Annotated in this window: 56 protein-coding genes (2 of these 56 only partly in view); 20 read left to right on the forward strand and 36 right to left on the reverse strand. The window is 74.5% G+C overall.

The annotated features are described in order from the left end of the window. The 3 genes from ACF0H8_RS20195 to ACF0H8_RS20205 form a co-directional block, all read right to left on the reverse strand. Nucleotides 1–941, reverse strand: partial view of a substrate-binding domain-containing protein gene (locus ACF0H8_RS20195; protein WP_395290629.1) — the 5' portion only. The gene continues 112 nt to the left of window position 1, outside the view; 941 of the gene's 1053 nt are visible here — the first part of the coding sequence; it begins with the start codon at nucleotides 939–941; its stop codon lies beyond the left edge, outside the window. Between the two features lie 135 nt (nucleotides 942–1076). Continuing rightward, entirely contained in the window at nucleotides 1077–2033 is a 957-nt protein-coding gene (locus ACF0H8_RS20200; protein WP_395290941.1) for an ABC transporter permease, read from the reverse strand. 185 nt (nucleotides 2034–2218) lie between these two features. Beyond that, the gene (locus ACF0H8_RS20205; protein ID WP_395290630.1) at nucleotides 2219–3766 is read right to left on the reverse strand and encodes a sugar ABC transporter ATP-binding protein; all 1548 of its coding nucleotides are present in this window, start codon (nucleotides 3764–3766) and stop codon (nucleotides 2219–2221) included. Between the two features lie 104 nt (nucleotides 3767–3870). Here ACF0H8_RS20205 and ACF0H8_RS20210 point away from each other — a divergent pair, with 104 nt between their 5' ends. The 10 genes from ACF0H8_RS20210 to ACF0H8_RS20255 all read left to right on the forward strand — a co-directional run bounded on the left by ACF0H8_RS20210 (nucleotide 3871) and on the right by ACF0H8_RS20255 (nucleotide 15403). Next, entirely contained in the window at nucleotides 3871–5064 is a 1194-nt protein-coding gene (locus ACF0H8_RS20210; RefSeq protein ID WP_395290631.1) for an ROK family protein, read from the forward strand. Between the two features lie 62 nt (nucleotides 5065–5126). Further along, nucleotides 5127–5696, forward strand: a complete 570-nt coding sequence (locus ACF0H8_RS20215) for an NYN domain-containing protein (protein ID WP_395290632.1) — start codon at nucleotides 5127–5129, stop codon at nucleotides 5694–5696. A gap of 16 nt (nucleotides 5697–5712) precedes the next feature. Next, nucleotides 5713–7326, forward strand: coding sequence for an amidohydrolase (locus tag ACF0H8_RS20220; RefSeq protein WP_395290633.1), 1614 nt, complete (start codon nucleotides 5713–5715; stop codon nucleotides 7324–7326). Nucleotides 7327–7463: 137 nt separating this feature from the next. After that, nucleotides 7464–8228: a hypothetical protein gene (locus ACF0H8_RS20225; protein WP_395290634.1), complete on the forward strand. Its 765-nt coding sequence runs from the start codon at nucleotides 7464–7466 to the stop codon at nucleotides 8226–8228. A gap of 27 nt (nucleotides 8229–8255) precedes the next feature. Next, a complete protein-coding gene (locus ACF0H8_RS20230; RefSeq protein WP_395290635.1) occupies nucleotides 8256–9107 on the forward strand; it encodes a PhzF family phenazine biosynthesis protein in 852 nt (283 codons plus the stop codon). 69 nt (nucleotides 9108–9176) lie between these two features. Continuing rightward, the gene (locus ACF0H8_RS20235) at nucleotides 9177–9917 is read left to right on the forward strand and encodes a response regulator transcription factor (RefSeq protein ID WP_395290636.1); all 741 of its coding nucleotides are present in this window, start codon (nucleotides 9177–9179) and stop codon (nucleotides 9915–9917) included. Continuing rightward, the gene (locus ACF0H8_RS20240) at nucleotides 9917–11452 is read left to right on the forward strand and encodes a sensor histidine kinase (protein WP_395290637.1); all 1536 of its coding nucleotides are present in this window, start codon (nucleotides 9917–9919) and stop codon (nucleotides 11450–11452) included. The genes ACF0H8_RS20235 and ACF0H8_RS20240 overlap by 1 nt, the downstream gene beginning before the upstream one ends. A 35-nt stretch (nucleotides 11453–11487) precedes the next feature. Beyond that, nucleotides 11488–11778 (forward strand): hypothetical protein, encoded by a 291-nt coding sequence (locus ACF0H8_RS20245; RefSeq protein WP_395290638.1) that lies wholly within the window; start codon nucleotides 11488–11490, stop codon nucleotides 11776–11778. A 93-nt stretch (nucleotides 11779–11871) separates the two neighbouring features. Next, entirely contained in the window at nucleotides 11872–13989 is a 2118-nt protein-coding gene (locus tag ACF0H8_RS20250) for a glycosyltransferase (RefSeq protein WP_395290639.1), read from the forward strand. Between the two features lie 4 nt (nucleotides 13990–13993). Then, entirely contained in the window at nucleotides 13994–15403 is a 1410-nt protein-coding gene (locus ACF0H8_RS20255) for an acyltransferase family protein (RefSeq protein WP_395290640.1), read from the forward strand. On the opposite strand, the gene ACF0H8_RS20260 is transcribed toward ACF0H8_RS20255, so the two are convergent. From ACF0H8_RS20260 to ACF0H8_RS20275, 4 genes are read right to left on the reverse strand one after another with little or no spacing between them, the layout of a single operon-like run. Continuing rightward, on the reverse strand, nucleotides 15363–17051 hold the full coding sequence (locus tag ACF0H8_RS20260; protein ID WP_395290641.1) for an FAD-binding oxidoreductase: 1689 nt from the start codon (nucleotides 17049–17051) through the stop codon (nucleotides 15363–15365). The genes ACF0H8_RS20255 and ACF0H8_RS20260 overlap by 41 nt on opposite strands. Continuing rightward, entirely contained in the window at nucleotides 17048–17782 is a 735-nt protein-coding gene (locus tag ACF0H8_RS20265; protein WP_395290642.1) for a lysophospholipid acyltransferase family protein, read from the reverse strand. Before ACF0H8_RS20265 ends, ACF0H8_RS20260 begins: the two co-directional genes overlap by 4 nt. After that, nucleotides 17779–18636, reverse strand: coding sequence for an SDR family NAD(P)-dependent oxidoreductase (locus ACF0H8_RS20270; RefSeq protein ID WP_395290643.1), 858 nt, complete (start codon nucleotides 18634–18636; stop codon nucleotides 17779–17781). The genes ACF0H8_RS20265 and ACF0H8_RS20270 overlap by 4 nt, the downstream gene beginning before the upstream one ends. Beyond that, on the reverse strand, nucleotides 18633–20900 hold the full coding sequence (locus tag ACF0H8_RS20275) for an HAD-IB family hydrolase (RefSeq protein WP_395290644.1): 2268 nt from the start codon (nucleotides 20898–20900) through the stop codon (nucleotides 18633–18635). Before ACF0H8_RS20275 ends, ACF0H8_RS20270 begins: the two co-directional genes overlap by 4 nt. Nucleotides 20901–21109: 209 nt before the next feature. On the opposite strand from ACF0H8_RS20275, the gene ACF0H8_RS20280 reads away from it, so the two are divergent. From ACF0H8_RS20280 to ACF0H8_RS20300, 5 genes are all read left to right on the forward strand, one after another. Further along, nucleotides 21110–22525, forward strand: coding sequence for a hypothetical protein (locus ACF0H8_RS20280; protein WP_395290645.1), 1416 nt, complete (start codon nucleotides 21110–21112; stop codon nucleotides 22523–22525). 182 nt (nucleotides 22526–22707) lie between these two features. After that, complete coding sequence (locus ACF0H8_RS20285) at nucleotides 22708–22998, forward strand: WXG100 family type VII secretion target (protein ID WP_395290646.1); 291 nt, start codon at nucleotides 22708–22710, stop codon at nucleotides 22996–22998. Nucleotides 22999–23017: 19 nt separating this feature from the next. After that, nucleotides 23018–23926 (forward strand): DUF4031 domain-containing protein, encoded by a 909-nt coding sequence (locus ACF0H8_RS20290; RefSeq protein ID WP_395290647.1) that lies wholly within the window; start codon nucleotides 23018–23020, stop codon nucleotides 23924–23926. An 83-nt stretch (nucleotides 23927–24009) separates the two neighbouring features. Beyond that, the gene (locus ACF0H8_RS20295; RefSeq protein WP_395290648.1) at nucleotides 24010–24279 is read left to right on the forward strand and encodes a dsRBD fold-containing protein; all 270 of its coding nucleotides are present in this window, start codon (nucleotides 24010–24012) and stop codon (nucleotides 24277–24279) included. Nucleotides 24280–24491: 212 nt separating this feature from the next. Further along, nucleotides 24492–24773 carry a dsRBD fold-containing protein gene (locus ACF0H8_RS20300; protein ID WP_395290649.1) on the forward strand — a complete coding sequence of 94 codons (282 nt, stop codon included), beginning with the start codon at nucleotides 24492–24494 and terminating at the stop codon, nucleotides 24771–24773. A 39-nt stretch (nucleotides 24774–24812) separates the two neighbouring features. On the opposite strand, the gene ACF0H8_RS20305 is transcribed toward ACF0H8_RS20300, so the two are convergent. The 4 genes from ACF0H8_RS20305 to ACF0H8_RS20320 are packed head-to-tail and all read right to left on the reverse strand — an operon-like array spanning nucleotide 24813 to nucleotide 28895. After that, nucleotides 24813–25589 (reverse strand): maleylpyruvate isomerase family mycothiol-dependent enzyme, encoded by a 777-nt coding sequence (locus ACF0H8_RS20305; protein WP_395290650.1) that lies wholly within the window; start codon nucleotides 25587–25589, stop codon nucleotides 24813–24815. Further along, a complete protein-coding gene (locus ACF0H8_RS20310; protein WP_395290651.1) occupies nucleotides 25586–26449 on the reverse strand; it encodes a fumarylacetoacetate hydrolase family protein in 864 nt (287 codons plus the stop codon). The genes ACF0H8_RS20305 and ACF0H8_RS20310 overlap by 4 nt, the downstream gene beginning before the upstream one ends. Beyond that, nucleotides 26446–27561: a cupin domain-containing protein gene (locus ACF0H8_RS20315; RefSeq protein WP_395290652.1), complete on the reverse strand. Its 1116-nt coding sequence runs from the start codon at nucleotides 27559–27561 to the stop codon at nucleotides 26446–26448. The genes ACF0H8_RS20310 and ACF0H8_RS20315 overlap by 4 nt, the downstream gene beginning before the upstream one ends. A 14-nt stretch (nucleotides 27562–27575) precedes the next feature. Then, nucleotides 27576–28895 carry an FAD-dependent oxidoreductase gene (locus ACF0H8_RS20320; RefSeq protein WP_395290653.1) on the reverse strand — a complete coding sequence of 440 codons (1320 nt, stop codon included), beginning with the start codon at nucleotides 28893–28895 and terminating at the stop codon, nucleotides 27576–27578. 114 nt (nucleotides 28896–29009) lie between these two features. Here ACF0H8_RS20320 and ACF0H8_RS20325 point away from each other — a divergent pair, with 114 nt between their 5' ends. Together ACF0H8_RS20325 and ACF0H8_RS20330 are read left to right on the forward strand one after the other, a co-directional pair. After that, nucleotides 29010–29789: an IclR family transcriptional regulator gene (locus ACF0H8_RS20325; protein ID WP_395290654.1), complete on the forward strand. Its 780-nt coding sequence runs from the start codon at nucleotides 29010–29012 to the stop codon at nucleotides 29787–29789. Between the two features lie 224 nt (nucleotides 29790–30013). Beyond that, the gene (locus ACF0H8_RS20330; protein WP_395290655.1) at nucleotides 30014–30229 is read left to right on the forward strand and encodes a DUF1918 domain-containing protein; all 216 of its coding nucleotides are present in this window, start codon (nucleotides 30014–30016) and stop codon (nucleotides 30227–30229) included. 103 nt (nucleotides 30230–30332) lie between these two features. On the opposite strand, the gene ACF0H8_RS20335 is transcribed toward ACF0H8_RS20330, so the two are convergent. Further along, the gene (locus tag ACF0H8_RS20335) at nucleotides 30333–30539 is read right to left on the reverse strand and encodes a hypothetical protein (RefSeq protein WP_395290656.1); all 207 of its coding nucleotides are present in this window, start codon (nucleotides 30537–30539) and stop codon (nucleotides 30333–30335) included. Nucleotides 30540–30655: 116 nt separating this feature from the next. Here ACF0H8_RS20335 and ACF0H8_RS20340 point away from each other — a divergent pair, with 116 nt between their 5' ends. Then, nucleotides 30656–31552: a universal stress protein gene (locus tag ACF0H8_RS20340; protein ID WP_395290657.1), complete on the forward strand. Its 897-nt coding sequence runs from the start codon at nucleotides 30656–30658 to the stop codon at nucleotides 31550–31552. A gap of 102 nt (nucleotides 31553–31654) precedes the next feature. Here the strand turns inward: ACF0H8_RS20340 and groL are convergent, their stop codons facing one another. The 3 genes from groL to ACF0H8_RS20355 all read right to left on the reverse strand — a co-directional run bounded on the left by groL (nucleotide 31655) and on the right by ACF0H8_RS20355 (nucleotide 34751). Beyond that, a complete protein-coding gene (groL, locus tag ACF0H8_RS20345; RefSeq protein ID WP_395290658.1) occupies nucleotides 31655–33283 on the reverse strand; it encodes a chaperonin GroEL in 1629 nt (542 codons plus the stop codon). Between the two features lie 198 nt (nucleotides 33284–33481). Then, nucleotides 33482–34183 carry a hypothetical protein gene (locus ACF0H8_RS20350; RefSeq protein ID WP_395290659.1) on the reverse strand — a complete coding sequence of 234 codons (702 nt, stop codon included), beginning with the start codon at nucleotides 34181–34183 and terminating at the stop codon, nucleotides 33482–33484. After that, nucleotides 34176–34751 (reverse strand): RNA polymerase sigma factor, encoded by a 576-nt coding sequence (locus ACF0H8_RS20355; RefSeq protein ID WP_395290660.1) that lies wholly within the window; start codon nucleotides 34749–34751, stop codon nucleotides 34176–34178. The genes ACF0H8_RS20350 and ACF0H8_RS20355 overlap by 8 nt, the downstream gene beginning before the upstream one ends. A gap of 123 nt (nucleotides 34752–34874) precedes the next feature. Here ACF0H8_RS20355 and ACF0H8_RS20360 point away from each other — a divergent pair, with 123 nt between their 5' ends. After that, nucleotides 34875–35435, forward strand: a complete 561-nt coding sequence (locus ACF0H8_RS20360; RefSeq protein ID WP_395290661.1) for a hypothetical protein — start codon at nucleotides 34875–34877, stop codon at nucleotides 35433–35435. A 71-nt stretch (nucleotides 35436–35506) separates the two neighbouring features. Continuing rightward, nucleotides 35507–36967, forward strand: a complete 1461-nt coding sequence (locus ACF0H8_RS20365; protein ID WP_395290662.1) for a glycoside hydrolase family 15 — start codon at nucleotides 35507–35509, stop codon at nucleotides 36965–36967. A gap of 351 nt (nucleotides 36968–37318) precedes the next feature. On the opposite strand, the gene ACF0H8_RS20370 is transcribed toward ACF0H8_RS20365, so the two are convergent. The 21 genes from ACF0H8_RS20370 to fliG form a co-directional block, all read right to left on the reverse strand. After that, nucleotides 37319–37582, reverse strand: a complete 264-nt coding sequence (locus tag ACF0H8_RS20370; protein ID WP_395290663.1) for a carbon storage regulator — start codon at nucleotides 37580–37582, stop codon at nucleotides 37319–37321. A gap of 50 nt (nucleotides 37583–37632) precedes the next feature. Further along, a complete protein-coding gene (locus ACF0H8_RS20375) occupies nucleotides 37633–38442 on the reverse strand; it encodes a hypothetical protein (protein ID WP_395290664.1) in 810 nt (269 codons plus the stop codon). Then, on the reverse strand, nucleotides 38432–40480 hold the full coding sequence (locus tag ACF0H8_RS20380; RefSeq protein WP_395290665.1) for a flagellar biosynthesis protein FlhA: 2049 nt from the start codon (nucleotides 40478–40480) through the stop codon (nucleotides 38432–38434). The genes ACF0H8_RS20375 and ACF0H8_RS20380 overlap by 11 nt, the downstream gene beginning before the upstream one ends. Further along, the gene (locus ACF0H8_RS20385) at nucleotides 40477–41583 is read right to left on the reverse strand and encodes a flagellar biosynthesis protein FlhB (protein WP_395290666.1); all 1107 of its coding nucleotides are present in this window, start codon (nucleotides 41581–41583) and stop codon (nucleotides 40477–40479) included. The genes ACF0H8_RS20380 and ACF0H8_RS20385 overlap by 4 nt, the downstream gene beginning before the upstream one ends. After that, a complete protein-coding gene (gene fliR, locus ACF0H8_RS20390; protein ID WP_395290667.1) occupies nucleotides 41583–42341 on the reverse strand; it encodes a flagellar biosynthetic protein FliR in 759 nt (252 codons plus the stop codon). The genes ACF0H8_RS20385 and fliR overlap by 1 nt, the downstream gene beginning before the upstream one ends. 2 nt (nucleotides 42342–42343) lie before the next feature. Beyond that, complete coding sequence (gene fliQ, locus ACF0H8_RS20395; protein ID WP_395290668.1) at nucleotides 42344–42619, reverse strand: flagellar biosynthesis protein FliQ; 276 nt, start codon at nucleotides 42617–42619, stop codon at nucleotides 42344–42346. Then, nucleotides 42619–43449, reverse strand: a complete 831-nt coding sequence (gene fliP / locus ACF0H8_RS20400; protein WP_395290669.1) for a flagellar type III secretion system pore protein FliP — start codon at nucleotides 43447–43449, stop codon at nucleotides 42619–42621. Before fliP ends, fliQ begins: the two co-directional genes overlap by 1 nt. Beyond that, nucleotides 43446–43886: a FliO/MopB family protein gene (locus ACF0H8_RS20405; protein WP_395290670.1), complete on the reverse strand. Its 441-nt coding sequence runs from the start codon at nucleotides 43884–43886 to the stop codon at nucleotides 43446–43448. Before ACF0H8_RS20405 ends, fliP begins: the two co-directional genes overlap by 4 nt. After that, nucleotides 43887–44585 carry a flagellar motor switch protein FliN gene (gene fliN / locus ACF0H8_RS20410; RefSeq protein WP_395290671.1) on the reverse strand — a complete coding sequence of 233 codons (699 nt, stop codon included), beginning with the start codon at nucleotides 44583–44585 and terminating at the stop codon, nucleotides 43887–43889. It lies immediately after the preceding gene. After that, nucleotides 44582–45487 carry a flagellar motor switch protein FliM gene (locus tag ACF0H8_RS20415; protein WP_395290672.1) on the reverse strand — a complete coding sequence of 302 codons (906 nt, stop codon included), beginning with the start codon at nucleotides 45485–45487 and terminating at the stop codon, nucleotides 44582–44584. The genes fliN and ACF0H8_RS20415 overlap by 4 nt, the downstream gene beginning before the upstream one ends. A 64-nt stretch (nucleotides 45488–45551) precedes the next feature. Beyond that, nucleotides 45552–46355 carry a flagellar motor protein MotB gene (locus ACF0H8_RS20420; protein WP_395290673.1) on the reverse strand — a complete coding sequence of 268 codons (804 nt, stop codon included), beginning with the start codon at nucleotides 46353–46355 and terminating at the stop codon, nucleotides 45552–45554. Nucleotides 46356–46387: 32 nt separating this feature from the next. After that, the gene (locus ACF0H8_RS20425) at nucleotides 46388–47152 is read right to left on the reverse strand and encodes a motility protein A (RefSeq protein WP_395290674.1); all 765 of its coding nucleotides are present in this window, start codon (nucleotides 47150–47152) and stop codon (nucleotides 46388–46390) included. Continuing rightward, the gene (locus ACF0H8_RS20430) at nucleotides 47134–47445 is read right to left on the reverse strand and encodes a flagellar FlbD family protein (RefSeq protein ID WP_395290675.1); all 312 of its coding nucleotides are present in this window, start codon (nucleotides 47443–47445) and stop codon (nucleotides 47134–47136) included. The genes ACF0H8_RS20425 and ACF0H8_RS20430 overlap by 19 nt, the downstream gene beginning before the upstream one ends. A gap of 517 nt (nucleotides 47446–47962) precedes the next feature. Next, the gene (locus ACF0H8_RS20435) at nucleotides 47963–49138 is read right to left on the reverse strand and encodes a flagellar hook protein FlgE (RefSeq protein WP_395290676.1); all 1176 of its coding nucleotides are present in this window, start codon (nucleotides 49136–49138) and stop codon (nucleotides 47963–47965) included. 24 nt (nucleotides 49139–49162) lie between these two features. Further along, entirely contained in the window at nucleotides 49163–50032 is an 870-nt protein-coding gene (locus tag ACF0H8_RS20440; RefSeq protein WP_395290677.1) for a flagellar hook assembly protein FlgD, read from the reverse strand. Nucleotides 50033–50041: 9 nt separating this feature from the next. Next, on the reverse strand, nucleotides 50042–51439 hold the full coding sequence (locus tag ACF0H8_RS20445) for a flagellar hook-length control protein FliK (RefSeq protein ID WP_395290678.1): 1398 nt from the start codon (nucleotides 51437–51439) through the stop codon (nucleotides 50042–50044). Next, nucleotides 51436–52182 (reverse strand): C40 family peptidase, encoded by a 747-nt coding sequence (locus ACF0H8_RS20450; RefSeq protein ID WP_395290679.1) that lies wholly within the window; start codon nucleotides 52180–52182, stop codon nucleotides 51436–51438. Before ACF0H8_RS20450 ends, ACF0H8_RS20445 begins: the two co-directional genes overlap by 4 nt. Then, complete coding sequence (locus ACF0H8_RS20455; protein WP_395290680.1) at nucleotides 52179–52610, reverse strand: flagellar FliJ family protein; 432 nt, start codon at nucleotides 52608–52610, stop codon at nucleotides 52179–52181. The genes ACF0H8_RS20450 and ACF0H8_RS20455 overlap by 4 nt, the downstream gene beginning before the upstream one ends. Beyond that, entirely contained in the window at nucleotides 52610–53944 is a 1335-nt protein-coding gene (locus ACF0H8_RS20460; RefSeq protein WP_395290681.1) for a FliI/YscN family ATPase, read from the reverse strand. The genes ACF0H8_RS20455 and ACF0H8_RS20460 overlap by 1 nt, the downstream gene beginning before the upstream one ends. Continuing rightward, entirely contained in the window at nucleotides 53941–54576 is a 636-nt protein-coding gene (locus ACF0H8_RS20465) for a FliH/SctL family protein (protein ID WP_395290682.1), read from the reverse strand. The genes ACF0H8_RS20460 and ACF0H8_RS20465 overlap by 4 nt, the downstream gene beginning before the upstream one ends. Then, a protein-coding gene (fliG, locus tag ACF0H8_RS20470) for a flagellar motor switch protein FliG (RefSeq protein WP_395290683.1) crosses the window boundary here: on the reverse strand, nucleotides 54566–54854 show its end. The gene runs 737 nt beyond the window's last position; 289 of the gene's 1026 nt are visible here — the last part of the coding sequence; its start codon lies off the right edge, out of view — the gene reads right to left on this strand; the stop codon is at nucleotides 54566–54568. Before fliG ends, ACF0H8_RS20465 begins: the two co-directional genes overlap by 11 nt.

Raw genomic sequence — 54854 nt, forward strand, 5'->3', positions numbered from 1 at the left:
TTGCCCTGCACCAGCAGCCGGGCCAGCTTGATGCCGTCGGCGGCCTGGGTGGCCGGGTAGACGACCGTCGCCTCGACGACGGAGTCGCCGGACTGGATCTCCCGCATCACGTTGGCCGAGCCGGCGCCGCCGACCACGAAGAACTCGTCGCGGCCCGCGTTCTCGATGGCGGCCATGACCCCGACGCCCTGGTCGTCGTCGTGGTTCCAGATGGCGTCGATCTGCGGCGCCGCCTGCAGCAGGTTGGCCGCCGCCGCCTCGCCGCCCTGGACGGTGAAGTCGGCGGCCACCCGGTTGGAGACCTCCAGCCCGCAGTCGGCGAGCGCGTCGGCGAAGCCCCGGCTGCGGTCCTGGGTCAGCGGCAGGTTGTCGATGCCGGCGATCTCGGCGACGACGGCGTCGGGGTTGTCGCCCAGGCGCTCGCAGATGTACGTGCCGGCGCTGACGCCCATGCCGTAGTTGTCGCCGAGGATGGTGGTGCGCGCCGCGAACGGGCTGGAGAACTCCCGGTCCACGTTGACGACCGTGATGCCGGCCTCCATGGCCTCGGTGGCCACCTCCGTCAGGGCGGCGCCGTCGAACGGCAGCAGCACGATGGCGTCGACGCCGTCGTTGATGAACTGCTCGACCTGGCTGATCTGGAGGTTGACGTCGTTGGTGCCCTCGGCGACGCGCAGCTCGACGTCCTCGTACTGCTCCGCCTCGGCCTGGGCCGCCGAGGTGATGGCGCCCATCCAGCCGTGGTCGGCGGCCGGCGCCGAGAAGCCGATGGTGACGGTGTCGCCCGGCTCGTCGTTCTCGCCGGCGGGCGCGGCGTTGCCGTTGCCGCCGCCCTGGTCCTGCGGGGCGGCGGGCTCGTTCGAGGTGCAGCCCGCGAGCAGGGCCACCGAGGCGGCCAGGCCGAGGGTCGTGGCGAGACGACGGCGGATCTTGGCAGACATGACGCTCCTCCTTGAGCAGGGGTGGTGCGGGGGTGGGACGGGGCGGTGGTTGGGGCGGTGGTGCAGGAGTTGGCGGGACGCCAGGCCGCGCCGCCGCCGGGGCGGCGAGCGGACCGCCGGCGCGGCGCGACCGGGCTAGGTGGCGCGGGAGCGGGCGGCGAAGCGCTGCTGCAGCAGCACGGCGGCGACGATGATCGCGCCCTTGGCCACGGACTGGGCCGAGATGGACAGGTTGTTCTGCGTGAACACGTTGGTGAGCGTGGAGAAGATCAGCACGCCGAAGACGGTGCCGACGATGGTGCCCCGCCCGCCCATCAGCAGGGTGCCGCCGACGACGACCGCTGCGATGGCGTCCAGCTCGTACAGCTGGCCGTGGGTGGAGGACCCGGCGGTCGTGCGGGCGAGCATCATCACCGCGCCGATGCCGGCGCTGAGCCCGGCCAGGGCGTACAGGTACATGGTGTGGCGCTGGACCTTGATGCCCGCCAGCCGGGCGGCCTCCGGGTTGCCGCCGACGGCGATGGTGCGCCGCCCGAAGGTGGTGCGGTTGAGCAGCACCCAGCCGGCCACGGCGACCACCGCGAAGATCCACACCAGCACCGGGATGCTCAGCAGGTCGGCCCGGAAGAAGTCCAGGAACGGCTGGACGGTGACGATCTGCGTCTGCCGGTTGGCGATGATCTCGGCGAGCCCGCGGGCGGCGACCATCATCGCGAGGGTCGCGATGAAGGCGACCACCTTGCCGTAGGCGACCAGCACGCCGTTGACCAGCCCCGCGCCGGTGCCCACGAGCAGCGCCGTGAGGACCATGACGAGCCAGTGGATGTTCATCGCGTAGGTCTGGGTGGCCAGCGTGGTGGCCCACACCGTCGCCAGCCCCATGACCGACCCGATGGACAGGTCGATGCCGCCGCCGGTGATCACGAAGGTCATGCCCACGCTGAGGACGCCGATGACGGCGGCCAGGCGCAGGATCGTCATGATGTTGTCCAGGCTGACGAAGCGCTCGCCGGCCGTGACGACGCCGACCACGCACAGCAGGACGAGAGCGAGGACCAGGCCGATGTCGCGGCCGAGGCCCAGGCGGCGCAGCCGGGCCGCGGTGGACGTGCCACCCCGCTCGCCGGCGGCGGTGGTGCCGGTGATCGGCGCCGTCACCGCGCCGGCGCCGCCCTTGCCGGGCGTCGGCCCGAGCGGGGCCTCGGCCCCGGCGTGGGGCAGGGAGTCGCGGTTCGTCGGGGGGAGGTCCCCCGCGCCGCGCCCCGGTGGTTGCTCGCTCACGAGCGGGCTCCTTCCATGACGAGGTCGAGCACGCCGTGCTCGTCGATGAGGTGGGACAGGCCGTGGTGGACCACGCGCCCGTCGGCGATGACCAGGACCTGGTCGGAGAGGTTGAGGACCTCCTCGAGCTCGCTGGAGACGACCACGACGGCGGCCCCGCGCCGGGCGAGCTCGCGGATGAGGGCGTAGATCTCCGCCCGGGCGCCGACGTCGACGCCGCGGGTGGGCTCGTCGAGCAGCAGCACGGAGCAGCCGTGCACCAGCCACCGCGCGAGCATGGCCTTCTGCTGGTTGCCGCCCGAGAGGGTGCGGATCCGCCGCCCGGCGTCGGCGGGCGCCACCTGCAGCGCGCGGATCTGCTCGTCCGCGGCCGCCCGCTCGGCCCGCTCGTCGAGGAAGCCCGTCCGCGCGAACCGGGTGAAGGAGGACAGCGTGATGTTGCGGTAGACCGGCTCGTCCAGCAGCAGCCCCTGGCTCTTGCGCTCCTCGGGCGCCAGCCCGATGCCCTGGCCGACGGCGGCGGGCACCGAGCCGGGGCGTATCTCCTCGCCGTTCACGCGCACGGTCCCGGCGGCGGCGCGGCGGGCGCCGTAGATCGTCTCCAGGATCTCCGACCGCCCGGCGCCGACGAGGCCGGCCAGGCCGACCACCTCGCCGGCGCGCACCGAGAAGGAGACGTCGGAGAAGACGCCGGCGAGGCTGAGGTTCTCCACCTCCAGGACCGTGGGGGCGCCGTCGAGGGCGCGCTGCTCACGCCCGAGGGACTCCAGCGTGCGGCCGGTCATCAGGCGGATGAGGTCCGAGGTGGGGGTGCCGGCCACCTCAAGGTTGGCGGCGACCGTGCGCCCGTCCTTCAGGACGGTCATCCGGTGGCCGATCTCGCGGATCTCCTCCAGCCGGTGCGAGATGTAGATGACGGCGACCCCCTCGGCCGAGAGGGCGCGCACCACCCGGAAGAGGTTGCGCACCTCCTCGGGGTCCAGGACCGCGGAGGGCTCGTCCATGACGATGACCTTCGCGTCGTGCGAGAGCGCGCGGGCGACGGAGACGATCTGCTTGCCGGCGGCGGCCAGGCGCCCGACCTCCCGGCCGGGCGGGATCTCCCCGTGCCCCAGCCGCTGCAGGATCTCGCGGGTGCGGGCGTGCGCCGCCGAGCGCTGGAGGAAGCCGCCGGAGGCGAGCTCGTGGCCAAGGAAGACGTTCTCCGCCACGCTCAGCCCGTCGACGACGTCGAGCTCCTGGTAGATCGTGGCCACGCCGAGCTGCAGCGCGGCCACCGGCGTCGGGATGGTCACCGGGTCCCCGCGCCAGCGGATCTCGCCGGCGTCGGGCTGGTGCGCGCCCGAGAGGATCTTGATCAGCGTCGACTTCCCGGCGCCGTTCTGGCCGAGGAGGCAGTGCACCTCGCCCGCACGGATGTCCAGGTCGACACCGTCCAGGGCGCGCGCGCCTGGGAAGGTCTTGACGATGCCACGCATCTGCAGGAGCGGGTCCGCGGCGGCGGCATCGCCCGGACCGGTCTTCTCGAAACCCACGTCGGCCATGTGGCGAACCTAACAGTCTTTCGTCGCGCGTCAAGCAAAAGTTGCACACATATCGACGCACTATGGGATAGTGGCTACGGAAGGCGAGGTGCTTGACTGTGCCCATGAGCGATCCCGGAGCGACGACCACCCTCGCCCCACCGCGGCTGAGCGGCGCGGGCGACCTTTTCCAGCTGCTGCGCGACGGCCGCTCGTGGACCCGCTCGGAGATCGCCGCCCGTACCGGGCAGGCCCGCTCCACCATCGCCGCCCGGGTCGACCAGCTCGTCGGCATCGGCCTGGTCGAGCCGGCGGGCGAGGCCTCCTCGACCGGCGGCCGCCCGCCCGCGACGTTCCGGTTCAACCCCGCCGTCCGCGTCGTCCTCGCCGTCGACCTCGGCGCCGTGCACGCCCGCCTGGCCGTGACCGACCTCGCCGGCACCGTCCTCGCCGAGGCCGGCGAGCCGCTGGCGATCGCCGACGGCCCGGACAGGGTCCTGGACTGGGTGGGCACCGCCGGCCGGGGCCTGGTGGAGAGCACCGGCCGCCCGGCGAGCGACCTCGTCGCCGTCGGCGTGGGCCTGCCCGGGCCGGTCGAGCACTCCACCGGACGCCCGGTGAACCCGCCGATCATGCCGGGCTGGCACGGCTACGACGTCGCCGCCCGGCTCCGGGGGGCCTTCGACGCCCCGGTGCTGGTGGACAACGACGTCAACCTCATGGCGCTCGGCGAGCACACCGTCGTGATGCCGGGCGTCCAGGACCTGCTCTTCGTCAAGGTGGCCACGGGCATCGGCTCAGGCATCATCAGCGACGGCCAGCTGCGCCGCGGCGCCCAGGGCGCCGCCGGGGACCTCGGGCACATCAAGGTGCGCCAGGGCCCTCAGCTGCCGTGCCGCTGCGGCAACACCGGCTGCCTGGAGGCCGTCGCGAGCGGCACCGCCATCGCGGCCGCCTTGCGGGAGAAGGGCCTGGACGCCACCACCAGCAGCGACGTCGTCGAGCTGGTGCACGCCGGGGACGTCACCGCCGGCCGGGCGGTGCGCCAGGCCGGCCGGGTCATCGGCGGCGTGCTCGCCGGCTGCGTGAACCTGCTCAACCCGTCGGTCATCGTCGTCGGCGGGAGCCTCGCCGCGGCCGGGGAGCAGCTCATCGCGGGCATCCGCGAGGTGGTCTACCAGGACTCCCTGCCGCTGGCCACGCAGCACCTGCGGGTCGTCGTCTCCCGCACCGCCGGCCGCGCCGCCGTGCTGGGGGCCAGCGGCATGGCCACCGCCCACGTGCTCAGCCCGGCCGCCATCGACGCCGTCGTGGCCTGACCTGCCGCGACGTCCCCGGCGGATCACCCCGGACGGGCGTTGCCGACAACTACGCTGTGCCCATGTCTGCAGCAGCGAGCACCACGTACCTCCTCGTCGACGGCGAGAACATCGACGCCACGCTCGGCATGAGCGTGCTGGGCCGCCGCCCGGAGCCCGCGGAGCGCCCGCGGTGGGACCGCATCCTGCACTTCACCGAGGAGGTGTGGCACGAGGACGCGCGCGGGCTGTTCTTCCTCAACGCGACCAGCGGGCAGATGCCGATGAGCTTCGTCCAGGCGCTGCTGGCGATGGCCTTCCACCCCATCCCGCTGGCCGGCACCGGCGCGGAGAAGGTCGTCGACGTCGGCATCCAGCGCACGCTCGACGCCATCCTCGCGCAGGGCGCCGGCGACGTGCTCCTCGCCTCCCACGACGGGGACTTCATCCCGCAGATGGAGCGCCTGCTCGCGGACGGCCGCCGCGTCGGCGTGCTCTGCTTCCGCGAGTTCCTCAACTCCGAGCTGGCTGCGCTGTCCGAGCGGGGCCTGAAGATCTACGACCTGGAGGACGACCTCGGGGCGTTCAACGCCGTCCTCCCCCGGGTGCGGATCATCCCGCTCGCCTCCTTCGACCCGACCCGGTACCTGTGACCGGATCCCGCCCGGTATGACCGCCGGCGCGCCCCGACCGCGGCCCTCGGCCACCGCGGACGACGGCGGCCGGCTCACCGGGTCGGTGCTGCTCCGCGGCTTGCGGCCGGTGCCCGTGCACCCGCCGACGCCCGCCGTCCCCCCGGCCCGTCCGGGCGCGCCCGCCCCGGCCGGGCCGGCGGCCGGCCCGGTGGACCTGCGCGTCGTCGACGGCGCCGTGACGGCGGTGGGGCCGCGGCTGGAGCGCGCCCCCGGCGAGGAGCTCCTGGAGGCAGAGGGCCGCTGGGTCATCCCCGGCCTGTGGGACCACCACGTGCACCTGGGCCAGTGGGCGGGCACCTCCGGGCGGCTGGACGTCTCCGCCGCCCGCAGCGCCGCCGAGGTGGTGGCCCTGGTGCGCGAGCGGCTCGCCACGCACCCGGACCGCCGCGCGCTGGTGGGCTTCGGCTTCCGCGACGCCCTCTGGCCCGACGTCCCGAGCCTCGCCGCGCTCGACGCCGTCGCCGGCGCTCTCCCGGTGGTGCTGGTCTCCGGCGACGTGCACTGCGGCTGGCTCAGCAGCGCCGCCCGCGCCTCGCTGGGGCTCCCGCCCGCCGGCGACGACGACGGCCTGGTGCGCGAGACCCCGTGGTTCGACGCCCTCGGCCGCGTCCCCGCCCTCACCGGCGCGGTGCCCGACCGTGGCTACGCCGAGGCGCTCGAGCGGGCGGCCGCCATGGGCATCGTCGGCCTCACCGAGCTGGAGTTCGGCGCCAACGAGCTCGCGTGGCCCGAGCGCATCGCCCGCGGCCTGGACCTGGTCCGGGTGCGCACCGGCGTCTACCCCGACCGCCTGGAGGAGGTGCTCGCCGCGGGGCTGCGCACCGGGGCGCCGCTGCCCGGGGCGCGCGGGCTGGCCACGATGGGCCCGCTGAAGATCATCTCGGACGGCGCGCTCAACACCCGCACGGCCCACTGCCGCGCCCCCTACCCCGAGCCCGGCGACCCGGGCCACCCGCACGGGCAGCAGTCCGTGCCGGCCGCCGACCTCGAGCGGCTGCTGCGCCGCGCCGCGGCGGGCGGGCTCGCCGTCGCCGTCCACGCCATCGGCGACGCCGCCGTGGCACTGGCCCTCGACGCCCTCGAGGCGACCGGCGCGCGCGGCAGCATCGAGCACGCCCAGCTCGTCGACCCGGCGGATGTTCCCCGGATGGCCGCCCTGGGCGTGGTGGCGAGCGTGCAGCCCGCGCACCTGCTCGACGACCGCGACGTCGCCGAGACGGCGTGGCCCGGCCGCACCGCCCACGCCTTCCCGCTGCGGGAGCTGCTCGACGCCGGCGTCACGCTCGCCCTCGGCTCCGACGCCCCGGTGGCCGCGCTGGACCCGTGGCTCGCCATGGCCGCCGCGGTGCACCGCAGCGCCGACGAGCGCGCGCCCTGGCACCCCGAGCAGCAGCTCACCGCCGCGCAGGCGCTGGCGGCGAGCACCGACGGGCGGGGCACGCCGGCGCCCGGCAGCCCGGCGGACCTGGTCCTGCTGGACGCCGACCCGCTGGCCCCCGGGACCAGCGCCGAGGTGGCCGAGCGCCTGCGGACCATTCCCGTGGCGGCCACCCTCGTCGCCGGCCGGCTCACGCACCGCGCCCTCTGACGCCGCCGGCCGGCCCCTCGACGCCACCTGTCGGCAAGTCAGCCGCCCGTGATTCGGAAGAAGGCAGGCGGGATCTCGATCTGATTGCAGCGCCCTGTTACCGGTGTGACTGCTGTGGCGTCTCGCTATCGTCCGTCGTGTCGCAGCCGGACGTGGGGGGCGCCATGCACGACGAGTACGACATCTCCCGGCTCGAGGACGCCCTCGCCGGGCGACGACCGGCCGCGCAGCGTACGGCGGTGCCGCGTCACGTCGCCGCCCGGCACGGCAGGTCCGGCCGGCGGCCGGCGGCCGCCGCGTTCGCGTGGTTGCCCGTCGAGGCGCCGGCCCCGCGGGGAGCGGAGGCGCCGCCGGCGCCGTGGCGGCCGCTGGGGACGCCCGCCGCCCCGCCGCGGCCGCACCCGGAGCCGGCACCGGCGACGGCCGAGATCGCCCCGCCGCCCGAGCGGCCCGGGCAGCCGCCGCGGTCGCGCCGCCGGCGGGCGTGGCTCACCACCGTGGCGCTGGCCACGGTCGGCGGGGTCGGCCTGGGCACCTGGCTCCTCGCCGAGAACGCGGCGCTCGGGGCGGCCGGCACCCGGTCGCTGACCGTGGTCGTCAGCGACGCCATGACGGTGGAGGGCGACGAGTGCGCGGCGGCCGACTACGAGGGCACGGTCTTCGACGGTGCCGCCCTCGTGGTCACCGACGACGGCGGCACCGAGCTGGCGAGCGCGAGGCTGGACTCGCCTCCCGCGACCACCGACCGCGGGTGCGTGTGGGCCACGACCTTCGACGGGCTGCCCGACGCCCCCGCGTACACGCTCCGGGTCACGGCCGGCCGCCAGGGGTACGAGTACACCTACGACCAGGAGCGGCTGGCGGACCTGTCCTGGTCGGTGTGGGTCAGCGTCGTCGGCTGAGGAGCCGGCCCCGGTACGGTTCAGGTCATGCACACGCGCCGTTTCTCCCAGGTCGACGTCTTCTCCGCCGAGCCCTGCCGCGGCAACCCGGTCGCCGTCGTGGTCGACGGCGAGGGTCTCGGCGACGTCGCGATGCAGGCCTTCGCGCGGTGGACCAACCTGTCCGAGACGACCTTCCTGCTGCCGGCCACGACGCCCGAGGCCGACTACCGGGTGCGGATCTTCACCACCGACGGCGAGCTGCCCTTCGCCGGCCACCCCACCCTCGGCTCCGCCCACGCGTGGCTCGAGGCCGGCAACGCCCCGCGCGCCGAGGGCCGGCTGGTGCAGGAGTGCGCCGCCGGGCTCGTCGAGCTGCGGCAGGAGGAGGGCCGGTGGGCCTTCGCCGGGCCGCCGCTGACCCGGTACGAGCCGGTCGACGACGCGACGCTCGCCCGGGCGGCCGCCGCACTGGGCATCGACCGCTCCGCCGTGCTGGACAGCTCGTGGCTGGTCAACGGCCCCGTGTGGATCGGCCTGCGCCTGGCCTCCGCCGAGGAGGTCCTCGCCCTGCAGGCCAGCTACTCCCAGCTGGGCGACCTGTTCGTCGCCGTGGTCGGGCCCTACCCCGCCGACGACGGCGCCGCCGGGGTCGACGACCGCCCCGACTTCGAGGTGCGCGCCTTCATGGGCACCGGTACCGAGGACCCGGTCACCGGCAGCTTCAACGCCGGCGCGGCCCGGTGGCTGATGGACACCGGGCAGGCGCCGGAGACCTACGTCGCGGCGCAGGGCACCGTGCTCGGCCGGGCCGGGCGGGTGCACGTGCGCGCCGCCGACGGCGAGATCTGGGTGGGCGGCGACACCACCACCATCGTCTCGGGCACCGTTCGCCTCTGACCGCCCGGTCCGAGGGCGACCCAGCCCGCTCCCAGGCAACGCCCAGGGCCCGGCGGCAGACTGGGGGTCATGGACACCGACACCGGCCGCGGCACGGAGGCGCGCCTGCTCGTCGTCGACGACGAGCCGAGCATCCGCGAGCTGCTCTCGGCCTCGCTGCGCTTCGCCGGCTTCGACGTCGTCATGGCCGCGGACGGGAACGCCGCCCTGCGGGCCGCCGGGGAGCAGCAGGTGGACCTCGTGGTGCTCGACGTCATGCTGCCGGACATGGACGGGTTCACCGTGCTGCGGCGCCTGCGGGCGCACGGCGACCCCATCCCGGTGCTCTTCCTCACCGCCCGCGACGACATGTCGGACAAGGTCCAGGGCCTCACCGTGGGCGGGGACGACTACGTCACCAAGCCCTTCAGCCTCGAGGAGGTCGTCGCCCGCATCCGCGCCATCCTGCGCCGGACCCACGTCACGGCCGACGACGGGGCCGTCCTGCGCTACGGCGACCTCGAGCTCGACGAGGACGCCCACGAGGTCCGCCGCGCCGGCCGGCTGGTCGAGCTGTCCCCCACCGAGTTCAAGCTGCTGCGGTACCTGATGATCAACGCCGAGCGCGTCGTGTCCAAGGCGCAGATCCTGGACCACGTGTGGGACTACGACTTCACCGGGGACGCGGCCATCGTCGAGTCCTACATCTCCTACCTGCGCCGCAAGATCGACTCCGCCGCCTCGCTCGGCCTGGACGACGGCACCGACCTGGCCCCGCTCATCCACACCCGGCGCGGCGTGGGCTACGTGCTGCGCCAGCCCCCACGCTGATGCTCGCCCGCCTCCGGGGGCGCTGGCACGCCCTCCCCCTCAGCGGGCGGCTGGTCGCGATCATCGCCGCGCTGCTGCTCGTCGGGCTGGCCACGGCCGGCCTGACGACCGTGACGGTCCTGCGCACGCACCTGGTCCAGCAGGTCGACGAGGAGCTCAGCTCGCGCGGGGGCGAGCTGGCGCAGCGGACGGTGGACCAGCTCATCGCCGGCCGCGGGCGCCAGACCGTGCTGCCCTCGGACTACTACGTCGCCATCCAGGACGGGACCGGCCGCACCTACACCGTGCCCAACCCGCACGCCGAGCAGCTGGGGCGCCCCCGGCTGCCCGAGGTGGACCTCGCCGACCTCGGCGCCCCCACGCCGGTCACCCTGCCCGGCGCCGGCACCCCGGTGCGGTGGCGGGCGGTCACCTTCCCGCTCGGCGAGGAGCGCGGGGGCCCCACCGTGGGCGCGGTGACGGTCGCGCTGCCGCTGTACTCCGTCGACGTGACCACGGCCCGCATCGGCCAGCTGCTCCTGCTCTCCGGGGTCGTCATCGCCGCGGCCGGCGCCGTCGCCGCGTGGGCGGCCGTGCGCCGCGCGCTGCGCCCGCTGCGCGAGATCGAGGCCACCGCCGGCGCCATCGCCGCCGGGGACCTCTCCCGGCGCGTGCCCGCCGAGCCGCCGACGACGGAGGTCGGCTCCCTGGCGCGCTCCCTCAACGCCATGCTGGCGCGGATCGAGCAGTCCTTCGCCGCCCAGCAGGCCTCCGAGCGGCGGATGCGCCGGTTCGTCGCCGACGCCTCGCACGAGCTGCGCACGCCGCTGTCCACGATTCGCGGGTACGGGGAGCTGTACCGGATGGGCGGCGTGCAGGACGTCGGCCAGGCCATGAGCCGCATCGAGTCGGAGTCCAAGCGGATGGGTGCGCTGGTGGAGGACCTGCTCCAGCTCGCCCGCCTGGACGAGGGCCGCCCGCTCGAGCTCGGGCCGGTGGACCTCGTCGCCGTGGCCGCCGACGCCGTCGCCGACCTCCGTGCCGTCGCGACCGACCGGCCCGCCGCCGTGGTGCCGCTCTCGGGCGGCCCCGCCGCCGCGCCCTCGCCGCTGGTCGTCACGGCGGACGAGAACAAGATCCGCCAGGTGGTCGCCAACCTCATGGGCAACGTGCTGCAGCACACCCCGGCGGGCACCGCGGTCGAGATCGCCGTGGGCCGGCCGCAGACGGGCTGGGCGCTGGTGGAGGTACGCGACCACGGCCCCGGCATCGCCGAGGAGGACGCCGGCCGCGTGTTCGAGCGGTTCTACCGGGTGGACCCCTCGCGCACCCGCAGCTCCGGTGGGTCGGGCCTGGGTCTGGCCATCGTGGCGGCGATCATGGGCACCCACGACGGCGGCGTGCGGATCCTGCCGACGCCCGGCGGCGGCACCACGGTGCAGGTGGCCATGCCGGTCGACGGACCACCGCAGCCTGCCGCAGCCGCCGAACCACCCACGGCCCCCATCGCCGCCGCCGAGCACACCGAGCCCGGAACGCCACCGGCCGCGCCGTAGCGCACCCAGCGGTGCCGGTCGCCGGCATCCCGACCATGCGCGCCCGGCCCGTCGCCGGCATCCCGACCATGCGCGCCCGGCCCGTCGCCGGCATCCCGACCATGCGCGCCCGGCCCGTCGCCGGCATCCCGACCATGCGCGGAGCCGCATCGCACGGCGTCGCCCTAGCGCACGACGTCGCCTCTCTGTGCCTCTCCGCCCGTTCCTGGCGGGACGCGGCGCTGGGTTTGCGTACCGCAAGGCCGCGTTGCGGCGTGCTGCGGCACCGTTGCGGACCGGTCTTCTACCCGACACCCGTCGCCGACCCTAGCGTCGACAGCGCCTGACCCGACCGGGTCGGGTGCCACTCCGATTGATCAGGGCGCGGTACTCGCGGGCGAGTGCAGCACCGCATCCCTTCGCTCCTGGGAGGCAGTAGCTTGACGATCCCCGACACCCGCACCCGCATCGGGCGGCTGCCGGCCGACCGGAAGGCACGCCCTGCCGGCCCAGAACGCCTGGCCAGCCCGCTCGTCCGCCTCTCCACCAGCCAGATCACCGACGCGCTGGCACGGCTCCCGATGAGCGCCAGCCCGAGCGGGCGGTGGACGCTCGTCGTCCTGTCCTTCCAGGAGGAGGGACCGCTCGGGAGTATCGCCAGGCCCACCGCGCAGCTCACCCACGGCGTGGCCGCGGCCTTCACGCACCACGTCCCGGGCGCCCGCCTCGTGGGCGCGGACGTACGGGACCAGCTCGTGCTCGTCGTCCCCCGCGCCGGGCGGTCGGCGACCTATCACGCGCTCAACCGGGTCGCGGAGGACCTGGCCGCCCGCGTCCACCAGGTGGCGTCGCCACGCGAGGGGAGCCGGGCGCCCGTCCACGTCACCCCGCACGTCGGCTACACCGCCCTGTCGCGCACGTCGCCGCGCACGTCCCTCGCGCAGGCGGTCCTGGCCGCCCGCCGGGGTGCCGAGCGCCGCGACACCGAACCGACCTTCGCCTCGGACCACCTCAGCGCCGCCGATGAGGCGGCCGTCCTCGGCGACGTCGGGCATGAGGGCGACGAACCGGCCGGCGGCGGACACGCCGCGCCCCCGTCCCGCAGCGTGCGCTCTGGTGCCGGCACCTCGGTGAGCCGCGGCACCCGCGAAGGAGCCAGCTTGTGGGGCCAGCTCGCACTGACCCTCGCCGCGGGTGTGGGGGTCCCGTTCGTGGTGTATGCCGCCGCGGCCCGGTGGGGCCTCGATCTGACCGCGGTGGTCTACCCGCTCGTCGTCGTGGCCCTGGCGCTGACCTCCACCGCCATCATCGCCGAGTCGATGCTCGCCGTCAGCAGCGCCCCGCCTCCCCCGTCCGCCGGCAGCTACCCGCCTGCGAGCGCCGTCATCGCGGCCTACCTGCCCAACGAGGCGGGGACCATCGTCGAGACGGTCCGGGCCGTTCAGCGGCAGGACTATCCGGGGCGGTTCCAGATCGTGCTGGCCTACAACAGCCCCAGCCCCTTGCCGGTGGAACGCGTGCTGGAGCGGATGGCCGCGCAGGACGAGCGGCTGGTGCTGCTGCGAGTGCCCGGCTCGACGTCCAAGGCGCAGAACGTCAACGCCGCCCTGGACGTCGTCGACGGCGAGATCGTCGGCGTCTTCGACGCCGACCACCACCCCGCGCCCGGCGCCTTCGCGCGGGCGTGGCACTGGCTGGCGAACGGCTACGACGTCGTGCAGGGCCACTGCGTCGTCCGCAACGGCGGACAGTCCTGGGTCGCGCGGACCGTGGCCGTGGAGTTCGAGTCCATCTACTCGGTGTCCCACCCCGGCCGGGCCCGCATGCACGGCTTCGCGATCTTCGGTGGCTCCAACGGCTACTGGCGCACGCCGGTCCTGCGGACGGTCCGGATGCGCAAGCGCATGCTCACGGAGGACATCGACTCCTCGATGCGCGCCGTCCTCGCGGGCTACAGGATCGCCTCTGACCGCGCCCTGCTCTCCTACGAGCTCGCCCCGACCACGGTGCCGCACCTGATCGCTCAGCGGCTGCGGTGGGCGCAGGGCTGGTCGCAGGTGTCGGCCCGGTGGCTCGGCTCGGGCACCCGCTCCCGGCGGCTCACGGTGCGCCAACGCCTGGGCATGGCACACCTGCTCGGGTGGCGGGAGGCCTACCCGTGGATCTCGCTCCAGGTGGTGCCCATCGTGGGGTACGCCGTGCTCGCCGGCGGCGTGCACTCGTGGTTCATCAGCCTCTTCGCCGCGTCAACCCTGCTGACGGTGGGCATAGGACCGCTGCAGGCGCTCATGGCGTACCGCCTCGCGGAGCCCAGCGTCCGCGCCCACCCCCGCTGGTTCTGGACGTACGTCCTCCTGTCGCCGCTGTACACCGAGTTCAAGGCAGCGCTGACGCGGATCGCGCACGTCAAGCAGCTCCTGGGCGAACACGTCTGGAGGGTCACTCCGCGCACCGCGGCCGTCCCGCCCTCCTCGTCGGCGGCGCCCGCCGGCACGCAGGCGACGGGCGCCCGGATCGCCGTCTCCCCGTCACCGACCCCATCGACCACGAGGGCCTGAAACGATGACCGACCGCCGCGTCCCAGTCGAAGCACTGACCCCGGCGGGCCGCTCCGCGGCCATCGACGCCGGTTCGGACGTCCTCGTCGACGAGCCGGCCCTGCGCGGTGATTCCCGCCCCACGGCCAGCCCGCAGCTGGCCGTGCCCGGGAACACCGGCAGGCGGATGGAGGATTTGGAGGGGTACCGCGGGCTGGCGGCCTTCGGCGTGGTCGTCTTCCACGCCTACCAGTTCACCCGCCAGGGACCCGGTGCGGCCTATGCCTACGAGGGCACGTGGCTCCACCCACTGCTCGTCAGCCTGGACGCCCTCGTCAACCTCTTCTTCGTCCTGTCCGCCGTCCTGCTGTATCTGCCGATCGCGCGCCGGCTGCTCGAAGGGCAACCCGCGCCGGCCGCCGGGGTCTTCCTGTCCCGTCGCGCCATCCGGATCCTGCCCCTGTACGTCAGCGCCGTCGTGATCGTGTGGGCGTTTCGCAACCCGGTGCTTCCCGGGGAGTGGCGGGACCTCCTCGAGCACCTCACCTTCACCCACGTCTTCGACACCCAGCGGATCTTCTGGACCATCGGGCCCGCCTGGTCACTCGCGGTCGAGATCTACTTCTACGTCCTTCTGGCAGCCATCATCGCCGTGCTCGGCCGGACGCGGGCACACCGGTTGTCCCGGCGCGCGCGGGTGTGCGTGGCCTGGGCACCGATCGCCGGGCTTATCACGGTCTCCGGCGCCCACCATGCCTGGGCTCTCTCCTCCGGTGTCGCGCCGGAGGTCTATGCGGTGTGGTTCTCTCCCCTGGCGAAGGCCTACATGTTCGGTCTGGGCATGGCTCTCGCCGTGGTCGTGGTGCGCCGCGGCCGGCGGGCCCTGGGCCGGCCGGCGCTGGTGGCGCTGCAGGCGGCGGCGGGGGTCCTGCTGGTGGCCGCCGCGTTGCAGCGCCACCCGGCCACCTGGAGCACGGCACTGTTCCACCTGCTCACCACGGTGGCGTTCACCGCGCTGCTCGCCTCCTCCGTGCTGGCGCCGCGGACCGCGTGGTGGCGCCGCGTGCTCGGCAGCCGGCGGATGCAGAGCGCCGGTCTCATCAGCTACTCCGTCTATCTCTGGCACGAGCCCCTGCTGCTGCTCATGTACGACCGGGGGCTGGTGACGCAGGCACAGGCGGACTTCTGGTGGGTGGCCCTCGTCCTCGTGGCCACCTCCGCCGTGGTGGGCTGGGTCAGCTACTGGGTCATCGAGTACCCGCCCGGCAGGCTGCGGGTGCTCCGCGACGCCAACGGCCGGCGGCGCGACTTCTACCAGGCGGCGCTCGTCCCCGCCGTGCACGCGTCCTCCGTCGACGGCGCGGCCGGGGAGCACGCGCCGGGATGGTCGGTGGTCACCACTCCCGGTGCGCCGGGATCAACGACCCGGGGTTGAGGTTGCGCCCGGGGTCGACCGAGCGCAGGAGCCCCACCATCACGTCCGTGCCCGCCGGGGAGATGTCCTCTTCCAGCCAGTGCGCGTGGTCGGTGCCCACGCCGTGGTGGTGGGAGATCGTCGCACCGTTGTCCACGAACGACTGCTGGATCGCGCTCTTGACCTCCCAGTAGCGCTTGAGCTGCTCGTCCACGTCGGCGGTCCCGGGCGGGAACGCGAAGGTGAAGTACAGGCACGCGCCCGAGTGATAGCTGTGCGAGAGGTGGCACATGATGAAGCCCTTGACGCCCAGCCGGTCGAAGGCCTCCCGGGCCGCGCGCACGGTGCCCGTGTAGACGTCCAGGAGCCGCGACCACGGCGCGGCGGTCTCCGACACGTCCCCCATGGCACCCACGTCCAGGAGGAAGTCCCGGATGTACGGGGTGTCGAACTTTTTCTGGTCGTACAGAGCGCCGGGGCCGGTGCCGAGCCTGATGCCCCCGTGCGCCTTGACGATCTTGCCGACCGTCCCCTTGGTGCGGGCGACGTGCTCCTTGCCGCCCTCGTAGCCGACGTAGGACAGGCAGGCCTGGTCGAGGTCCCAGCCGCGCCGCTCCAGCACGGCGAACAGGGCCTTGGACACCTTGCCCTTGAGGCCCTTGCTCCTCTTCTGCGTCGCCAGCGAGAACTGGGTCTCGTTGGCGTCGGAGACGCGGGTGACCGAGGGGGCGGCGTCGGAGGCGGAGATCTCCTGCATCGCCGCCAGGCCCTCGGCCCAGCTCGGGAACAGGTAGGCGATGATCTCGCGGTTCTCGGGCACCCGGTGGACGTTGACCCACGCCTCGGTGATGACGCCCAGCCGTCCCTCGGAGCCGAGGACCATCTCCCGCACGCTCGGCCCGGAGGACGTCGAGGGCAGCGGGCGCAGGACGACCACCTTGCCGGGCTGGACCACGCGCAGCCCGCGGGTGATGTCGGCGATGTCGCCGTACTTGTCGGACTGCATGCCGGAGGAGCGGGTCGCGATCCACCCGCCGAGGGTGGAGTGGCGGAAGCTGTCGGGCTGGTGGCCCATCGTCCAGCCGCGCGCGCCGAGCTGCTCCTCCATGTCCGGACCGAGCACGCCGGCCTGGATGCGGGCGAGGCCTGCGGCCTCGTCGACCTCCAGCACCCGGTTCATCCGGCCGAGGTCCAGGGAGACGACGACGCGCGGCTCCTCGGCCGGCGGGGTGAGCGAGCCGGAGATGTTCGAGCCCCCGCCGAAGGGGATGACGACGGCGTCGGCGGCGACGACGGCGTCGACCACCGCGCGCACCTCGTCCTCGTCGCCGGGGTAGACGACGACGTCGGGCACCCGCGGGAGGTGGCCGGCGCGCACCTTCACCAGGTCCGCCAGGCCCTTGCCGTAGGTGTGGACGACGCGGTCGAGGTCGTCGGTCACGACGTGGTCACGGCCGACCGCACCGATCAGGGTGGCGGCGAGCTCCTCGCCGAGGCGCGAGCCGGGCACGTCAAGGTCCTCGAACGCCGGCGGCGGCGTGCCGGGGGCATTGAGGTCGATGCCCACCTTGTCCAGGACGAACGGCGCCAGCTTGGGCTTGTCCTCGTGGTGGAAGGCGACGCCCTCCACCCCCCAGCCCCACCACTTCTGGTGCGGAACACCGTTCACGAAGCTGCCTCCTGCGAGTCGTCGTTGCCTGTCCGTGCCTGACCGTGCGCGTCACCCACGACGTAGGGGGTCTGCATGGTCAGCATCGTGGAGATCCGCGCCTCCACCCGCCTGTTGAACTCCGTGGCCTTCTCCCCCGGCCCGGGCCGCATGGGCCTGCCGATGAGCATCGTCACCGGGGGCCGGCCCGGCACGGGCCAGGAGCGGCCGACGGGCATCGCCTCACGGGTGCCCAGCAGCGCCACGGGCACGCAGGGCACGCCCTGCGTGACGCACAGCGCGGCCGCGCCCGGCTTGAACCGCTGCATCTGCCCGTCGCGGGAGCGGGTCCCCTCGGGAAAGATCAGCACCGGCACGCCCTGGGAGAGCAGCCGCGCCGACATGCCCCGGCCTCGGCCGCCGCCGGTGCGGTGGACCGGGTAGGAGTTGAAGAACAGCGACGTCGGGGCCTTGATCCACCACTGCTTGTAGAAGTAGTCGGCGGCCGCGGCGACCGCCAGGTGGCGGGTGAACCGGCGCGGCAGCCCGGTGACCAGCAGCGTGGCGTCGAGGTGGCTGGTGTGGTTGGCGACGAGCACGAAGGGGCCGGACAGCCCCTCGAGGTTGTCGCGGCCCTTGACCGTGGTGGTGGTGATCGCCCGCACCACGGGACGTAGCACGAGGCGCTGGGCGACGAAGCGCGCCCAGCGGTGCCAGCGGGCGTGGTAGCGCCCCACGCCGGGGGCGCTCATCGCCGGCTCCGGTTGAGCAGGGCGGTCACCCTGCGCACCGCGGGCCGTGGCCCGTGCTCGGCCAGGAAGGCGAGGGTGCGGAACCGCCGGGACGGCACCGACCGCTGCCGGCCGCGCTCCACGTCCGCCAGGCACGCGGCGACGACGTCGTCGGCCTCCAGCCACAGCGGGTTGGGGATCGAGCTGGCGCGGATGCCGGCCCGCTCGTGGAACTCGGTGCGGACCCAGCCGGGCATCAGGGTGGTGACCCGCACGCCGCTGCCGGCGAGCTCGAGGGCCAGGCTCTCGGAGTAGGTGCGCACGAACGACTTGATCGCCGAGTACATGCCCATCGGGATCAGCCCGGCCACCGAGGAGACGTTGATGATCACCCCGTGGCCGCGGGCGCGCATGGCGCGGCCCGCGGCGGCGCCCAGGACGAGGACGGCGCGGACCATGAGGTCGAGCGCCTGCTCGTGCTCGGAGGTGTCGACGTCGGTGAGCCGCACGTGCACGCCCTTGCCGGCGTTGTTGACGAGGATCTCGACCGGGGCGGCGGTGTCGCCGAGCCGGGCGGCCACGGCGTCGACGTCCTCGCGGCGGGCCAGGTCGGCCGGCAGGGTCTCGACCTCCACGCCGTAGCGCCAGCGCAGCCGCTCCGCCGTCGTCTCGAGCCGGTCGGCGTCCCGGGCGACGAGCACCAGGTCGCAGCCGCGGGCGGCCAGGGCGTGCCCGAAGGACAGCCCGATCCCGGAGGTGCCGCCGGTGACCAGGGCCCGCCCGCGCAGCGGCGAGCCCTCCACGGGGGTGGCCCGGCCCGGGCGGCGGCCGACCGCGCTGCCCGGACCCACGCCGTCGCCGGTCCCTCCGCTCATCGCTCCCCGCTCCCCTTGATGCTCCGCAGGACCGGGGAGAGCCGACCCTCACCGGTCGTCGTCCAGCTGTGCACGGGCCAGCGCCGCGCCTTGGCATAACGGTAGAGGCTGGAGTCGGGGTTCACCGCGTTGGGGTGGCCCACGACCTCCAGCCACGCCCGGTCGGCGTAGCTGTCGCCGTAGGCGTAGGAGCCGGTCAGGTCCATGCCCTCGTCGCGGGCGTAGCGGCGCAGCCAGGCGGCCCGCGCCTCACCGACCAGCGGCGAGGTGGCCAGGTGCCCGGTCCACACGCCGTCGGCGTCCGTCTCCATCTTCCCCGCGACGATGACGTCGAAGAGCGGGGCCAGCGGCTCGACGAACACGTCGATCTCGCCGGTGAGCAGGACGGTGCGGTGCCCGGCAGCCCGGTGCGCCTGCACCTGGGCGACGGCCTCGCTCAGCAGGCCCCGCCGCAGCGACGCCGTGACCTTCTTGGCGACGACCTCGCGCAGCTCGGCCTCCTTCACCCCGGCGTAGCGGCGCATGAAGGTGCGGATGAAGTCGCCCCGGTCGCGCCGCTCGGCCTGGAGGTAGCGCGGGCCGAGGGCGACGAGGTTGATTAGGGACGCGGGCCAGTGGCTCGCGGGCTTGGCGGCCAGCTCCACCCACAGGTACTGCTCGACCAGCGTGGGGGCGGCCACGGTGCGCTGGAGGTCGAACACGGCGACGACGTCGTCGCGGCTCTCCAGCTCCTTCGGCCCGGCCGGGGCGGAGGAGCCGGCGCGGCTGCGCATGAGCCCGGGCACCTTGGGGATGTGGACGTCCTGGAGGTAGTGGCGCCAGTCGATCTCGGTGACGTCGAAGCCGTGGTCGGCGCGCCGCTCGGCCGGCAGCGACGCGTGCAGGGCACGCAGCCGGGCGTCGTCGAAGATCACCTCGGTCTGGGTGTAGGGCTGGTACAGGCCGGTGAACTTGCGAAGCGTGCCCAGGTCCTGCCGGGCGCGGTGCAGCGCGGAGATCCAGCCGCGGGTGCGGTCGTTGGCCGGCAGGTGGTCCACCACCTTGTCCGCGAGCGCCACCACGCGCTCGCGGCGGGTCAGGGCCCGCTCGACGGCGCCGGTGTGCGGGAAGGACCACGACGGCACGGCCACGTGGGCGCCCTCGGCGTCCTTGAGCGGGTGCGCCTCGAAGTACGCGCGCACGAGCCGCAGCAGCTCGCCGAAGCGCAGCGGGTTGGTGATGCCCGAGCAGACCTGGAAGTACTGCGCCGGCCCGGCCGGCGGCGGCGAGGCCGCCGCGGCCAGGATGGCGTTGACGACGAAGTCCACCGGGATGACGTCGAGCACCGTGTCCGCGAGCGCCGGGAACTCCGGCAGCATGCCGCGGCCGTAGGCCGCGATGAGCGGGTCGGCCACCTTGAACCCGTCGATCCAGCCCGGGTAGGGGTGGCGCAGCGCGGACTCGATGATGGTCGGTCGCACCACGGACAGGCGGTGGCCGGCCCCGGCCCACAGGTCCTCGGCGACCCGCTCGCCCAGCGCCTTGGTGAAGGTGTAGACGTCCGTCCAGCCGAGCATGTTGGCGCGGGTGCGGCCCGCCTCGACCAGCTCGTGACGGACCCAGTCCTGCCGGGCCTGCTCCGCGGCCTCCGCCACGGCGGCGGCGCCGGCCCGGCGGTGCTTGGCCTGCGCCTCCGCGAGCAGGCGGCGCAGCACCTCGGGGCTGCGCGAGGCGGTCTCGACCTCGGTGCGCGCCGCGAGCGCCTGGGCGTGCTCGAGGTCCCGGTCCACCTGGTGGTCCAGGGAGGCCTCCTCGGCGACGCCCTTGCGCAGCCCGGCGACATAGCTCGTCGAGACGTGCACGACGTGCGGGTCGGCGCCCGTGGCGAGCAGCGCCTGGTACAGCGACACGGGCCCGCCGACGTTGGCGTCGAACGCCTCGTCGATGGGCAGGTCGAAGGAGACGGTGGAGGCGGAGTGGATGACCACGTCCACGTCGCGGGGCAGCGGCGGGAGGTCGCCGAGGTCACCCTCGAGCACGTCCACCCGCTCGGCGAACGCCGCTGCGGCGGCGTCCTCGCCCACGCGTGCGCGCCACGCCCTGAACACCGGCTTGCGCAGGAGCTTGTCCACGCGCGCCTGGGCCGTGAGGTCGCCGCGCGGGCGGACGAGCACGCTCACGCGCGTGGTGGGGTAGGAGGACAGCAGCTTCTCCAGGACTGCCTGCCCGACGAACCCCGTGGCACCGGTCAGGAGCACGTGCGCCCCGTCGAGGGAAGATGACATTCCGCTGACAATACCGGTGCCGGCGAGGCGCGACCGCACTCCCGGCGACAGCCGTCGCCCGGCAGCGGGACCCGCACCCGGTGAGACCCGCCACCCGGGCGCCCCCTCCCCGCACAGGGACTTGCCGCCGGTCGCAGGCGGTCTACGATCGGGGCTCTGGGCACGGCACCGCCGGGCCCGGGAACGAACCGTCAAGGAAAACTGGAGCCATGGGCGTCACCGACGTACCTCAATGGTTGCCCTCCGCCTTCGTCCGTAGCGTCCTCGCCGTCGGTGCCACAGCGCCGCGCGAGCAGATCGAAGAGGCCTGCAGCAGGCTCCTCGCGCGCTGGCAGGAGCCGGAACGCCATTTCCACAACCTCAAGCACCTGGTCGACGTGCTTGCCCGGGTCGACGAGCTGGCCGCCGAGACCCACCACCCCGACGTCGTCCGCCTGGCCGCCTGGTACCACGGGGCCGTCTTCAGCTCCACGGCGCGCAAGGCGTACTCGCGTAGCGGCGGCGAGGACGAGGTGGCCTCCGCCGAGCTCGCGACGGCCGACCTCCGCTCGCTGGGGGTGCCGGAGAAGGTGATCGCCCGGGTCACCGAGCTGATCCACCGCCTCAAGCGGCACGAGGCCGACCCGCGCGACATCGACAGCCTGGCGCTGTGCGACGCCGACCTCGCCGTGCTGGCGGCCGACCCGCAGCACTACCGCGCCTACCGCAGGGCCGTCCGCGCGGAGTACGAGCACCTTCCCGCGCGCCACTACGTCGAGGCCCGCAAGGCGATCGTGACCAAGCTGCTCGCGAGGCGGCACCTCTTCGTCAGCCCCATGGGCGCGCAGTGGGAGGACATCGCGCGCGAGAACCTCCGCGCCGAGCTGGAGCGCCTGGAGGCCGAGCTCGCGGATATGGGCGACGCCCTCCCCGGCGACTCCGTCACGGAGGCCGAGGCGGCGGCCGCCGAGCAGGCGGCCGCGGAGGGCACCCCCGCGCTCTCCCACGCCGACGCGGGCCGGGCGGCGGCCGCCCCGGCCCCGCCCGCGGGGCAGGCGCCGCGCACCTCGGGCCAGATGTTCGCCCCGACGGGTGCGGTCGTGCTGCCGCCGGAGAGGGAGCCGGCCGGCGCGTCGGCCGACAGCGCCGCGGCGGCGGCGCTCGGCACGTCCCCGCCGGCCGACGGGGCGGTGGAGGAGCCGCGCGCGGTGCCCGCACGCTCGTCGTCCCTGGAGTCCCTGCCGGACGAGCTGGACCCGCTCGCCGTGCGGGTCCGCGGCGTCGACGACGGCGCGCGGGCCGAGCGCCAGCAGGTGGCGCAGAGCTCGCGGGAGCTCGTCGAGCACGCCGTCCGGGAGGGCCGGGCGCGCGCCGAGCGCGAGCGCGACCAGCGCGAGCGGCTCGAGGCCGTCCGGGCCGAGCGCGAGCGCGACCAGCGCGAGCGGCTCGAGGCCGTGCGCGCCGAGCGCGACGAGGCGATCGCTGCGTTCCGTGCACGCCGGCAGGGCCGCAGCGCCCCCTCGGCGCCCACGCCCACCGAGCCGGAGGAGCCGGACCGGCTCGCCACGATCCCGCTGACCGGCATCGAGCGCGAGCCCGAGCTGTTCGGCCGCCCGCGCCGCAAGGGCGACAAGAAGCGCCGCTGACCAGCCCTCCCCCGCGGCACGACCCGCCGTCCCGGCCCGCGGTCGCGACCCGCCGTCCACAAGGCGCGCCGCCGCTGCCCGGCCGTCCCCACCCGCCGCCGTCCCGCCGTCGCCGGGAGCGCGCCGCCCCTACCGTCGCCTGCATCGCCGCTCCGCCCCGGCGCGGCACGACGGGAGGCACCATGGCCAGGTTCCAGGTCGACAGCGCCGAGGTCGCGCTGGCGGCGGCGCAGACGCGCGTGAGCACCGAGACGATCCGCGCGGAGGTGGCGTCGATGATGGCGCACCTCGTCCGGCTCCAGGGCACCTGGACCGGCGCCGCCTCGGCGGCCTTCGGCGCGTGCGCGGACCAGTGGCGTGGCACGCAGGCCCAGGTCGAGGTGGCGCTGGAGCAGATCACCGTCGCCCTTGACGCAGCGGCGCGGACGTACGACGACGCGGAGGCGAACGCGCAGGGCCTCTTCGCGCGCTAGCTGCCCGTAGCATCGCGGCGTGGCCATCCTCGTCGACCCGCCGCGCTGGCCCGCGCACGGCACCGTCTGGGCGCACCTCGTCTCGGACACCTCGCTGAAGGAGCTGCACGCCTTCGCCCGCGCTGCCGGGCTGCCCGGGCGGGCGTTCGACCTGGACCACTACGACGTCCCGGCCGAGCGGATCCCCGAGCTGGTGGCCGCGGGTGCCGAGGCCGTCAGCGGCCACGAGCTGCTGGTGCGGCTGCGCGCGTCCGGCCTGCGGGTGCGGGGCGCCGAGCGCGGGGCGGAGCGAGCGCGCCGCCGGCTCGCGGACCTCGCCCGCCGGTGGGACGCCGTCGCGCCCACCGGGGCCGGGGACGCCTGGCGCGCCCTCGGCGCGGCGTTGCTGGAGCGGTGGACGCAGCCGCACCGTCGCTACCACGGCGACACCCACCTGGCCGACGTCCTCGGCAACCTCGACCTCCTGGCGGACGACGGCGTCCAGGTCGGCCGTGCCGTGGTGCTCGCCGCCTGGTTCCACGACGCCGTCCACGACGGCGACCCGCGCGACGAGGAGCGCTCGGCCGCGCTGGCCCGCGACCTGCTCGCGCCGCGCCTGCCCGCCGATGAGGTCGGCGAGGTCGTCCGCCTGGTCACGCTCACCGCCACCCACGACCCGGCGCCGGGCGACGAGGCGGGCGCGGCGCTGTGCGACGCGGACCTGGCGGTCCTGGCCTCCTCCGCCGCCCGGTACGCGGCCTACGCGGCGGCCGTCCGGGAGGAGTACGCCCACGTGCCCGACGACGCCTTCCGCCGTGGCCGGGCGCGGGTGCTCCGCGAGCTGCTCGCGCACGGGGCGCTCTTCGCCACCGACGCCGGCCGGGCGCGCTGGGAGGACCGGGCCCGAGCGAACGTCGCCGCCGAGCTGGTGCGGCTGGAGGGCGGCTGACGACACGCCGTCGCCCGCGGCGGGGGGATGGACGGCGGGCCGCGCGCGCCGGACCATGGAAGGGTCCTGCGAAGGAGCGCGTCATGAACGTGAACGAGACCTGGAACGTCACGATCGACATCGTGATCACCGGCGACGACGGCACCGCCCACGCGGCGCTCACCAAGGGCAGCGGCGAGAAGCTGGAGGGCTACGGCCGCGCACGCCGCAACCCCGACGACGAGCCCCACCCCGAGGTCGGCATGGAGCTCGCAGCGGCCCGCGCGCTGCGGGACCTGGCCGACCGGCTGCTCAAGGCCACCTCCGACGACCTGTCGAGGTTCGAGCACCACCGGGTCCGGCTCGCCCGGTGACCCGGCGGGACGCGGGCGCGCCGCCGCCCGCAGCTCGGAAGCGGTGGACCACCGCCCGCGGCCCGGCGGCGTGGGCTTCGCCCGCCGCCGGGTGGCGCTGGCGTTCCTTCGGGGCGGTGGCGCACCGTGGGCCGAAGGCTCCGCGGGGGCCGGTGGGGCCGGCCGCGCCCGCGCCGACGCCCGGCCCGACTCGCCACAGGAGGAGCACCGCCATGCCCCGGACGTGGACCGTGACGATCGACCTGTTCGACGCCGACGAGGTGCGCTCGGACGAGCCCATCACCACCGCGCACGCCGTCCTGACGACCGCCACCGGCGGCACCCTCAACGGCTACGGCCGCGCACGGCTGAACCCGGACGACGAGAACGTGCCCGAGATCGGCGAGGAGCTGGCGGCCGCCCGCGCCCTCCGGGACCTCGCCGACCGGCTGCTCCGGACCACCTCGGACGACATCGCCGCGCGGGAGCACCGCCAGGTGCGCCTGCACCCCTAGCGGCCGGCCGCGGTGGGGCCGGCCGCCAGGGGCTCGGCCTCAGAACCAGCGCGGGATCTGCGGCAGCTCGCCGGCGGAGCCGGTCAGCCGCCGGGCGCCGCGGCCGGTCAGCCAGCGGACCAGGTCCGGCAGGGCGCCCAGCACGGTCGGGCCGCCCTCTCCCAGCACGATCGGCTCGCGACCGGCCGGGGCGAGGGTGAGGTCGACGCCCTCCCCGCGTCGCTCCCACGCGCGCAGCACGTCCCGGACGAGCTCGTCGAGCAGGTCCGGCGGGAAGTCGTGGAAGCTGCCGCCGTTGTCCAGGTCGACGGCGTGCACCCACACCTCCCGGGTGCGCATCCACGCCGTCTCCCGGGCCGGCACGAGCCGGCCCTGCGCGGTGCGGACCTGCCGGTCCCACTGCTCGTCGGTGAGGTCGCGCCACTCGACGCTCAGGTGCACCTCGGCGTGGGCGAAGAGGTTGTGCAGCGCCCGGGCGGGCAGGGTCGCGCCCCGCTCGATCTCGGCGTTGCGCTGCTCGGGCGAGGCGTACATGGGGGTCTCGACCCCCGTGCGCGCCCACTCGCACAGCCGGGTGAGGGCCCGGGCGTTGTAGCCCACGTGGGCCACCAGGTGCGCCCGCGTCCAGCCGGGCAGCAGACTCGGCTCGTAGAGCTCGGCGTCGGTGAGCTCGTTGAGCTTGCGCGCGAAGTATGCCGTGCCCCGCCGGGCCCACCCGAGCTCGCGCGCCGGGGCGTTCGGCGAGTCGTACCGCGCCCCGGCGCCCAGCCGCTCGCGCAGGGCCGCGCGGGCGGCCTCCTCCGAGGTCACGCTCATGCCCGCGCCGCCTCACCCACCGACGGTGCGGCGGCGCCGGCCTGCTCGGCCACGGCGACGTTCACCAGCTCGCCGATGCCGTCGATCGTCGTCGTGAGGGTCTGACCGGCGCTGATGTAGCGCGCCGGCTTGCGGGCGTGGCCGACGCCGCCGGGCGTGCCGGTGGCGATGACGTCCCCGGGCTGGAGGGTGAAGATCGTCGAGACGTACCGGACCAGGTCCACCGGCCCGAAGACGAGGTCGTCGATCGGGGTCCGCTGGAGCTCCTCGCCGTCGAGCCGGGTCACCATCTCGGCGCCGGCCGGGATCTCGTCGGGCGTGGCAAGCACGGGGCCGAACGGGGTGCTGTTCTCCCACGCCTTGCCCTGGAACCACTGCGTGGTGCGGTACTGGTAGTCACGCATCGTCACGTCGTTCAGCACGGCGTAGCCGGCGATCGCGGCCTCCGCCTCCTCGGCGGAGGCCCGCCGCACCGGCCTGCCGAGGACGACCGCCAGCTCGCCCTCCCAGTCGATCTTGTCCGACTCCGGCGGGAGCTGGATCTCGTCGCGCGGGCCGATGAGCGCCTCGGCGAACTTGGTGAACAGCGTCGGGTACTCGGGCAGCTCGCGGCCCATCTCGAGGATGTGGTTGCGGTAGTTGAGCCCGACGCACACGATCTTGCCCGGCCGGGGCACCACCGGCGCCAGGTCGGCACCGGCGAGGTCGTGCCGGGCGCCCTCGGCGGTGGCGGCGGCCTCCAGTCCGCCGGCGCGCAGCAGCTCGCCGACGTCGGCGTGCCCGGTCTCGACGCCTGTGTCACCGTCCACCCGGACGGCGACGGTGCGGCCCTCGGGCAGGCGCAGGGTGGCAAGCTTCATCGGTTTCCTCCGTCAACATGGACACGGTCGAAGTGCAGACGCTCCATGATCGGGGCGTCGGAGAAGCGGAACAGGTCGAACTGGTCCTCGGCCTGCAGCGACCACGGGACCCACGACGGGACCACGAACAGGTCGCCCTTGTCGAGCTTGTGCTCGGTGCCGTCGAGCACGACCGCGCCGTGCCCCTCGAACACCTGGAACACGCTCGAGCCGACCTCGCGGCGGGTGGGCGTGGCGGTGCCGGCGCGCAGCCGGTGGAACTCCGCCCGGATGGTGGGCATGACGTCCCCGCCGGTGGTGGGGTTGACGTACCGCACGGCGGCGTGGCCCTGCTCGACGGTGGCGGGCTGGCCCTCGTCCTCGAGCAGCAGCTGCTCGGTCAGGGCGCGGTCGGTGTACTCCCACCGGTAGGCCCCGATCGGGGAGGACACGGTGTTCTGCAGGCCGGAGAGCGGGCGCAGGCCGGGGTGGCACCACAGCCGCTCGCCGCGGGAGTAGTTGGGGGTCGCGTAGTCGGTGACCCGCTCGGAGCCGAACTCGAAGAAGCCGACGTCGTTCTGGTAGGAGAACGGGATGTCGAGGCCGTCGATCCAGGCCATCGGCTGGTCGGTCTCGTTGTGGTGGCCGTGGAAGTTCCAGCCCGGCGTGAGGAGGAAGTCCCCGCGGGACATGCGCACCGGGTCGCCGTTGACGACCGTCCACACCCCCTCGCCCTCGACGACGAAGCGGAAGGCGTTCTGCGAGTGGCGGTGCTCGGGGGCGGTCTCCTTGGGGCCGAGGTACTGGATGGCGGCCCACAGCGTCGGGGAGACGTAGGCCCGGCCCGGCAGGCCTGGGTTGGCCAGCGCGATGGCCCGGCGCTCGCCGCCGCGGCCGACCGGCACGAGATCGCCGGAGCGCTGCGCCAGCGGGTACAGCGTGGACCAGCGCCACACGTGCGGCACCGCCTTGGGCTGCGGGTGCATGGGCATCAGGTCGTCGATCTGCGTCCACAGCGGGATGAGGTTCTCCGCCTCGAAGTCCCGGTAGAGCTGCTGCAGCTCGGGGCTTTCGCCCTCGGTCATCTGGTTCTTGACCGACGCGTGGTCGATCGGCTCGTCGGTGGTGGTCATCGTCGATCTCCTCCTCAGGCGTGGGCGGGGGTGGGCGGGTTGACGTCGGTGGCCCGGGCGGGCTCCGCGGGGGCGGGCGCGGCGGTGCCCTGGACGGCGGCCGCGGCGACCTTCGCCGCGGCACGCTCCGCGGCGGCCCCCTCGGCGGCACCGGCCCGCACGGGACCGTACAGCCAGTCCACGAACTTGTAGTCGTGGACGTCACGGCTGCGGAACACCTCGTCGCGCAGGATCATCGGGACGTACTCGTCGACGTGCCAGATGTCGCCCCACACACGGGCGGTGGACTGCACCTGCCCGGCGAAGGCGACGCGCTCGTCCTCGTAGGCGCGCAGCGCGCCGGCCACGGCCTCGGCGTCCCAGTCGCCCTCGCCGAGAGAGGGCAGCGCGCGGGCCAGGGCGGCGCCGTCGAGCAGCGACTGCCCGGCCCCCTGGGCGAGGTACTGCAGCATGGCGTGGGCGGCGTCGCCGAGGAGCGAGACGCGGCCCTTGGTCCAGGTCGCGGTCGGCTCGCGGTCGTACATCGGCCAGCGGTTGTTGCGGTGCAGCGACGGGATCGCCACCCGGACCGGCTCGCACATCTCGGCGTAGGTGCGGTCGAGCTCCTCGGGGCTGCCCCAGTCCTCCTTGCCCTCGAGGTACTCCTGGCTGCGGAAGACGGCCACCTGGTTGTAGAGCTTCCCGGCGCGCACCGGGTACTGCACGAGGTGGCAGCCCGGGCCCATCCAGATGACGACCTCGTCCATGGCCATGCGGCGGTCCACGTCCTCGAGCGGGACGGCGCCGCGGTAGGCGACGTAGCCGGAGCAGATCGGCTCGTCGTCGACGATCTCCTTGCGCACCACCGAGTGCAGGCCGTCGGCGCCCATGAGGAGCTCGCCCGTGTACTCGGCGCCGTTCGCGCAGCGCACCACGACGTGGTCGCCGGTGTCCTCGATGCCCGTGACCTTGTGGTCGGTGTGCAGGCTAATGTTAGGCTCCCCCTGCGCGGCCTCGAGCAGCGCGTTGAGCAGGTCGCTCCGGTGCAGCACGATGTAGGGCCCGCCGTAGCGCTGCCGGGCGTCCTGGAGGTCCAGGTGCGTGAGCTCCTCGCCGGTCTTGGCGTTCATGAACACCAGCCGCTTGGGCTGGACCGACAGCGGAAGGACCTTCTCCAGCACCCCCACCTCGTCGAGCATGCGGGTGATGTTCGGGGCGAGCTGCAGGCCCGCGCCCACCTCCCCGAACTCCGGGGCCCGCTCGAGCACCCGGACGCGCACCCCGCGCCGCGCGAGCATCAGCGCGGCCCCCAGGCCGCCGATCCCGCCACCGACGATGATCACCTGGTCGGACATATGAGCCTCCTCGTCGAAGCGCCGCGGCCACTGCCCCAGTGACCCCCATCACAACAATGCAACGACGATAGCCCGCTTCTTCCACTGGAAGCAATGTGGCGCTACCTTCATTCTGTGCAGCAGAAAAGTGACCCGTACCGCATCGAGGCGGTCGACCGGGCCCTCGTGCTCCTCACGCTGCTGAGCGAGCGTGGCTCGCTCAGCGTCACCGAGGCCGGCCGCGCGCTGGGCGTGGCGGCGTCGACGGCGCACCGGCTGCTGTCGACGCTCAGCCACCGCGGCTTCGCCGTGCAGGGCGAGCGGCGCCTGTACCTGCCCGGGCCCGCGCTGCGCCGGCTGGGCGGGGGTGTCGGCGCCGAGCTCAGCGAGCGCGTACACCCCTACCTGGAGCGGCTCTTCGCCCGCGTGGGCGAGACGGTGCACCTGATGGTGCGCACCGGCGCGGAGATCCGGTTCGTCGACGGGATCGAGGGCGAGCAGCCCCTGCGCGTGGGCCTGCGCACCGGCGCTCACATGCCGGCGTACTGCACCTCGGGCGGCAAGGCCATGCTCGCCGAGCTGGACCCGCTCGAGATCGACGCCCTGCACGCGGGCGGCCTCACGCCCTGGCCGGGCGAGCAGATCAGGAACCTGCCCGCCCTGCACCGCGAGCTGGAGCAGGTGCGGAGGCGCCGTTTCGGGCTCAACCACGACGAGAGCGAGCCGGGGGTGACGGCGATCGGGGCGTCCATCGGGGTGCACGACGGCGAGCACGCCGCCCTCACGGTGGCGCTGCCCACCGCGCGCCTGGCCCTGACGGACGCGGCCGCCCTCGCCGAGGCGCTGCGGGACGCGTGCGGGGATGTGCGTCGCGCCCTCGGCGCGGCCGAGCCGGTGAGCCTCGCGCAGGACTGACGCCTGGAGACCCACCCGCAGGTGCCGCACCAAGCGCCGAGCCTGCCGGAGGCCCCCGGCCCGCGGCCGGAGGTCCCGTTGCGGCCCGGCGCACGACCTGCCGTCCCCCGTCCGGAGCGACGCCCCTCCGCGCAGCCGGAGAGTTCCCCCTGTCGCCCGGCGCACGTGCGCGCGAGACTGGAGGTGCGGAAGGACGCACGGACGGATCGACGCAAGGAGGCGTGATGAAGGAAGTTGTCCCTGGCGACCGCGTGGTCGTCCAGTCGACGCAGCTAGGCGCGCACGTGCGCGAGGGCGAGGTCCTCGAGGCCCGTGGGCCCGGCGGGACGCCGCCGTTCCTCGTGCGCTGGGCGGACAACGGGCACGAGAGCGTGATCTTCCCCGGACCGGGGACGGTCATCACCCACGCCGACGCCGCCCGCGAGGGCGCCGCCCAGTGACGGCCCGGCCGGGCGCCCGCCGTCGGGCGCCCGGCCTTCGAGCCGTGGCCGCGTGGCGACACCCCGGCGCGCCCGACCGGCCCGGCCGGTGGACGCCGGCGGCTCAGCCGGCGGCGCGGCGGCTCAGCCGGCAGCGGGCCATCGCCTCGGTGGCGGGTGCCAGGCCGCTGCGCACGCCCGCTCGGATCAGTGCCGCCTGGCACCTGGCGACCTCCGCGACCACGGTGCCCGCGGGGAGCGAGGAGCCGAACTCCCCCACCAGCTGGTCGACGACCGCGTGCACGTTCCGGCGCTCCGTCATTGCCGCCATGGCCATCCGTAACCTCATCACCGCCCCCATCCCTGCCCCGCCAGCATGACTCGGACGCCGACGACAGGTTTAGGGAACAACGACCCGTCTCACTTGGCGGGAAGAGGAGGAAGAAGATGCCCACCCCGCCCGCCCCGCTCGTGGTCGTGGGCGTGGACGGGTCGGCACGGGCGGCCTCCGCGGTGGACTGGGCGGCGGACGAGGCGGCGCGGCGCGGCGCCCGCCTCCACGTGCTCCACGCCTTCGAGCTCGCGGACTCGTGGCTGGCGAACGACCTGGTCTCGGCGGTGGACGCCCGCGCCGCGGGCGAGGAGATCTGCGCCGCCGCGGTGGCCCGGGCGCGGGCCGCCCATCCGCGGCTGGCGGTGACGAGCGAGGTCCAGCTCGCCAACCCGGCCGCTGCGCTGGCCGACGTCTCGCGCCGGGCGGCCGCCGTCGTCGTCGCCGCCCGGGGCCGCGGCGCCGTGCGGAGCCAGCTGCTGGGTTCCACCTCCCGCAGGCTCGCGGCCCGGGCGCACGGGCCCGTGGTGGTCGTGCGCGGGGACGGTGGCGAGGGCGGCGGTCCCGTCGTCGTGGGCGTGGACCGGGCGGCGACCGCGGCCGTCGTCTACGCCCTGGCGGACGCCGCACGCCGCGGCGTGCACCTGCGGGCCGTGCACGCCACGCCGGCACCGCCGGACGGGCCGCGGGCGTGGCCGCGCGCCGGGCTCGCGCAGCACGCCGGGCGGGTGGCGGAGCGGGCGGCGCGGGCCGTGGAGCACGACGTCGCGCAGCTGGCCCGGGCCGTGACCGCGCTCGCCGCCCGGTTCCCCACCGTGGAGGTGGACTTCCGCGCGGTGCCGGAGCACCCCGTCGAGGCGCTCCTGCGCCACTCCGCGGAGGCGGGCCTGCTGGTCGTCGGGACCCGCGGGCTGACCCCGCTGACCGCCCTCGTGCGCGGCTCGGTGAGCCAGGGCCTGCTCGGCCGCGCGCGCTGCGCCGTCGCTGTCGTCCCGCACCACGTGCCGCCCTGACCGGCCGGACGCGCCGCCCGGCGGTGCAGGGACGCCGAAGGGCGGCACCCGTGCGGGTGCCGCCCTCCGTGGTGGTGCAGCTCCGGCAGCGCCGGGGACGGATCAGAAGCCGCCCATGCCGCCCATGTCGTCGCCGCCGCCGGCAGGCGCGGCGGCCTTCTCCGGCTTGTCGGCGACGATCGCCTCGGTGGTGAGGAACAGGCCCGCGATGGAGGCCGCGTTCTGCAGGGCAGAGCGGGTGACCTTGACCGGGTCGTTCACGCCCGCGGCGAGCAGGTCCTCGTACTCGCCGGTGGCGGCGTTCAGGCCGTGGCCGGAGGGGAGGCTGCGCACCTTCTCGGCCACGACGCCACCCTCGAGACCGGCGTTGACCGCGATCTGCTTGAGGGGGGCGTCCACGGCGACCTTGACGATGTTCGCGCCGGTCGCCTCGTCGCCCTCGAGCTCGAGGTCGGCGAAGGCGTCCTTGGCCGCCTGGATGAGGGCCACGCCACCACCGGCGACGATGCCCTCCTCGACGGCGGCCTTGGCGTTGCGCACCGCGTCCTCGATGCGGTGCTTGCGCTCCTTGAGCTCGACCTCGGTGGCGGCACCGGCCTTGATGACGGCCACGCCGCCGGCCAGCTTGGCCAGGCGCTCCTGCAGCTTCTCGCGGTCGTAGTCCGAGTCGGAGTTCTCGATCTCGGCGCGGATCTGCTGGACGCGACCCTCGATGACGTCGGCGTCGCCGGCGCCCTCGACGATGGTGGTCTCGTCCTTGGTGACGACGACCTTGCGGGCGCGGCCCAGCAGGGACAGGTCCGCGTTCTCCAGCTTCAGGCCGACGGTCTCGGAGATGACCTGGCCGCCGGTGAGGATGGCCATGTCCTGCAGCATCGCCTTGCGGCGGTCGCCGAAGCCGGGGGCCTTGACGGCCACCGACTTGAAGGTGCCGCGGATCTTGTTCACGACGAGCGTGGCCAGGGCCTCGCCCTCGACGTCCTCGGCGATGATCGCCAGCGGCTTGCCGGACTGGATGACCTTCTCCAGCAGCGGCAGCAGGTCCTTGACGTTGGAGATCTTGGACTCCACCAGCAGCACGTAGGCGTCCTCGAGGACGGCCTCCTGGCGCTCCTGGTCGGTGACGAAGTACGCGGACAGGTAGCCCTTGTCGAAGCGCATGCCCTCGGTGAGCTCGAGCTCCAGGCCCAGGGCGTTGGACTCCTCGACGGTGACGACGCCCTCCTTGCCGACCTTGTCCAGCGCCTCGGCGATGAGCTCGCCGATGGCGTTGTCGCCGGCGGAGATGGCGGCGGTGGCCGCGATCTCGTCCTTGGTCTCGATCTCCTTGGCCTGCTTGAACAGGTGCTCGGTGACGGCCTCGACGGCCTTGTCGATGCCCCGCTTGAGGGCGATCGGGTTGGCGCCGGCGGCGACGTTCCGCAGCCCTTCCTTGACGAGGGCCTGGGCCAGCACGGTGGCGGTGGTGGTGCCGTCACCCGCGACGTCGTCGGTCTTCTTGGCGACCTCCTTGACGAGCTCGGCGCCGATCTTCTCGTACGGCTCGTCGAGCTCGATCTCCTTGGCGATGGACACGCCGTCGTTGGTGATCGTGGGGGCGCCCCACTTCTTCTCCAGGACGACGTTGCGGCCCTTCGGGCCGAGGGTGACCTTGACGGTGTCGGCGAGGGTGTTCAGGCCCCGCTCCATGCCGCGACGGGCCTCCTCGTTGAAGGCGATGGTCTTGGCCATGCTTGGATCCTCCACTGGTGGCGGTTTTCGGCTGACGAGCGCCCGCGACGGACGACCAGCGCGCCGGCGGTCATGTCCCGCCCACGCCCAGGCCTCGCCTGCCAGCCGGTAGTTCTTGTCACTCTCATGACGAGAGTGCTAACTCGATATTGGCACTCTCACCCGGCGAGTGCAAGGGGCGTCCGCGGCGGGGAACCCTCACAGCTCGGCGGTCGCCCATACCGCCCCGGTGCGGGTGACGAGCTCGAGACCGACGGCCCCGCCCTCCGGCGCGGGCATCACCCACGAGCCCGTGCCGGCCTCGTCCAGCGTCCACTCCCCCGCTGTCTGCCTGGTGCCGTCACCGAGCACGAGCCGGCACTCGTACCACGCGCCGGGCCGCCCGGCGACGTCGAGCACCAGGACCCGCTCGCCCCGGTAGTAGGACGGCGCGACCTCGCCGACGCGCTCGCCGTCGTCCGTGCGCACGGGGGCGCCGGCCACCAGGTCGGCGGCCGGCTCGCGCCACAGCAGCCCGCCGGCCCCGAGCCCGACCGCGCCGCCCGCGAGCGCGGCGCCGAGCGCGACGGCGGCCAGCAGCCGACGCGGTCGCCGCGCACCGGGTCGCGCCGGTGGTCGGGCTCCCGGGCGCCGTCGCCCGGCGCGCCCGGAGGGCGGGCGCGCACGGTCCGCGGTGACCATGCCCATCGCGGAGAGCACCGCCTTGTCGAAGCCGGGCGGCGGCTCGGCGGGCGGCGCGGCGGCGAGGACGTTGTCCACCCCGGCGGCGAGCTCGGCGTACTCACGCCGGCACGACTCGCAGGTCGCCAGGTGGCGGGCCAGCGCGTCGCCCTCCGGGCCGGGCACGTCGGCGAGCGCCAGGTCGAGCAGCCGGTCGGGGGCCGGGTGGCGGTCAGTCATGGTCCGCCTCCATCTGGGCGCGCACGCGGCGCAGCCCGGCGCGGATGCGCGTCTTGGCGGTGCCGAGCGGGATCCCCTCGCGCTCGCTGACCTCCTGCGCGGTGCACCCGCCGATGACCGCGAGCACCACCGCCCGCGCCTGCTCCGGTGGCAGCTCGCGCAGGTGCCGCACGGCGATGTCCCGCTCGACGTTGCGCAGCGCGGTCGGCTCGGTCTCCGGCGGCCGCATGGTCTCGACGACGATCTGCTCCAGTTCGTCCGCGTCCGTCGGGGTGCTGCGCCGCGCCCGCACGGCGTCGATCGCCGCGTTACGGGTGATGGTCAGCAACCAGGTGAGCACCGAGGCCCGGCGCACGTCGTAGCTCGCCGCCGCCCGCCATGCGCGCACGAACACCTCCTGGCTCACGTCCTCCGCGAGGCCCGGGTCCCGCGTCACGGACAGGGCGAGGCCGAACACGGGCCGCTGGAAGCGCCGCACGAACGCGACGGCGGCCTGCTCGTCGTCGAGCGCCAGCCCGGCGACCAGCGCCGCGTCCGCGGCGCGCTCGGTGCGCGGGAACAGGTGCACGACTGCTGGTACGGGGGAAGGGTCCGCCGGGATTGCCGGCGCGCCCAATCCCGCCCGGCGTCGCGCCCGTACCACGGACGCGGCATCGCGACCACGCCTCATCGCACACCCCCGGAGGGCATCATGCGAGCACAGACCCTGCGTACCACCACGGCCGGGCTCCTGGCGGCCGGCCTGCTGGCCGCCTGCGGAGGCGGTGGTGGTGACGAGGACGAGTCTCCCACCGGCGGGGACACCGCCACCACCGAGGAGCCCGCGTCCCCGGCCGAGGAGGAGACCGCCGAGGAGGGTGGGGACGCGGGCCAGGCGGCCGGCACCACGATCGAGACGACCACCACCGACCTCGGCACGTTCCTGGTCGACGACGAGGGCATGACGCTCTACCTGTTCACCGAGGACTCCCCCGGCACCAGCGTGTGCGAGGGCCAGTGCCTCGAGGCGTGGCCCCCGCTCGAGGGCGAGGCCGGGGCCGGGCAGGGGGTCGACCCCGCGCTGCTGGGCACGATCGAGCGCAGCGACGGCAGCGTGCAGGCCAGCTACAACGACTGGCCGTTGTACTACTACGCGCCCGACACCGCCCCGGGCGACGTCACGGGCCAGGGCGTCAACGACGTGTGGTGGGTGGTCAGCCCCGAGGGCGAGGCCGTCATGGGCGGCGCGGCGGCGGGTCCGGCGGCCTACTGAGGACCGGCGGGCCGGTCCGCACCCCCTGACCGGCCCGTTCACCTTCACGTCACCTTCTGTACGCTCGCCGGATGACCTCCACGCTCGCGCCGGCCGAGGTGAGGGCGGCCGGGCGTGACCCGCACGTGCCCCTCCTCCGGCCCCGGCGCCCCCGCCGGTGGCTCGCCTGGACCGCGGCCGCGGTCGCCTACGTGCTGGTCGCCGCCTGGTCGGTGCACCTGAAGGCGACCGAGTCCACCGAGGAGTACATCGCCCTCTACCTCGACGGGGTGCACCTGCAGGCGGACGGCACGGTCGCGGACGTGCCCGCGCACCAGCCGGCCGCGTACCTGCCCGGCTCCCGGGTGCTGGCCGCGGCAGCCGGCGCCCCGGACGCCGTCGCCCTCGCCGAGGAGCAGCGGGCGTGGCTGGCGGCGGGCACCGTGCCCGGCGAGGGCACACGGTACGAGGAGCTGGTCACCGGCGCCCTGCTCGACCTCCGCACGCTCACCGGCGCCACCTTCGACGCCGACGGGCGCACCGTCACCGCCGCGCCCGGCGCGGCCGTGGCCGGCTGGACCGACCGGTGGCGGTACGTCTGGCCGCGTGACGCCTCCTTCGTCGCGGCCGCGCTCGCGCGCACGGGGCACACCGCGGACGCGGTCGGCGTGCTGACCTTCCTGCGGGACCTGCAGAGCGCCGAGGGCGGGTTCCACGCCCGGTACCTCGCCGACGGCTCGGGCGTGCCCGACGGGCGGGGCATCCAGCTCGACGGCAACGGCTGGGTGGTGTGGTCCGCGGCCACGGTGCTCGGCGAGATCGAGGACCCGGTCGAGCGGCGGGCGGCCCTGGCCGAGCTGCGCCCGCTGGTCGACGCGTCGGTGGACCACATCCTCGAGCTCACCGACGACCCGCCCCACCTGCCCCCGCCGTCGGCCGACTACTGGGAGGTGCGCGAGGACGCGCTCACGCTCGGCACAGCGGCGCCCCTGCTGGCCGGGCTCGAGCACGCCGCCGCGCTCTACGCCGACGCCGGCGAGGCCACCCGGGCGGCCGCTGCGCGGGAGCGCGCCGGCCACCTGCGCCGCGCGGTGGAGGAGACCTTCGGCCCCGAGGGCTACACCCGCTACGCCGGCGAGGCCGGACCCATGACGGCCCTGCTGGGCGGCGAGGGCCGCGACGCCGCCACGGCCATGCTCCTGCCGCCGTTCGTCGCCGAGCCGCTCACCGGCGCCGAGGACGCCTGGGCCGCCTCGGTCGACGAGATGGCCCGCCCGGCCGGCGGGGTGGCCCCCGGTGCCGGGTGGAAGCGGGACGGGATCTCGTGGACCCCCGAGACGACGCTGTACGCGCTGACCGCCGCGGCGAACGGGCGGCCGGAGCAGGCGCGGGAGCTGCTGGACTGGGTGGCCGAGCACCGCACCGGATCCGGCGCGATCCCCGAGAAGGTGCTGGCCAACGGTGCACCCGCGGCGGTCGCACCGCTCACGTGGTCCAGCGCGAACGTGATCCTCGCCGTCGCGGCCCTGGAGGACGCCGGCGCGCTGGCGTAGGGATGTCGTGCCGGCCCACCGGAACGACCGCGGCATCGCACCGCCGCAGCGAGGGAAACGCCGGCGCGGGGCGGCCACCTCGCCACATCGAACTCTGCGACCGAGATCGAACTCTGCGGAGCTCGATCTCGGTCGAAGAGTTCGAGATCACGCTTGACCCCAGGGGTGGGCGTCGCGGCGCCGTCGTGCAGCTCCCGCTATCCGACGGGCGTGCGGGGATGGGATTGGGCCGGGCAGCGGAGAGCCGTCGACGGTGGCGAGGTCCTCGGCCAGTCACAGCGGTTCTCCGCCCCGTGAGGCGTGACGGCGGTGCCCAGCTCGATTCGCTCGGTCCCTGGGTGGCCGCGGCCATCACCGCGACCGGGGAGGCCGCGCACGCGCGCGGCTCAGCGGCGCGAAGAGCTCCTTGAGCTGGTCCTCGGCGGCGGCGGCGCCCTGCGCGGCGGCGGCGTTGGTCCGCTCGACCGCCTCCACGACCTCGGCCCGCTGGATGCGCACCTCCGCCGGCGCCTGGATACCGATGCGCACCGCGTCCCGGCGCTGCTCCAGGACCGTGACGACGACGTCCTCCCCGATGAGGATGCGTTCTCCGGGCTTGCGCGTCACAACCAGCATCGGCCCCCCAAGGTTCAGCCTCGGGCCACCCTAGCGGCCGCCCTTCCCGCTCAGACGGTACGTGCTCGCGCCGGGGCGTCGCCAATCCAGCCCACCGGCAGCCCGAGGTCGTTCACGGTGCCCGGTGTCCGGGTGAGGTCGAGCCCGACCACCGCGACGGCGTCGACCGCCGCCACCTCCTGCAAGGCGGCGACCCACTCGGCGGTGTCATCGGCCTTGCGGCCGGCGTCGACGACCGCCCACACCTGGTCGGGGGCGAGTGCGCGCAGTACGTCCCACCCCTCCCCCGCGCCGGCGAGGCCGACGGCCACCACGACGGCGCGACCGGCGCGGACCCCGGCCGCCCGGGCGGCCAGGGCCTCCTGCCGGGTCTCCGCCCGCGCCGCCCCCGCGGCGGACCCGGCGGCGGCGACCGTCGCCCCGACGTGCCCGGCCATCGCCTCCGCCACGGCCACGGCGTCGGGTCCGAGCCCGGCGAGGACCACCAGGTCCCCCGCCGCCGCCAGCGGCCGGGGCACGGACCCGCCGGGCGCCGTCGTCGCGACGATGACGTCGTCGAGGACGCGGCCGAAGGCGGCCGAGGCGGTGGAGACGGGCGCAACCGAGCCGGCAAGCTCGTCACCGCCCTCCGCCTGAGCGAGCAGCGCGGCGATGCCGGCCCGCGCGGGCAGGTCGAAGACGACCGGCTCCGGGCGGGGCAGGTCCGGCACCTCGACGGTGATCTCGAACCGCTGCCGGGCGAAGAAGCCGCCGATGCCGCCCTCGACGATCCGCTCGGCGGCGACGATCCGCGCCGCGGGGCCGTGCTCCGCACGGACCCGGCGCCGCAACTCGTCGAGGGAGGAGCCCTCAAGCTGCAATCTTCTCGGCATCCTTCACCACCCCGACGGTCTCGATCGTCACGTCCGCGGCTGTTGCCTCGTTGTAGGACAGCACGGGCAGGCCACCGGCCTGGGTGGCGACGAGCCGGCGGGTGGCCGGGCGCAGCTTGGGCGCGCACACGAGGACCGCGGAGCGCCCGGCGGCCTGGATGCGGGCGACCTGCTCGCGCAGCGACCCGAGCACCTGCTCCACCCGGGCGGGGTCCATGAGCACCTGGGTGCCGTGCTCGGAGGGGCGCAGGCCCTCGAGCATGGCCTGCTCGAGGTCGGGGGCGATGGTGATGACCCGCAGCGTGCCGCCCTCGACGTACCGGGCGGGCACCGCCGGGCCGAGCGCCTGGCGGGCGGCCTCGACCAGGTGCTCCGGCTCGGTGGAGCGCTTGGCCGCCAGGGCGAGGGCCTCGTAGATGCGGGGCAGGTCGTTGATGGCCACCTGCTCGGCGAGCAGGCCCTGGAGCACCCGCTGCACCTCCGCCAGGGAGAGCAGCGCCGGGGTGAGCTCCTCCACCGCGGCGGGGTTGACGCCCTTGACGCCCTCGGTGAGCACGCGAACGTCCTCGCGGGAGAGCAGCCGGGCGGCGTTCTCGCTGATGACCGAGGACAGGTGCGTGACGAGCACGGAGACGCGGTCGATGACGGTGGCGCCGGTCATCTCGGCGCTGTGCCGCATCTCGGTGGGCACCCACTTGCCGGCCAGGCCGAAGACCGGCTCCACGGTCGCCTGCCCGGGCAGCGCCCCGAGGGCGTCCCCGAGCGCGAGCACCTTGCCGGCGGGGGCGAGCCCGCGGCCGGCCTCGACCCCGGCGATGCGCACGGCGTAGGTGGCGGGGGGCAGCTCGATGCTGTCGCGGGTGCGCACCGGGGGCACGACGACGCCCAGCTCGAGCGCGATCTTGCGGCGCAGCGCCCGCACCCGCCCGAGGAGGTCGTCCTGGGCGCCGGAGACCATGGGGACCAGGTCGGGGGCGAGGAGGATCTCCACGGCGTGCACGCGCATCTGCTCGATGAGGTCCTCGGTCGTCTCCTGCGTGGGTGCCGGCTGCTCGGCCGCGGCCAGCTCGGTGGCCGCCTTCGCCCTGGCCTCGTTGGCCTTGATGCGCTGGGCCGCGAGCACGAGCCCCGCGCCGACGAGCACGAAGGGGATCTTGGGCATGCCGGGGATGAAGGCCATGACGATCGCGGCGGACCCGGCGATCAGGAGCGCCTGACGCGACTGGGTCAGCTGGGCCGACGCCGCGGATCCCATGTCCGACTCGGCGTTGGAGCGGGTGACGATCATGCCCGTGGCCACGGCCATGAGCAGCGCGGGGACCTGGGTGACGAGGCCGTCGCCGATGGTCAGCAGCGCGTAGGTGTCCAGCGCCTCCATGACGGGCATGCCGCGCTGCAGCATGCCCATGGCGATGCCGCCGACGAGGTTGATCAGCGTGATGACGATGCCCGCGATCGCGTCGCCCTTGACGAACTTCGAGGCGCCGTCCATGGCGCCGTAGAAGTCCGCCTCCGCGGAGACGTCGGCGCGCCGGGTGCGGGCCTGGTCCTCGGTGATCAGGCCGGCGTTGAGGTCGGCGTCGATGGCCATCTGCTTGCCGGGCATGGCGTCGAGGGTGAAGCGGGCCCCCACCTCGGCGACGCGCTCGGCGCCCTTGGTGATCACCACGAACTGGATCACCACGAGGATGAGGAAGATGACCATGCCGATGATCAGCGAGCCCCCGACCACGACGTGGCCGAACGCCTCGATCACCTGCCCGGCGTAGCCGTCGCCGAGGACGAGGCGGGTGGAGGCGACGTTCAGCGAGAGCCGGAACAGGGTGGCCACGAGGATGAGCGAGGGGAACACCGAGAAGTCCAGCGGCCGCTTGACGAACATCGCGGTGAGCAGCACCACGAGCGCCAGAAGGATGTTGCAGATGATGAGGGCGTCCAGCATCCCGGCGGGCACCGGCACCACCAGGAGCATGATGATGCCGACGACCCCGAGGGGCACGGCGATCTTGGCGAGGTTCGTGTTCATCGGGTCGCTCCCGGCGTCGGGGTGGGCTGGGACATGGTGTGGATACCGCCGGCAGCGGCGCCGCGGGCCTTCAGGGCCATGACGAAGGCGAGCACCCGGGCGACGGCGTCGTAGAGCTCCACGGGGATCTCCTGACCCAGGTCGCACGCCCCGTGGAGGGCGCGGGCGAGGGGGACGTCCTGGACCATCGGGACGTTCTCCGCGGCTGCCTTCTCACGGATGTGGGTGGCGAGGTGGTCGGCGCCCCGGGCCACCACGCGGGGCGCGGACTTCCCTGGCTCGTACTTCAGGGCCACGGCCACGTGGGTGGGGTTGACCACGACGACGTCGGCGTCGGCGACCGCGGCGATCATGCGGTTGCGTGACGCGGCGAGCTGACGGGAGCGGCGCTGGGACTTGATGAGGGGGTCGCCCTCGGCGTTCTTGTTCTCGTCGCGGACCTCCTTCTTGGTCATCCGCGTCTTCTTCCGGTTGCGCTTGCGGATGACCAGGACGTCGAGGAGCGCCAGCCCGATGCCGGCGGCGACGGCCCACTGCAGCAGGGACGCCGCGCCGCCGCCCGCGGCCTCGAGCAGGGAGCCGATCGGCATGCCGCCGGCGGTCATCAGCACGGGCATGAGCGACTGGATCACCAGGTACAGCACCGCGCCCACGACGGCGGTCTTGAGCAGGGCCTTGATGCCGTTCCACAGCGCCTGCATCCCGAAGAGCCGCTTGACGCCGGTGAGCACGTTGAACTGCTCGGTGTGGGCGCGGAGCTTGGCCGGATGGACGCCGCCCTGCGCGGCGGCGAGGACCACGGCGAGGGCCACGACCGCGAGCAGCGGCCCCAGGGTGGCCGCCACCGACGCCATGCCGTCGGTCAGGGCCGCGACGGCGCGGGCGGGCTCGGGGGACGCGATGACCGAGGTGAGAGTGAAGACCTGGTCGGTGGCGGCCGCGGCGGCCCGGTCCAGCGTCATCGGGAGCATCGCGGCGGCGGCGGCGATGCCGACCCAGGCGGTGACGTCCTGGGACTTCTGCAGCTGGCCCTTGGAGCGCACCTCCTTCATCCGCTTGTCGGTGGCCTCCTCGGTCCTCTCCTGCCCGGAGTCCTCGGCCATCAGCTCACCCCCATCAGGTGGTCGACGGCGTCGTCCGTCAGGGCCGCGACCACGCGCGGCAGCGCGACGAACATGACGCCGGCGAGCGTGACGGTGAGGAAGATCTTCAGGGGGAAGCCCATAGCGAAGGCGTTCAGGGCCGGGGCGACGCGGGTGAGCAGGCCGAGGCCGACGTCGGCGAGGAACAGGACGGCGAGCAGCGGGCCAGCGATCTGCAGGGACGCGAGGAACATCTGGCCCACGCCCTCGGTGATGGTCTGGGCGGGCCCGGCGAGGTCGACCCCGCCGCCGAGCGGCAGCGCGTCGAAGGAGCGGGTGAGCCCGGTGATGATGAGCTGGTACGCGTCCGAGGTGAACATCAGCACGGTTGCGGCCATGGCGTAGAGCCGGGCGAACTGGGCGCCGTTGACCATGGACTGCGGGTCGTAGACCTGCGCCATGGAGAAGCCGCCGAAGAGGTCGATGAGCGTGCCGGCGGCGGAGATCGCCGAGTACACCAGCAGCACGAGGAAGCCGAGGACGGCGCCCACGAGGAGCTCCTGGGCCAGCGCGGTGACGAAGCCAGCCGTGCTCTGGGGGACGTACCCCTCCGCGACCCGCGGGGAGACGGCGAGACCGAGGCCGAGGGCGATGGCCATCTTGACGCGGGCCGGGACGGCCCGGTGGCTGAACGGCGGGGCGATCACGAGGAAGGTCACCATGCGGACCACAGCGAGCATCACGGCCTCGAGCCACGCCGGGTTGAGGGTCAGGGCCACGGTCAGCCACCGCCCAGCAGGGAGGGGATCATCGCGAACAGGTCGTGGGTGAAGCTCACCAGCTCGGTGATCATCCAGTGCCCGGTGACCACCAGGGCGACGGCGACCGCGGCCGCCTTGGGGACGAACGCCAGGGTGATCTCCTGGATCTGGGTGACCGACTGCAGCAGCGAGACCGCGAAGCCGACCACCAGGGCGGTGACGAGGACCGGCGCGGAGAGCTTGGCCGCGAGGACCAGGCCCTGCACGGCGATGTCGAGGACGGCGTTGGTCTCCATCAGCCCACCGTGTAGCTGCCGACGAGGGCGGTCACGAGCAGGCCCCAGCCGTCGACGAGGACGAAGAGCAGGATCTTGAAGGGCAGGGAGATCATCACCGGCGGGAGCATCATCATGCCCATGCTCATCAGCGCCGCGGAGACCACGAGGTCGATGACGAGGAACGGGACGAAGACGACGAAGCCGATGATGAACGCGGCGCGGATCTCCGAGATCATGAACGCCGGGATGAGGGTGAGCATGGGCACCGACGCCGGGTCGGCGGGGTTCTCGCGGTCGGCGGCCCGGGTCATCAGCGCCAGGTCCTCCTCCCGGGTGTGCGCGAGCATGAACTCCCGCATCGGCGCGGTCCCTGCGGTGATGGCGTCGGTGAAGGTCAGCTGCCCGTCCAGGTAGGGCTGGACGGCCAGGGAGTTCACCTCCCCCAGCACCGGCCCCATGATGAACAGGGACAGGAACAGGGCCAGGCCGGCGAGGACCTGGTTCGGCGGGACGGCGTTGGTGGCGAGGGCGTTGCGGGTGAGCACCAGGACCATGAAGATCTTGGTGAAGCTCGTCATCATGAGGATGAGCGAGGGCGCCACCGACAGCAGGGTGATGGCGATGAGCGTGGTCACCGCCGAGGACGGCGCCCCGTTGGGGCCGTTGATCTCCACGGACAGCCCGCCGCCGGGCGCGTCCGGGTCGGCAGGGTCGGACGGCGGCACCGGGTCCGTGACGTCGGCGTGCCCGACCGCGGCGGTCAGCAGCAGGAGCGCGGCCGCGGCCGCCAGGGTGACCGCCCCGAGCAGGGCCGGCCGCGCCGCCCGCCGGAGGACGGTAGTGCTCACGTCGCGCGCCCGCGGCGCAGGGCGGCCGCGGCCTGCCGCCGGGTGGCGGGGGCGAGATTCGAGCCGGAGCCGCCGGGCGTCCCGGCGATGCCGGCGGGCGGGGTCTCGGGCACGGTGAGCGCCGGGTCCGTGCCGGTGGTGCGTGCGAGGGCGTCCGAGAAGAGGTCCTGCTCGGTCGGTGCGGGCGGCGGGACGTCCCCGGTGTGCAGCACGTTGACCTGGTGCTCGGTGACGCCCAGGAGGAACCGGTGGCCGGCGGCCTCCACCAGGACCACGGAGGCCTTGGCCGCGACGCCCTGACGCCCGAGCACCGTGATGGCGTCGGCGGTCCTGCCCGGCGTGGCGGTGCGGCGCACGTAGCGCTGCGCCACCCAGATGAGGCCGAGGACGGCGGCGAGGGAGACGACCACCCGCAGGGTGGTGAGCAGGATCTCCACCTAGCTCAGCCCGTCGGCGTTGTCGAGGATCTTGGTGATGCGCACGGCGTAGTCGCCGTCGACCACGACGACCTCGCCGTAGGCGATGACGCGCCCGTTGAGGAGCACGTCGGCCGGGGCGCCGGCGGAGCGGTTGAGCTCGACGACCGCGCCGGGCTCGAGGTCGAGCACGTCGCGCACGGACATCCGGCTGCGCCCGATCTCGACGGTGAGCGACATCTCGACGTCGTTGATGCGGCCGAGCTTGCCCGCCACGTCCACGGCGGGCCGGGCCGCCTGCTGGATGACGACGGGCTCGCGGAGGCGGACGCCGAACCAACCGGCGGTGGTGCCCTGGGCGGAGAGCTCGAAGACCGCCGTCGCCGGGTCCTCGAAGAGGGTGGTCGCGTCCTCCAGGCGGGTCTCGCCGAGCACGCCGGCGCCGAGCGGCGCGGCGGCCGCCTCCAGGGCGGGGCGTAGGACGTCGGTGACGGCCACATTGGCGGCCCCGCCGGCGGCGGTGGCGACGGCGTCCTGGTCGATGAGGGCCACGGCGAGGTCGGCGGAGGTCGCACCCACGAACGAGGCGACGACGGCGGAGCCCGCCTGGGGGCCGACCGGCGCGCCCGCGGAGGGGGCGGCGTCGAGCGGGGTGGTGGTCGGCAGCAGGCCGGCGAGGGCGGCGGCGGACTCGGTGAGGGCGGGGGCGGTGGTGCTCATCGGGGGTTCTCCTCGGTGTCGACGATGACGCAGGCGAGGCGGGAGCCGTTCGCGCCGACGGCGGCGTGCGCGAGCGTCCGACCCTCGACCGCGACCTCGAGCGGGCGTGATTCGGGGTGGGGCAGGTGGAGCAGGTCGCCGACGGAGAGCGCGAGGACCTCCGCGGGCCGCATGCGGGCCGGGGCGAGGCGCACGGCTACGTCCACGGGGGTCTGGGCCACCTGCGCGGCCACCAGGTTCTTGGCGTTGGCGGCGGGCTCGGCGGGATTGGCCTCGCCGAGCTGGGGCAGGATCGCGTCCGCCGGGATTGCGACCGTGCCGGTCGAGGCGCGCTCGCCGACCCGCAGGTCGAAGGTGGCCACGATCATCAGCTCGCCGGTGGCCGCTGCCTGCGCGAACTGGCTGTTGTGCTGGATCGACTGGACCTTCAGCGCGGCCGTGAGGAGGCCGCCGAGCGAGTAGCGCAGGTCCTCGAGCGTCTCGCTCATGAGGTTGCCCACGAGGGCCTGCTCGACCGGGGTGAACTTCCGGTCCGGCGAGGCGACGGTGCCGGTGCCGCCGAGCATGTGCCCCACCCACGACAGCGCGGTGGAGCTTGGCACCTGCACCACGGCCCGGGGGGCCATGTCCTCGATGGTGCACAGCACCATCGCGGTGGCGGGCGGCAGGGAGGCCACGTACTCGTCGTAGGTGGCCATGGCCACCTGGTTCAGCGTGACCTGGGCGACCACGCGGACCTTGGCGGTGAGCTGGGTGCCCCACTGGCGGGCGAAGGTCTCGAACGCCAGCTCCAGGACCCGGGAGTGCTCACGCACCAGCGTGGTGGGCCGGCGGAAGTCGTAGACCTCGATTGTCCGGCGTGCGGGCACGCCGAAGGAAGATTTTTGTGTCTGGACCGTCACGAGCCGAACTATCGGCAGCACGGCGTCCGATGTAAGGGACGCGGGCCGGCAGTTGTGCGGCGGCTCAGCCCTGGGCCACGAGGCCCGGGATCAGGGCGCGGACCGCCTCCGGCTCGTCGGAGAGCACCACGACGTCGACGCGGCGGTTCGTCGCCAGCACGTCGGTGGAGTCTCCCTCGGCGAGCGGGCGCGCGCTGCCGAAGCCCACCGCGGCCATGCGGCCGGGGGCGATGGCGCTGCGGTCGACCAGCTGCCGGACCACCTGGGTGGCGCGGGCGGAGGACAGCTCCCAGTTGGTCTGGAAGTCCTTGGTGGCCCGGTGGTCCGCATGGCCCTCGACGGACACCGCGTACGGTGCGGGCGCCAGGGCTGCGCCGACCGAGTCGAGGATGTCCCGGGCCTGCTGCGTCAGGCCCGCGCTCTCCGCCTCGAAGAACGTCTCCGAGGAGACCAGCCGGACGGTCAGGCCGCGCTCGTCGACCTTGAAGCGGACCGTGTCCGCCAGCCCCTTCCCGGCCAGGTCGTCGTCGATCGCCTCCTGCAGCGCCCGCAGCCGGTCGACCTCGAGCATGGCGAGCTCGAGGTCGGTGAACCCCTCGCCCTCCTCGTCGATCTTCTCCACCGGGACCACCACGCCCTCGGCGGTGTCGATCTTGCCGGCCTCCTCCACGCCGAAGCCGGTGGCGAGGCTGTTGCGGAGCTCCTCGTACTTCTGCTGGTCCACGGTGGACATGGCGAACAGCACGATGAACAGCACCATGAGCACGGTGACCATGTCCATGTACGACACGGTCCAGCGCTCGTCGGGATGCTGCTCCTCGGGCTGCGGTCGCACCCGCCGGCCGCGGCCGGTCGGGGCGCCGCTCACGCGGGAAGCACCGCCGCGGGCGCCCGGGCGGCTCATGCCGCCGCCGGGAGTACGCCGTCGGGCACCATGGCCCGCAGCCGCTCGTCGACCAGGCGCGGCGGGTCGCCGGCCTGTACCGCGAGGATGCCCTCCATCACGAGCGTCATGGTCTGGACCTCGAGGTCGGAGAGGCGGCGCAGCCTGGACGCGATGGGGATCCACAGGAAGTTCGCGGACAGGATGCCCCACAGGGTCGCGACGAAGGCGGCGGCGACCATGGGTCCGAGGGTGGCGGGGTCGGAGAGGTTCTCGAGAACGTGGGTCAGCGAGACCACGGTGCCGGCCACGCCGATCGTGGGGGCGTACCCGCCCAGAGCCTGGAAGAAGTTGGCGGGCACGCGGTCCTGCCGGGCCTTCGTCTCGATCTGGTCCTCCAGGAGCAGGCGCAGCTCGTCGGCGTGCGTGCCGTCCGCGATGTTCTGGAGCGCGACGCGGACGAAGGGGTCCTCCGCCTCGGCGGCGTTGCGCTCCAGGGACAGGGCGCCCTCGCTGCGGACCTGCGCGGCGAGCTCGACGATCTGCTCGATGGACTCGTGTGGCTTGGCCGCACGGCCGAGGAAGGCCCGCGGCAGAGCCTTGACCGCGCTGAGGGCGTCGGGCAGCGTGCCGGAGGCAAGGCCGACGGCGATGGTGCCGCCGAACACCAGGATCATCGGGGCCGCCAGGAACAGCGAGCTGAGGCTCGCGTGCTCCAGGGTGACCATCGCCCACAGTGCCCCGAAGGCCAGGGCGATACCGATCAGCGTTGCGGGGTCCATGGGTTCTCCCTCGGTCGCGCGAGCGCGCTCGGGTCGGCGGCGTCGTCGGGGGTGCGGACGACGCCGAGGTGGCCGTGCTCGGGGCGGTGCTTGACGCTGACCTCACGGGCCCGGGTGATGACACCGGCGCGCCAGGCCTCGACCAGGGCGATGACCTCGGGCATGGCCTCGAGCACCGCGTACCGGTTCCCGTCGACCATGACCAGCATGGTGTCGGGGGTGACGAGGATGCGCTCGATGAGGTCGGGGTTGATCGCGAACTGCTGCTTGTTGAGGCCTGTGAGCACGATCATCCGGTGTCCTGTGGGGTCGGTGGCTCCTGGCGAGCCGTCGGTGATCACTGTCGGCCAGAGAACGTCGTCCGTTAGCGACGGTCGCGCAGGAGCGGCGTCCTGGCGTCGGCTGGCGGGGTTGCCGCTGCTGCGGATCAGCCGGTCGGCCCGAGGGAGGATTCGCTGCACGAGATCCACCCACACGCGCGCCACGGCGCGAGCGCAGGTGGATGACGGCTGTCGCGGCAGGCCGAGCGCAGGAGGTCCGGGTCGTGGGCGACGGCAAGGGTCAGTGTCGGCGAACACGTCGTCGTACGGGTCAACAATGCTTGTATCGCGGGCCGGCGGCCGCCTGGGACGGTCTATCGGTCTCGTCCGAGGCTGCCTCCACCAGGCGGTGAATCAGAAAGGCAACCATGACAATTCGTCTCACCCCTGCCGGCTGAGCACGGCAGGGGTGAGACGCGGTATGGCTGCTGAGTTTTCCGCCAGCCGTCCAGCGAGAGAACGTGGCGCGACGCCGCGTTCACTGCCGGACTCAGCGCTTGAGGTTGACCAGCTCGTTGAGCACCTCGTCGGAGGTGGTGATGACGCGGGAGTTCGCCTGGAAGCCGCGCTGGGCCACGATGAGGTTGGTGAACTCCTGGGAGAGGTCCACGTTGGACATCTCCAGGGCGCCGCCCACGAGCGTGCCGAGGCCGTCGGTGCCGGCCTCGCCCACCATGGCGCCGCCGGAGGCCACCGTGGCCGCGTAGAGGGAGTTCCCGGACTTCTCCAGGCCGCCGGGGTTGTCGAAGGTGGCCAGGGCGACCTGCCCGATGGGCTCGCGCACCCCGTTGGAGAAGGACCCCACGAGGGTGCCGTCCGGGCCGATCGAGAAGGAGGTCAGCGTGCCGGCCTGGCGCCCGTCCTTGTCGGTGACCTTCAGGGTGGACAGGTCCGCGTACCCGGTCAGGTCGGCGAGGTCGACGGTGACGCCGCCGACATTGATGGCACCGCCGGAGTAGCCGCCGTTCGCGAATGTGAGGGTGGTGTTCCCGGTGGCTCCCGTGGAGTCCGAACCCTGCACGTTCCAGGAGTTGCCGGTCGCGGCCTTGGTGAAGGCGAGGGTGAGGGTGACGGACTCGCCGAGCGCGTCGAAGACCTCGACGTCGCGGACCACCTCGGTGCCGGGGGCGGCGTCCGAAGGAAGGTTGCCGCCGAGCGTGACGCCGGTGGTGGCCTGAGCCGCGGTGGTGGCCGCACCCGGCAGGCCGATGTTCTGCACCGGCCCGCCGGCGTTGACCACGCCGCCCACGGCGGGCCAGCCCTGGACGATGGCGCCGTCCGGGGTGACGAGGTTGCCGTTGCTGTCGAAGTCGAAGGCGCCCGCACGGGTGAAGAACGTGTTGCCGCCCTTGTTGACGACGAAGAACCCGTCGCCGGAGATCGCCATGTCGGTGGCGCGGCCGGTGACCTGGGTCGACCCCTGGGCGAAGTTCGTGGAGATGCCGGCCACCTGGACGCCGAGGCCGACCTGGGCGGGGTTGGTGCCGCCGACCTGCTGGTCCGGGGCGGCCCCGGCCTGCGTGAGCTGGGACAGCGTGTCCTGGAACTGGGTGGAGGAGGCCTTGAACCCGGTGGTGTTGACGTTGGCGATGTTGTTGCCGGTGACGTCGAGCATCGTCTGGTGGGCGCGGAGACCGGCGATACCGGTGTTGAGGGAGCGCAGCATGGTTGGACCTTTCTGGGGTGGGTGTCAGACCTGGGAGGCGGTGAGGGTCTGCACGACCTCCACGGCCGCGGGCCAGTACTTCTCGTAGTGGTTCGGGTCGGCGTTGCGCTGCACCGCGTGGGCGACGGCGGTGGGGGTCATGGCGTCCCGGCCGCCGATACCGGCGAGGGCCGTGAAGAAGCTGGTCGCCGAGGCGGTGGGGTCCATACGTTCGGCGTAGGTGCCCCAGGCGCCGTTGTCCCGCTGCTGGAACAGGCCGCGGGAGTCGGGGCCGGCGGCGTCCCCGTGGTCGATGACCTGCAGGCCGGACTCGCCCATGGCGGTCATCACGCCGATGGTGACGTCGCGCTCGGACAGGCCCATGGCGCGGCCGGCGGCGACGATGGCGTCCGCGTTGGCGAGCTGGTTGCCGCTGTACCCGGCGACGGAGGCGGCGCCGTAGTTGCCGCCGGCTGCCTGCACGCTGCTCACGGCAGCGGGGCCCCCGGCGGACGTGACGGCCCCGACGGAGTCGAGGGCGACGTCCTGGCCGTTGACGGTGACGGTGGGGGTCTGCCCGGCGTAGGACACGGCGGTGACGACGCCGGAGGCGGGCAGGCCCGCGGCGTCGGTGTAGGAGATCTGCCGGCCGATCAGGTCCGCGGCGGCCGAGCGCATCTGGAGGCCGAAGCTCTCCTGCTGGGCGGCGGAGATGCTGGTCAGCTCCTCCATCATGGCCAGCTGCGTGGTCTGGGCGATCATCTGGGTGGTGTCCATCGGCGAGGACGGGTCCTGGTTGCGCAGCTGGGTGACCAGCAGGGAGAGGAACACCTCGCCGTCGAGCTGCTGCTTGGGGGCGCGGGTGGGGGCGGCGGTGTACATCCCGCCGGTTGCGGTGACGGGTTCAACGGGCACGGGGCCTCCTCAGGCCAGGACGTCCAGGACCGGCCGTCCAGGCGTACTGCCCGGGACTATCGGCACCAGGGGGTGGATGGGTAAGGGGTCAGGGGCGTCGCCGCCCGGCCGGGCCGGCGGAGCGCCGGGCGACCGGTGGCCGGCGCGGTCCCGCCGGTCGGACGGGCCGTCCCCGGCGGGATCCTGGCGGCCGGGCTGGTCGTGGTCGGAGAGCTCCAGGCTCGTGCCCGTCCCGGCGCCGGCCAGGTCGCGGCGCAGGTCGGTGAGGATGGTGCGCAACGCCTCGCGGCCGGCGTCGCTGGGTGCGAACATCTCGATCCGCACCCCCTCGGCGCCGATGTGGGCCCGCACGGTGACGGGTCCGAGGTTGTCCGGCGTGACCCGCAGCGTGAGCACGTGCTCCCCCGCCCCGGCGTCGAGCAGACCGCGGAGGGGTCCGGTGAGCTGGCCGGCGAGCGGCACGGGCGTGGTCGGGGTGGCGGGCTGGGCGACGGCGGCCGGTGCGGGTGCGGCCGGCGCGGCGACCGGCGTGGAGGCCTGCGGGCCGGCCGTCGCGAGGGGCACGGCGGTGTCGGTGCCCGCCGGCGCTCCGGCGGTCTCGGCCGGCGCGGCACCGGCGGCGGCCGCACCCACGGCACCGGCGCCGCCTGGGGCTCCGGCACCCGGCACCGAGGCGCCGAGCGCCGCGGTTCCGGTCGCCGAGCTGACGACAGGTGCCGTGGTGCCGACCGAAGCGCTCGCCGCGCCGTCCACGGGTGCCGCGGAACCGGGCATCCCGGTACCGGGGCCCGCCGGAGTGGCCGGTGCGCTGCCGGGCGTGGCGGCGCCGGAGGCCGCCGCCCCGCCCGGCACGTCGTCGGCCGGGGCCGCCGCGTCGGCGGACGGACCACCGGCCGTGCCCGGCTCGGAGCCGGCCGGGTCGGCGGCGGCCGACCCGGCGCCCGTCCCGCTCTCGTCCGCGGCGGTCCCGACCGCCGGTCCCACGGAGGCGCCGGTCTCGGTGGTCAGCCCCGTGGCCACGGGGGTGCCGCCCTGGGGCCCGATCGCCGGCTCGGCGCCCTCGGAGTTCTTGCCGTCGGCCGTGCCGGAGCCCTCGCCGTCGGCGGCGTCGGTGCCCGACTCCTCAGCCGGTGCGGCGTGCCGGAGCAGGGTGAGCAGGGACGTGCCGGCGTCGGGCTCGGTCGCGCTGGCGGCGTCGGGAGACACGCCGCCGTCGGGGCCGGCACCGGCGTGAGGTGCGCCCGCGGCGGTGCCGTCAGCGAGCACGGAGATTCCCGTGGACCGGCCCCCGCTCGCCTGCGGGCCGAGGGCGCCGAGCAGCGCGTCGGCGAACCCGGCGCCGCCACCCGGGGAGTCGGCCCGGCGGGCGGGCGCGGAGGCCGGCGCCGGCTGGACGGCCGCGATCATCGGGCCGCTCCCGTCACTGCGGCCGCCTGGGCGGCGCCGACGAGGTCGCTGCCCGCCGCTGCGCCGTCGGCCGGGACGATGCGGCGGATGGTGTCGATGGTCGCGTCCGTTTCGAAGAGCTCGCGGATCTGCACGTCCTCGCCGGGGCGGGGGGCGTGGAGCATCTTGTTGTCACCGATGTAGATGCCGATGTGGGCGCCGCCCCGGGTGACGATGAGGTCGCCCGGGCGCGCCTGCGCCAGCGACGGGATCTCCTGGCCCTCGTTCATCTGCTGACGGGCCACGCGGGGCATGGTCACGCCGAGCTCGGAGAAGACGAGCTGGACGAGGCCGGAGCAGTCCAGGCCGCCCTCCGCGAGCGACTCGCCTCCCCACACGTAGGGCACCCCGAGGTACTTGCGGGCGCCGGCGACGACGTCGGCGCCGCTGGTGCGGCCGTCGTCGAGGACGGCGCCGGCCCCGGCGGGAGCGGCGGCGCCCGGCGGCGCGGCGGCCGCCGCGGCCTGCGCGCCGGCCGTGCCGAGGGCCGCGGCCGGGGCGCCGGCCGCCCCCAGGGCGGAGAGCGCCCTGCTGAACAGGTCGCCGGACGCCGTCGTGCCTGACGTCAGCGAGCCGGACGAGCCGAGGCCGGCCGGGGCGGCGGCGCGCACAGGCTCCGGCTGCGTCGCGGCCGGGGTGTGGCTGAGGCGGCCGATGGTGGCCTCGATCTCGCCGATGCGGCCCATGGCGGCACCGATGCTCATGACCGCACCGCGGCGTTGCGCCGCCAGGCCTGGGACGCGATCTCGTCGAGGGCCACCTGCTCCGCCGCGAGCTCGTCGGCCACCACGGCGGCCTCGTGCCGCTCCTGGAGCCTCTCGAGCCCCTGGACGGCCACCCGGGCGCGCACGAGCTCCGTGCGGGCCTCGTCCAGCTCCTGCGCGTGCTGCCCGTCCGCGGCGAGCAGCTCGGTGAGCATGCTGCTGGTCGAGGAGCGGGCGGCGGCGACGGCGCGCAGGGCGGCCGCGGAGGTCACCTCGGCGGGGCCGTCGGCGAGCGCCGAGCGTGCGGTGTGCACGTGGTCGCGGTGGGAGCGCAGGGCGACCTCGGCCGCGCCCGTGCGGGCGAGGGCCTGGTCGTGCTCGGTCTGGCGGACCCGCAGCAACCCGGCGAGGGCGAACTGGCGTGCCATCAGGAAACACCTCCAAGGGCGTCGGTCAGGGCGGTGAGCTGGGCCCACGCGCGGTCGGCGGGCGTCTGGTCGTCCATGCGCTGGCGCAGGAAGGCGTTGATCGAGGCCTCGTGGGCCATGACGGCGTCGACCAGCGGGTTCGAGCCGGGCCGGTAGGCGCCGACGTCGATCATGTCCTGGGCGGACCGGTGCGCCGCGAGCGCCGCCCGCAGCCGGGTGGCGGCAGCGGTGCGCTCGGGCGGGCACACCCGCGAGGCGACCCGGGAGATCGAGGCGAGGGCGTCGACGGCCGGGTAGTGGCCGGTGACGGCCAGGCGCCGGTCGAGGACGACGTGCCCGTCCAGGATGGAGCGGGCGGCGTCGGCGATCGGCTCGTTGTGGTCGTCGCCGTCCACGAGGACGGTGTAGATGCCGGTGACCGAGCCGGTCGGCCCGGTGCCGGCGCGCTCGAGGAGCCGGGCCAGCACGGAGAAGGTCGACGGCGGGTAGCCGCGGGTGGCGGGGGGCTCCCCGACGGACAGGCCGATCTCGCGCTGGGCCATCGCCACGCGGGTGAGGGAGTCCATCATGAGCATGGCGTGGGCGCCGTGGTCGCGGAAGGACTCCGCGATCCGGGTGGCGACGAAGGCGGAGCGCAGGCGCAGCAGCGCCGGCTCGTCGGAGGTGGCGACCACGACGACGGAGCGGGCCAGCCCCTCCTCCCCCAGGTCGTCCTCGAGGAACTCGCGCACCTCGCGGCCGCGTTCGCCGACGAGGGCGATGACGGAGACCTCGGCGTCGGTGCCCCGGGCGATCATCGACAGCAGCGAGGACTTGCCCACGCCGGACCCGGCGAAGAGGCCCATGCGCTGCCCGCGCCCGACCGTGGTCAGGGTGTCCATGACGCGCACCCCGAGCTGGAGGGGAGTGTCGATGCGGGTGCGGGACATCACCGGCGGGGTGTCGTGGTCCACCGGCACCCACTCGACGTCGCGGAGCGGGCCCTTGCCGTCGATCGGCCGACCGAGCCCGTCCAGCACGCGGCCGAACAGTCCACGCCCGGTCGGCACGAGCAGCGGGGTGCCCTTGGCGCGCACGGGCGTGCCGGCACTGATTCCGCCCATCCGGGCCAGCGGCATGCAGCGCACGCCGGCGGCGGTGGCCGCGACGACCTCTGCCTCGATGCCGGGCTCCTCGCCCACCAGGACGACGTCCCCGAGCCCGGCCCTCAGCCCGGCAACCTCGAGACCGAGGCCGACGGCGGAGGAGACCACGCCGACGCGCTCCGGGCGGGCCGCGTCCAGCGCGGTCGCGAAGCGGTCGGCGTGCGGGCGCCAGGTGGTCGCGACGCTCACGAGGGCGTCCCGGTGAGCGCGGCGCGGGCGCGGGCGAGGGCGGTGCCGACCCGCGCGTCGAGGTGGCCGTCGTCGAACACGGCCACCGCGTCGCCGCTGGCGAGGTCGGGGTCGGCCACCAGGCGCACGCCGGCCGCGGCGCGCTGCTCGTCGGTCAGGGCTGTCAGGTCGCCGGGGCTGAGCCGGACGGCGACCACCTGGTCGGCGTCGACGGACAGCGCGCGGCCCAGGGCGGAGCGCACGGCGGTGGCCATGTCACCCAGCTCCTGGCCGACGACGGCGGTCGCCAGCTCCAGGGCGGCGGTCGCGAGGGCGTCCTGCGCCGCCGCGACGGTGGGGGCGGTGCGGGCCTCGAGGGCCTGCACCGCAGCCCCGAGGGCCGCCAGCAGCGTGTCGGTGCGCGCCTGCGTCGAGCGAAGCAGCGCCTCGTGCTCGGCCACCTGCCGCGCCCGCAGGGCCGCGGCGACGGCGGCCGCCCGACGGGTCCCGTCGGCGTACCCGGCGGCGTGCCCGCGGGTGCGCGCCTGCTCCTCGACGGCGTCGAGGCGGGCGGTGCGCACGACCGGGAAGGGTCTGGCGGTGAAGGGCGTCTCGGCGGGGCCGCCCACGGACGCGCGTGCCTCAGTAGACATAGTCGTCCTCGTCTGCGCGGCTGATGGTGATGCGACCCTCGGCCTCGAGCGTGCGGATGAGCCGGACGACCTCCGCCCTGGCCTCCTCCACCTGGGACATCCGGACCGGGCCGAGGTTGTCGAGGTCCTCGGCGAGCAGCTGGCGGTTGCGCTCGGACAGGTTCCGTCGGATGGTCTCGACGACGACGTCCGGCGAGCCCTTCATGGCGTGGGCGAGCAGGGCGGTGTCGATGCCGCGCAGGATGATCTGCACGTCCCTGGCCTCGAATTTGACGATG

It is taken from the genome of Georgenia sp. AZ-5 (assembly GCF_043952095.1).
Lineage (GTDB): Bacteria > Actinomycetota > Actinomycetes > Actinomycetales > Actinomycetaceae > Georgenia.

What these genes read in the sequence shown, in the direction of transcription:
- ACF0H8_RS20245 (WP_395290638.1), top strand. Translation starts at nt 11,488, where the DNA reads ATGCGCGCCCGGCCCGTCGCCGGCATCCCGACCATGCGCGCCCGGCCC.
- ACF0H8_RS20430 (WP_395290675.1), bottom strand. Translation starts at nt 47,445, where the DNA reads ATGATCGTGCTCACAGGCCTCAACAAGCAGCAGTTCGCGATCAACCCC.
- ACF0H8_RS20300 (WP_395290649.1), top strand. Translation starts at nt 24,492, where the DNA reads ATGCCCCGGACGTGGACCGTGACGATCGACCTGTTCGACGCCGACGAG.
- ACF0H8_RS20230 (WP_395290635.1), top strand. Translation starts at nt 8,256, where the DNA reads ATGCACACGCGCCGTTTCTCCCAGGTCGACGTCTTCTCCGCCGAGCCC.
- ACF0H8_RS20340 (WP_395290657.1), top strand. Translation starts at nt 30,656, where the DNA reads ATGCCCACCCCGCCCGCCCCGCTCGTGGTCGTGGGCGTGGACGGGTCG.
- ACF0H8_RS20455 (WP_395290680.1), bottom strand. Translation starts at nt 52,610, where the DNA reads ATGGCACGCCAGTTCGCCCTCGCCGGGTTGCTGCGGGTCCGCCAGACC.
- ACF0H8_RS20370 (WP_395290663.1), bottom strand. Translation starts at nt 37,582, where the DNA reads ATGCTGGTTGTGACGCGCAAGCCCGGAGAACGCATCCTCATCGGGGAG.
- ACF0H8_RS20220 (WP_395290633.1), top strand. Translation starts at nt 5,713, where the DNA reads ATGACCGCCGGCGCGCCCCGACCGCGGCCCTCGGCCACCGCGGACGAC.
- ACF0H8_RS20235 (WP_395290636.1), top strand. Translation starts at nt 9,177, where the DNA reads ATGGACACCGACACCGGCCGCGGCACGGAGGCGCGCCTGCTCGTCGTC.
- ACF0H8_RS20315 (WP_395290652.1), bottom strand. Translation starts at nt 27,561, where the DNA reads ATGACCACCACCGACGAGCCGATCGACCACGCGTCGGTCAAGAACCAG.
- ACF0H8_RS20465 (WP_395290682.1), bottom strand. Translation starts at nt 54,576, where the DNA reads ATGTCTACTGAGGCACGCGCGTCCGTGGGCGGCCCCGCCGAGACGCCC.
- ACF0H8_RS20265 (WP_395290642.1), bottom strand. Translation starts at nt 17,782, where the DNA reads ATGAGCGCCCCCGGCGTGGGGCGCTACCACGCCCGCTGGCACCGCTGG.
- ACF0H8_RS20295 (WP_395290648.1), top strand. Translation starts at nt 24,010, where the DNA reads ATGAACGTGAACGAGACCTGGAACGTCACGATCGACATCGTGATCACC.
- ACF0H8_RS20425 (WP_395290674.1), bottom strand. Translation starts at nt 47,152, where the DNA reads ATGGACCCCGCAACGCTGATCGGTATCGCCCTGGCCTTCGGGGCACTG.
- ACF0H8_RS20215 (WP_395290632.1), top strand. Translation starts at nt 5,127, where the DNA reads ATGTCTGCAGCAGCGAGCACCACGTACCTCCTCGTCGACGGCGAGAAC.
- ACF0H8_RS20305 (WP_395290650.1), bottom strand. Translation starts at nt 25,589, where the DNA reads ATGAGCGTGACCTCGGAGGAGGCCGCCCGCGCGGCCCTGCGCGAGCGG.
- ACF0H8_RS20270 (WP_395290643.1), bottom strand. Translation starts at nt 18,636, where the DNA reads ATGAGCGGAGGGACCGGCGACGGCGTGGGTCCGGGCAGCGCGGTCGGC.
- ACF0H8_RS20365 (WP_395290662.1), top strand. Translation starts at nt 35,507, where the DNA reads ATGACCTCCACGCTCGCGCCGGCCGAGGTGAGGGCGGCCGGGCGTGAC.
- ACF0H8_RS20285 (WP_395290646.1), top strand. Translation starts at nt 22,708, where the DNA reads ATGGCCAGGTTCCAGGTCGACAGCGCCGAGGTCGCGCTGGCGGCGGCG.
- ACF0H8_RS20210 (WP_395290631.1), top strand. Translation starts at nt 3,871, where the DNA reads ATGAGCGATCCCGGAGCGACGACCACCCTCGCCCCACCGCGGCTGAGC.
- ACF0H8_RS20330 (WP_395290655.1), top strand. Translation starts at nt 30,014, where the DNA reads ATGAAGGAAGTTGTCCCTGGCGACCGCGTGGTCGTCCAGTCGACGCAG.
- ACF0H8_RS20310 (WP_395290651.1), bottom strand. Translation starts at nt 26,449, where the DNA reads ATGAAGCTTGCCACCCTGCGCCTGCCCGAGGGCCGCACCGTCGCCGTC.
- ACF0H8_RS20280 (WP_395290645.1), top strand. Translation starts at nt 21,110, where the DNA reads ATGGGCGTCACCGACGTACCTCAATGGTTGCCCTCCGCCTTCGTCCGT.
- ACF0H8_RS20380 (WP_395290665.1), bottom strand. Translation starts at nt 40,480, where the DNA reads ATGAACACGAACCTCGCCAAGATCGCCGTGCCCCTCGGGGTCGTCGGC.
- fliQ (WP_395290668.1), bottom strand. Translation starts at nt 42,619, where the DNA reads ATGGAGACCAACGCCGTCCTCGACATCGCCGTGCAGGGCCTGGTCCTC.
- ACF0H8_RS20360 (WP_395290661.1), top strand. Translation starts at nt 34,875, where the DNA reads ATGCGAGCACAGACCCTGCGTACCACCACGGCCGGGCTCCTGGCGGCC.
- ACF0H8_RS20205 (WP_395290630.1), bottom strand. Translation starts at nt 3,766, where the DNA reads ATGGCCGACGTGGGTTTCGAGAAGACCGGTCCGGGCGATGCCGCCGCC.
- ACF0H8_RS20350 (WP_395290659.1), bottom strand. Translation starts at nt 34,183, where the DNA reads ATGACTGACCGCCACCCGGCCCCCGACCGGCTGCTCGACCTGGCGCTC.
- ACF0H8_RS20435 (WP_395290676.1), bottom strand. Translation starts at nt 49,138, where the DNA reads ATGCTGCGCTCCCTCAACACCGGTATCGCCGGTCTCCGCGCCCACCAG.
- ACF0H8_RS20385 (WP_395290666.1), bottom strand. Translation starts at nt 41,583, where the DNA reads ATGGCCGAGGACTCCGGGCAGGAGAGGACCGAGGAGGCCACCGACAAG.
- ACF0H8_RS20240 (WP_395290637.1), top strand. Translation starts at nt 9,917, where the DNA reads ATGCTCGCCCGCCTCCGGGGGCGCTGGCACGCCCTCCCCCTCAGCGGG.
- fliN (WP_395290671.1), bottom strand. Translation starts at nt 44,585, where the DNA reads ATGAGCACCACCGCCCCCGCCCTCACCGAGTCCGCCGCCGCCCTCGCC.
- ACF0H8_RS20335 (WP_395290656.1), bottom strand. Translation starts at nt 30,539, where the DNA reads ATGGCGGCAATGACGGAGCGCCGGAACGTGCACGCGGTCGTCGACCAG.
- ACF0H8_RS20320 (WP_395290653.1), bottom strand. Translation starts at nt 28,895, where the DNA reads ATGTCCGACCAGGTGATCATCGTCGGTGGCGGGATCGGCGGCCTGGGG.
- groL (WP_395290658.1), bottom strand. Translation starts at nt 33,283, where the DNA reads ATGGCCAAGACCATCGCCTTCAACGAGGAGGCCCGTCGCGGCATGGAG.
- ACF0H8_RS20275 (WP_395290644.1), bottom strand. Translation starts at nt 20,900, where the DNA reads ATGTCATCTTCCCTCGACGGGGCGCACGTGCTCCTGACCGGTGCCACG.
- ACF0H8_RS20255 (WP_395290640.1), top strand. Translation starts at nt 13,994, where the DNA reads ATGACCGACCGCCGCGTCCCAGTCGAAGCACTGACCCCGGCGGGCCGC.
- ACF0H8_RS20445 (WP_395290678.1), bottom strand. Translation starts at nt 51,439, where the DNA reads ATGATCGCGGCCGTCCAGCCGGCGCCGGCCTCCGCGCCCGCCCGCCGG.
- ACF0H8_RS20450 (WP_395290679.1), bottom strand. Translation starts at nt 52,182, where the DNA reads ATGAGCATCGGTGCCGCCATGGGCCGCATCGGCGAGATCGAGGCCACC.